The 47,242-nt window shown below is 64.1% G+C and carries 41 protein-coding genes; 21 read left to right on the plus strand and 20 right to left on the minus strand.

Going from position 1 to position 47,242, the window contains the following annotated elements:
• Positions 1–90: 90 nt before the first annotated feature.
• A complete protein-coding gene (locus OO12_RS29330; protein WP_268747933.1) occupies positions 91–216 on the minus strand; it encodes an alpha/beta fold hydrolase in 126 nt (41 codons plus the stop codon).
• Between the two features lie 117 nt (positions 217–333).
• On the opposite strand from OO12_RS29330, the gene OO12_RS21020 reads away from it, so the two are divergent.
• A complete protein-coding gene (locus OO12_RS21020) occupies positions 334–942 on the plus strand; it encodes an energy transducer TonB family protein (protein ID WP_034160718.1) in 609 nt (202 codons plus the stop codon).
• Positions 943–1,020: 78 nt separating this feature from the next.
• On the opposite strand, the gene OO12_RS21025 is transcribed toward OO12_RS21020, so the two are convergent.
• Positions 1,021–1,275: a DUF6356 family protein gene (locus OO12_RS21025; RefSeq protein WP_034160719.1), complete on the minus strand. Its 255-nt coding sequence runs from the start codon at positions 1,273–1,275 to the stop codon at positions 1,021–1,023.
• 54 nt (positions 1,276–1,329) lie between these two features.
• Entirely contained in the window at positions 1,330–2,730 is a 1,401-nt protein-coding gene (locus OO12_RS21030; protein WP_034160720.1) for a UDP-N-acetylmuramate--L-alanine ligase, read from the minus strand.
• A gap of 63 nt (positions 2,731–2,793) precedes the next feature.
• Between OO12_RS21030 and OO12_RS21035 the strand changes: the two genes are divergently transcribed.
• Entirely contained in the window at positions 2,794–3,615 is an 822-nt protein-coding gene (locus OO12_RS21035) for an LD-carboxypeptidase (protein WP_034160721.1), read from the plus strand.
• Between the two features lie 18 nt (positions 3,616–3,633).
• On the plus strand, positions 3,634–4,107 hold the full coding sequence (locus OO12_RS27150; RefSeq protein ID WP_152616573.1) for a hypothetical protein: 474 nt from the start codon (positions 3,634–3,636) through the stop codon (positions 4,105–4,107).
• On the opposite strand, the gene OO12_RS21045 is transcribed toward OO12_RS27150, so the two are convergent.
• Both OO12_RS21045 and OO12_RS21050 read right to left on the minus strand, forming a co-directional pair.
• Entirely contained in the window at positions 4,104–4,571 is a 468-nt protein-coding gene (locus OO12_RS21045) for a MarR family winged helix-turn-helix transcriptional regulator (RefSeq protein WP_052216138.1), read from the minus strand. The two genes, OO12_RS27150 and OO12_RS21045, sit on opposite strands and share 4 nt — an antisense overlap.
• Positions 4,568–6,100: a glycosyltransferase family 39 protein gene (locus OO12_RS21050; RefSeq protein ID WP_034160722.1), complete on the minus strand. Its 1,533-nt coding sequence runs from the start codon at positions 6,098–6,100 to the stop codon at positions 4,568–4,570. The genes OO12_RS21045 and OO12_RS21050 overlap by 4 nt, the downstream gene beginning before the upstream one ends.
• Before the next feature lie 192 nt (positions 6,101–6,292).
• On the opposite strand from OO12_RS21050, the gene OO12_RS21055 reads away from it, so the two are divergent.
• Together OO12_RS21055 and OO12_RS21060 are read left to right on the plus strand one after the other, a co-directional pair.
• On the plus strand, positions 6,293–6,565 hold the full coding sequence (locus OO12_RS21055) for a pentapeptide repeat-containing protein (RefSeq protein ID WP_052216139.1): 273 nt from the start codon (positions 6,293–6,295) through the stop codon (positions 6,563–6,565).
• 229 nt (positions 6,566–6,794) lie between these two features.
• Positions 6,795–8,786 carry a GMC family oxidoreductase N-terminal domain-containing protein gene (locus tag OO12_RS21060; protein ID WP_034160749.1) on the plus strand — a complete coding sequence of 664 codons (1,992 nt, stop codon included), beginning with the start codon at positions 6,795–6,797 and terminating at the stop codon, positions 8,784–8,786.
• A 19-nt stretch (positions 8,787–8,805) separates the two neighbouring features.
• On the opposite strand, the gene OO12_RS21065 is transcribed toward OO12_RS21060, so the two are convergent.
• A complete protein-coding gene (locus tag OO12_RS21065; RefSeq protein ID WP_034160723.1) occupies positions 8,806–9,729 on the minus strand; it encodes a LysR family transcriptional regulator in 924 nt (307 codons plus the stop codon).
• Between the two features lie 98 nt (positions 9,730–9,827).
• Here OO12_RS21065 and OO12_RS21070 point away from each other — a divergent pair, with 98 nt between their 5' ends.
• A complete protein-coding gene (locus OO12_RS21070) occupies positions 9,828–10,526 on the plus strand; it encodes a pirin family protein (protein WP_034160750.1) in 699 nt (232 codons plus the stop codon).
• A gap of 50 nt (positions 10,527–10,576) precedes the next feature.
• Entirely contained in the window at positions 10,577–11,404 is an 828-nt protein-coding gene (locus OO12_RS21075; RefSeq protein ID WP_034160724.1) for an alpha/beta fold hydrolase, read from the plus strand.
• A gap of 156 nt (positions 11,405–11,560) precedes the next feature.
• Here OO12_RS21075 and yczR read toward each other — a convergent pair whose 3' ends face one another.
• Entirely contained in the window at positions 11,561–13,057 is a 1,497-nt protein-coding gene (gene yczR / locus OO12_RS21080) for a MocR-like transcription factor YczR (RefSeq protein ID WP_034160725.1), read from the minus strand.
• Positions 13,058–13,120: 63 nt separating this feature from the next.
• Between yczR and yczE the strand changes: the two genes are divergently transcribed.
• Entirely contained in the window at positions 13,121–13,738 is a 618-nt protein-coding gene (yczE, locus tag OO12_RS21085) for a membrane protein YczE (RefSeq protein WP_034160726.1), read from the plus strand.
• Positions 13,739–13,968: 230 nt separating this feature from the next.
• Complete coding sequence (locus tag OO12_RS27155; RefSeq protein WP_160296870.1) at positions 13,969–14,529, plus strand: peptidoglycan DD-metalloendopeptidase family protein; 561 nt, start codon at positions 13,969–13,971, stop codon at positions 14,527–14,529.
• 317 nt (positions 14,530–14,846) lie between these two features.
• Here OO12_RS27155 and OO12_RS21095 read toward each other — a convergent pair whose 3' ends face one another.
• Together OO12_RS21095 and OO12_RS21100 are read right to left on the minus strand one after the other, a co-directional pair.
• The gene (locus OO12_RS21095) at positions 14,847–16,208 is read right to left on the minus strand and encodes an amidohydrolase family protein (protein WP_034160727.1); all 1,362 of its coding nucleotides are present in this window, start codon (positions 16,206–16,208) and stop codon (positions 14,847–14,849) included.
• Between the two features lie 35 nt (positions 16,209–16,243).
• On the minus strand, positions 16,244–17,215 hold the full coding sequence (locus tag OO12_RS21100; RefSeq protein WP_200887530.1) for a LysR substrate-binding domain-containing protein: 972 nt from the start codon (positions 17,213–17,215) through the stop codon (positions 16,244–16,246).
• A 96-nt stretch (positions 17,216–17,311) separates the two neighbouring features.
• On the opposite strand from OO12_RS21100, the gene OO12_RS21105 reads away from it, so the two are divergent.
• Entirely contained in the window at positions 17,312–17,710 is a 399-nt protein-coding gene (locus OO12_RS21105; RefSeq protein ID WP_034160728.1) for a YybH family protein, read from the plus strand.
• Positions 17,711–17,717: 7 nt separating this feature from the next.
• On the opposite strand, the gene OO12_RS21110 is transcribed toward OO12_RS21105, so the two are convergent.
• Positions 17,718–18,113 (minus strand): VOC family protein, encoded by a 396-nt coding sequence (locus tag OO12_RS21110; RefSeq protein WP_034160729.1) that lies wholly within the window; start codon positions 18,111–18,113, stop codon positions 17,718–17,720.
• 702 nt (positions 18,114–18,815) lie between these two features.
• Here OO12_RS21110 and thrS point away from each other — a divergent pair.
• Positions 18,816–20,822, plus strand: a complete 2,007-nt coding sequence (thrS, locus tag OO12_RS21115) for a threonine--tRNA ligase (RefSeq protein ID WP_034160730.1) — start codon at positions 18,816–18,818, stop codon at positions 20,820–20,822.
• A gap of 44 nt (positions 20,823–20,866) precedes the next feature.
• On the opposite strand, the gene OO12_RS21120 is transcribed toward thrS, so the two are convergent.
• Positions 20,867–22,396 carry a glycosyltransferase family 39 protein gene (locus OO12_RS21120; protein ID WP_052216141.1) on the minus strand — a complete coding sequence of 510 codons (1,530 nt, stop codon included), beginning with the start codon at positions 22,394–22,396 and terminating at the stop codon, positions 20,867–20,869.
• A gap of 178 nt (positions 22,397–22,574) precedes the next feature.
• Here OO12_RS21120 and infC point away from each other — a divergent pair, with 178 nt between their 5' ends.
• On the plus strand, positions 22,575–23,078 hold the full coding sequence (gene infC / locus OO12_RS21125) for a translation initiation factor IF-3 (RefSeq protein ID WP_235364932.1): 504 nt from the start codon (positions 22,575–22,577) through the stop codon (positions 23,076–23,078).
• Between the two features lie 683 nt (positions 23,079–23,761).
• On the opposite strand, the gene OO12_RS21135 is transcribed toward infC, so the two are convergent.
• Entirely contained in the window at positions 23,762–24,736 is a 975-nt protein-coding gene (locus OO12_RS21135) for a phosphoribosylaminoimidazolesuccinocarboxamide synthase (RefSeq protein ID WP_034160733.1), read from the minus strand.
• A 396-nt stretch (positions 24,737–25,132) separates the two neighbouring features.
• On the opposite strand from OO12_RS21135, the gene OO12_RS21140 reads away from it, so the two are divergent.
• Positions 25,133–27,874 carry a TonB-dependent receptor gene (locus OO12_RS21140; RefSeq protein ID WP_034160734.1) on the plus strand — a complete coding sequence of 914 codons (2,742 nt, stop codon included), beginning with the start codon at positions 25,133–25,135 and terminating at the stop codon, positions 27,872–27,874.
• A 78-nt stretch (positions 27,875–27,952) separates the two neighbouring features.
• Here OO12_RS21140 and OO12_RS21145 read toward each other — a convergent pair whose 3' ends face one another.
• On the minus strand, positions 27,953–28,783 hold the full coding sequence (locus OO12_RS21145; RefSeq protein ID WP_052216142.1) for an SDR family NAD(P)-dependent oxidoreductase: 831 nt from the start codon (positions 28,781–28,783) through the stop codon (positions 27,953–27,955).
• Positions 28,784–29,055: 272 nt separating this feature from the next.
• Between OO12_RS21145 and OO12_RS21150 the strand changes: the two genes are divergently transcribed.
• Complete coding sequence (locus OO12_RS21150) at positions 29,056–30,693, plus strand: S10 family peptidase (RefSeq protein ID WP_052216143.1); 1,638 nt, start codon at positions 29,056–29,058, stop codon at positions 30,691–30,693.
• A gap of 8 nt (positions 30,694–30,701) precedes the next feature.
• On the opposite strand, the gene OO12_RS21155 is transcribed toward OO12_RS21150, so the two are convergent.
• A complete protein-coding gene (locus tag OO12_RS21155; protein WP_034160735.1) occupies positions 30,702–31,283 on the minus strand; it encodes a GDYXXLXY domain-containing protein in 582 nt (193 codons plus the stop codon).
• Positions 31,280–32,449 (minus strand): DUF2157 domain-containing protein, encoded by a 1,170-nt coding sequence (locus tag OO12_RS21160; RefSeq protein WP_034160736.1) that lies wholly within the window; start codon positions 32,447–32,449, stop codon positions 31,280–31,282. The genes OO12_RS21155 and OO12_RS21160 overlap by 4 nt, the downstream gene beginning before the upstream one ends.
• Positions 32,450–32,494: 45 nt before the next feature.
• Here OO12_RS21160 and OO12_RS28720 point away from each other — a divergent pair, with 45 nt between their 5' ends.
• The 4 genes from OO12_RS28720 (at position 32,495) to OO12_RS21175 (ending at position 38,532) form a co-directional block, all read left to right on the plus strand.
• Positions 32,495–32,641, plus strand: coding sequence for a hypothetical protein (locus OO12_RS28720; RefSeq protein WP_235364933.1), 147 nt, complete (start codon positions 32,495–32,497; stop codon positions 32,639–32,641).
• Between the two features lie 117 nt (positions 32,642–32,758).
• Complete coding sequence (locus tag OO12_RS21165) at positions 32,759–35,968, plus strand: efflux RND transporter permease subunit (RefSeq protein ID WP_034160737.1); 3,210 nt, start codon at positions 32,759–32,761, stop codon at positions 35,966–35,968.
• Positions 35,961–37,133 (plus strand): efflux RND transporter periplasmic adaptor subunit, encoded by a 1,173-nt coding sequence (locus tag OO12_RS21170; protein WP_034160738.1) that lies wholly within the window; start codon positions 35,961–35,963, stop codon positions 37,131–37,133. The genes OO12_RS21165 and OO12_RS21170 overlap by 8 nt, the downstream gene beginning before the upstream one ends.
• A complete protein-coding gene (locus OO12_RS21175; RefSeq protein WP_052216144.1) occupies positions 37,120–38,532 on the plus strand; it encodes an efflux transporter outer membrane subunit in 1,413 nt (470 codons plus the stop codon). Before OO12_RS21170 ends, OO12_RS21175 begins: the two co-directional genes overlap by 14 nt.
• Positions 38,533–38,771: 239 nt before the next feature.
• On the opposite strand, the gene OO12_RS21180 is transcribed toward OO12_RS21175, so the two are convergent.
• The 3 genes from OO12_RS21180 to OO12_RS21190 all read right to left on the minus strand — a co-directional run bounded on the left by OO12_RS21180 (position 38,772) and on the right by OO12_RS21190 (position 42,377).
• Complete coding sequence (locus tag OO12_RS21180; RefSeq protein WP_034160739.1) at positions 38,772–39,155, minus strand: VOC family protein; 384 nt, start codon at positions 39,153–39,155, stop codon at positions 38,772–38,774.
• A 74-nt stretch (positions 39,156–39,229) separates the two neighbouring features.
• Positions 39,230–39,616, minus strand: a complete 387-nt coding sequence (locus OO12_RS21185) for a VOC family protein (protein WP_034160740.1) — start codon at positions 39,614–39,616, stop codon at positions 39,230–39,232.
• 13 nt (positions 39,617–39,629) lie between these two features.
• On the minus strand, positions 39,630–42,377 hold the full coding sequence (locus OO12_RS21190) for a [protein-PII] uridylyltransferase (protein WP_034160741.1): 2,748 nt from the start codon (positions 42,375–42,377) through the stop codon (positions 39,630–39,632).
• A 110-nt stretch (positions 42,378–42,487) separates the two neighbouring features.
• Here OO12_RS21190 and OO12_RS21195 point away from each other — a divergent pair, with 110 nt between their 5' ends.
• Complete coding sequence (locus tag OO12_RS21195) at positions 42,488–43,174, plus strand: GNAT family N-acetyltransferase (RefSeq protein ID WP_034160742.1); 687 nt, start codon at positions 42,488–42,490, stop codon at positions 43,172–43,174.
• Here the strand turns inward: OO12_RS21195 and OO12_RS21200 are convergent.
• Positions 43,171–43,365 carry a hypothetical protein gene (locus tag OO12_RS21200; protein ID WP_034160743.1) on the minus strand — a complete coding sequence of 65 codons (195 nt, stop codon included), beginning with the start codon at positions 43,363–43,365 and terminating at the stop codon, positions 43,171–43,173. The two genes, OO12_RS21195 and OO12_RS21200, sit on opposite strands and share 4 nt — an antisense overlap.
• The gene (gene mutS, locus OO12_RS21205) at positions 43,362–45,941 is read right to left on the minus strand and encodes a DNA mismatch repair protein MutS (protein WP_034160757.1); all 2,580 of its coding nucleotides are present in this window, start codon (positions 45,939–45,941) and stop codon (positions 43,362–43,364) included. The genes OO12_RS21200 and mutS overlap by 4 nt, the downstream gene beginning before the upstream one ends.
• Before the next feature lie 384 nt (positions 45,942–46,325).
• Here mutS and OO12_RS21210 point away from each other — a divergent pair, with 384 nt between their 5' ends.
• Positions 46,326–46,904: a DUF5681 domain-containing protein gene (locus OO12_RS21210; RefSeq protein ID WP_152616575.1), complete on the plus strand. Its 579-nt coding sequence runs from the start codon at positions 46,326–46,328 to the stop codon at positions 46,902–46,904.
• Positions 46,901–47,197 (plus strand): hypothetical protein, encoded by a 297-nt coding sequence (locus OO12_RS21215; RefSeq protein WP_034160745.1) that lies wholly within the window; start codon positions 46,901–46,903, stop codon positions 47,195–47,197. Before OO12_RS21210 ends, OO12_RS21215 begins: the two co-directional genes overlap by 4 nt.
• Positions 47,198–47,242 lie beyond the last annotated feature (45 nt).

Raw genomic sequence — 47,242 nt, forward strand, 5'->3', positions numbered from 1 at the left:
CACCCGGCCCTTACGGGATGTGGTGGGTGATTTGTATCCCGCTTTTTCCACACCCCTCCCAAAAAGGGAGGAGTGTGGACGAGCAGGAGCTTATCGGGCTTCGGCGAAACGCTTCAGCGCTGCCATGAACACTTCAGGCTGATCGAGCATCGCGAAATGTGCGGCATCGCCGATATCGACATAGCCGACATTCGGCGCGGCTTTGAAGCTTTCCATATTGAACGGGAAACCTGTCAGGAAAATTCGCTTGGTCGGCGCTATATGGCCATCAGGGCGCATGCTATGTGCAGCTTGGATTCGGGCGGGGCCGTTTCCGGATACAAGAGGGGTTTTATGCTTGGTCTCATTCTGTTGATGGCTTCGGCTCCCGCGACATTCCTCGACGTGAAGCTGAAGGGTGGACCCTATACTGCCTCAATGCTGCGCGGCACGCCGCTCGATCGCCAGGATAATCCCCTTTATGGGGTAACGGCGGTCGATATTCTGGTCGATCCGGCCGGCCGCCCTTCTAGCTGCAATGTGATTACTCAGATGAAGGTCACGCCGTTGGGCAATTGGGTTTGCGGCCAGTTGCTTCGGAATGGCCGCTTTTATCCGGCGAACGATCAGAGCGGACGACCAATATATGGTGTTTTCACCTTTTGGTTCCGTCAAAACCTTTATGACACGCTTGCGAGCATTCCCGATCGCAGCACTTTCTGGGTGCCGGTGAATGCCTTGCCCGCTGGTGTTGGCAATCCTCGCGCTGAAGTCCGTTATCTCGTCGGCGTGGAAGGGAAAACAGAAGGCTGCGAAGTCTCTGCGACCAGCAAATCGGCCGTTCTCGACAAGCACGCATGCGACGCGACGCGCGCAATGGATTTCTTCCCCATCGCCGACAAAAGGGGAGTTCCGCTGCGCACCGTTCGCACGCGCACCATTGGTTTCAAGGTTCGGAACTGAGAACGCGTCCGTAACAGGGCATGGCCCCGTCGTGTTGAACTCTCAGTCAGTGACTCGCCGTCACAGCGCCCGACCCGATCAGATGACGTATTCGACCGTCGTCATCTGCGACTGCGCCGCACGCGCCGCACCGCGTTTGGCGACCAGCACATCGTGCAATTCCTTCACCGCGTCGCTGCCCGCGGTCTTGAATGCGAAGGGCAGCCAGGCGTGGATCATGCAGCCAAGTCCGCCGCATACCATGCGGAAACCGAAGCGCGACGCGACCCCGAAATGCTCGCCGAAACTCTCACCGACCGACTCCGGGTGATCAAGAAACAGGCGGCGAAACATGGGCGATCCTCTTCGTTGCGGATGGTCGTCTTCTAACATGACTGGCGCTGGCTGTCAGCCTCTGCCGGCAATTCGTGCCAGCATTTCGGCGGCGAGCAGGCTCAGCGTGTCGTCGCGCGCGCCCATGACGACGATACGATCGCCGGCTCGCGCCTGATCGACGAGTGCCGCCGCGGCTTCCGCGCGGTCTGCGATATGCAGCGCGTTCCTGCCACGCGCCACGACGTCCGCGATGATGTCCGCGCTGGTCACTTCGCGAACCACCGTGCCGCCCTGATAGACCGGGTCGGGCAGCATGAGCAGGTCATCGGCGTGCAATTTGTCCGCGAACATCGCAACGAGTTCCGACCGCATCACCTTCAAAGGGCCATAGCCATGCGGCTGGAACAGGATCAGCAGTCGCCCGGGAAAGGTGTGCAGCGTGTCGAGCGTGGCGGCGATCTTGTCCGGGTTGTGCCCGAAATCGTCGATCACCGCGATGCCGCTCGCTTCGCCGACCAGCTCGAAGCGGCGCTTCAGGCCCGCGAACCCCTCGATCGTCGTAATCGCCTCGGTCAGCGGCACGCCCGCCGCGACGCTCGCGCCGATCGCGGCCAGCGCGTTGGAGACATTGTGCCGCCCCGGAACCGACAGCCGGACCTTATGTCGCGTATCGGCGGTGATCAGGTCGAACATGATCGCAAAGGGTTCGGGCGCAAGATTTTCCGCCATCAGGTCGGCTGGCGCATCGACCGCGAAAGTCGTGATGCGTGCCGGATCGAGCGTTGCGGCCAGCTCCGCCGTCTCGGCATCGCCGATATTGACCAGCGTGGTTGCCGCCTTGCCGGCAAAGTCGCCGAACAGGGTGCGCAATTCCTCGAGCGATTTATGGTCCAGGCTGACATTGTTGAGCACCGCGATCCGCGGGTGATAAAGCGCGATCGATCCGTCACTTTCGTCGACTTCGCTGACGAATGTCGGGCCGCTTCCGACCAAAGCACTGGCGAACGGCGCATCAGGCCGCACGAAATTCTTCATCACCGCGCCGTTCATCACTGTCGGGTCGCGGCCGCAGGCATGCAGGATCCAGCCGATCATCCCGGTGACGGTCGATTTGCCGCTGGTTCCGGCAACCCCGATCGGCAACTCGCTCGCATTGAACAGGCTGGCGAGCAGTTCCGCGCGGCTCATCCGTGGCGCGCCGACGCGGTCGGCCGCGACGATGTCAGCGACCGTTGCTTCCACGGCGGCGGAGGCGACGACGATCTGATCGGCCGACATGATCCCGCTGCCGTCCTGCGGGAACAAGGCGACGCCCTTGGCGCGCAGGTCGGCGAATTTGGCGGGAAGCCGCGCCTGGTCGAGCGTGCGGTCCGATCCGGCGACGGTCGCACCGCGCCCGGCAAGGATCATCGCCAGCGGCATCATGCCGCTGCCGCCGATCCCGACGAAGAAGTAGGATTTGCCGTTATGCATCGCGTCGCGCTATCGGCAATTTGTGTGCAAGGGGCAAGTTGTGGAAGAGAGCCGGAATAGCTCATGCGGATAGGCGTTGTCGCCCCGGCGGGGCGGATCGATGAAGTGGTGGCGGCGCGCGCGATGGCCTTCGCGGCGATCGCCTATCCGTCGGTCGACCTGATCTTCCACCCGCAATGCTATCGCACCGATGGCGGCCATTTCGCCGGTCCGGATTCGGCGCGCGCCGCCGCTTTCCTCGAATATGCCAATGATCCGACGATCGATGCCTTGTGGTTCGCGCGGGGCGGCTATGGCTCGAACCGCATCCTTGCCGACGTGATCCCCAATCTCGGCCCCGCCGCCAAGACCAAAAGCTATGCCGGCTTTTCCGACATGGGTTTCATCCTTGGCGCACTCTATGCGCGGCGCATCGGCAAGCCGGTCCATGCGCCGATGGTCTCAAGCATCAACAACAGCAATGGCGGTGACGCGGTGATCGCGCGGACGCTCAGCTGGCTGGTCGACAAGGATCGCCGCTGGCTTGAGCCGAGCCTCGGCAAGCAGCCGACCGTCGCGTTCAACCTGTCGATCCTCAATAATCTGCTCGGCACGCAATGGATGCCCGACCTGACCGATCATGTGCTGATGATCGAGGAAGTGTCGGAGGCGCTGTACCGCGTCGATCGCATGCTGTTCCAGATGGCCAATGCGACGCAGCTGAAGGGCATCGCCGGCGTCCGCCTCGGCGCGATCAGCGATGTGACACCCAACACGCCGGAATTCGCCGAGAGCCCGCAGCAGATGATCGAGCGCTGGTGCAAGGATATGAAGGTGCCGTTCCTGGGGCCGGCCGATATCGGGCATGTGCGGACCAACAAGGTGGTGCCGTTCGGATTGGTATAAGGGGCGACGATGCGGACGATGACGGTCGCAATCGGGGCTGTGGGCCTGCTGGTCCTTGCTGGTTCGAGTGCTGCTGCCGGACCGGCTTTGCCCAAGGGGGCCTATATTCTGTCGGGGTCGGCTGTCCCGAAAATACTGCGGCAATGCTCACGTCGTGCGCCGAAGGCCGGAGAGGACAGTTGGCAGCCCCGGGCCGCCAACATCCGCGAGCTGGAGGCTGCACTTCCCGGAGAGTTGCGCAAGCGAAGCCCCGGCGAGTCTTCGCGTTGGCAGAACCTGCTTCGCGACTGGCGGCGGCAATATGTCGGCATCGTTCGCGGAGAACGCCGCTATATCTATGGCAGTTTCGCGCAGGACGATTCTTCGGGCAGCGCCTTCGACTGGCAGCGGGAGCCCATGCAGGTCTGCGATGGCGGTGCCAGCTTTTTCGGGGTCGAATATGATATTGCGAGCCGTCGCTTCACCCATCTCGCGTTCAATGGGCCTTATTAGGGTCCGGTGACCGGTTCGGTCGACAGCTCGGAGAGCCGGTCGAGCAACTCCGCGGCCAGGCCGAGTATCGCCCGCTCGGCCGGGGTGAGGCGTTCGGCCATCGCCTCCGCCAGCCAGATATTCTGCCGGTGTGCATCGCGCCGCATCAGATCGGCGCCCGATACGGTGATCTCGATCTCGATCTGGCGCCGGTCCTTGTCGCTTTGACGCCGGGTGATAAATCCCAAACCGTCGAGGTCGGCGATGATCCGGGTGAGCGATTGCGGCTGCAGCTGTTCGAGCGCGGCGAGGTCGGTCGCGGTCAAGGGCCCGCCGGCGCGCAATAGCCTGCCCAAAAGGCTCAGCTTGGCGGCGCTGACACCATGGTCGGCGCGCAGGCTCCGCATGCGCCGCATGATATCGGACAGGCTGCGCCGGATCGGATTAGCCGCACCGTACAGATCGGGAAGGGCATCTTTACTCATGCGCCGTACCGTTTGAATCCATTCCATGCATTGGCAAGGCCTCCCTGAAGCCCCCGGCAGATGGTGATCGGCCGATCCCGTTCATAGGGCATCGCCAGCGGCACGCCGAAGGTCCCGGCCACCTGGATGCTTCGGCACAGGCGCCGCCAGCGTTCCGGATCGCCGTTGACGACGATGATGACGCTGCCGTCATAGCCGCGTGGGCCCCAGAGGAAATACTGATTGTCGCCGCTGATTGCCGGTGGCAAGCCAAGGGAGCGTCCATGAATGTCGATCGCGGCGGCCTCGCCATAATTGTTCGCGAAGATCGCGGTGTGTTCGCGTTCGGTCGGCGGGAGCGATCGATAGACGCCCGCCACTTGCTGTGCGAGCGCGCGCCAGCCGAGTTCGTCGGAGAAGACCTGAGTCAAAGGCGCACCGATCGCTGCCTTCTCATCGGGCGCTGGACGCAAATGACTGTGCTCGAGCAGGCGAAACAGGTGAGGCGGATCGAGCAGCGGGAAGATGATCGGTGCGACGAGCGCGAAATTGGCAATGGCCGCCGCCATCCAGATGCCGGCCACCCAGCGCCACAACTGCGCGCAGACCGCCGCGCCCACCACGAACATGCTCGGATAGGCCGCGAACAGATAATAATCCTTGCCGCCGGTGGCGAGGTTGATCGCGGTGGCGCCGACGAATGCGATCGACAGGAAGCGGACCGGCTTCAACCGCTCAGACACGAAGGGTGCGACGATCCCGGCCACCCATAAAGGTGCCAGCACCAGGTTGAGCGCCAGTATCTGCCCGATCTCGAACCGCACCGGGCCGCCGGTGATCACACCCTGAGTATGGTGGGCGATGATGGCGAGGAAGGGCCAGCCATTGACCGCCTGCCAGATCAGGCTCGGCGCAGCGACCGCCACCGCGATCAGCGCCGCTGCCCAAGTCTCGCGCCAGCTCAGCAGCCGGCGGGCGGGTGTTGCCAGCACCCCAAGGGCGAGCGGCGCCAGCCACATCACGATGCCGTATTTCGCCTGCATCGAAAGACCGGCAATCAGCCCGGCCCAAAGCAGCGCGCGCCGATCTTCGCGAAGGACGGCGCGGGTGATCAGATAGGCGCACCCCGTCCAGGCGATCGGCTCGAAGGTCGCGGTGGTCAGCAGGGTGGTCACGCCGGCGAGCCCCGGCGCCGAAGCGGCGGCGATCGCGGCAATCACCGCTGCGGTCCGATTGCCCCCGATCAGCCGGGCGAAAGCGGCACAAAGCGGAATCAGCGCCACGGCGGCGATTACTGCCGGCAAGCGGAGCAGCCAGACGCTGGGGCCGAACAGCTGCGTCGCCGCGGCGATCAGCGGGACGAGCGGTGGCTGATCGGCATAGCCGAACGCGGGGTGCCGGCCGCAGGCAAGGAAATAGAGCTCGTTGCGCATCATGTCGTAGCGCCCCGCCGTCGCGAGATGCAGCACCGCCGTGACGGCGATCGCCAGCCAGATCAGCGCGCGGTCGGAAGATGGCAGGCGCCATGACGCCGGTAATTGGAATGACATGGGCGGCTCCTCGCGAGGAAGTGATTCGATACGCTATTGCGTACTAAATATCATAAAACTTGCCAAGTGACACTGAATTATATGTACTTATCCACTGGCGATGGGTATGGAGATTCCGTTGGTTTAATACGCTATGGCGCACTAAATTGACCAATGCCCAGGCGTCGCAAAAACTGCAGGGAGGTCATCGTCATGTCCGGACAACAGCGGCTGGTGAATGAGAATATGCCCGGGGCGATCTTTCGGGGCTGTTCCCTCGCGCGAGCGACATTCGACGATGTCGATCTGTCGGAAAGTGCCTTCTCGGACATCAGTTTCCGCAACGCGCGCTTCACAAACGTCAATCTGGCGGGCGTGGTGATCGACGACGCCAATATCGAGGGATTGACGATTTTCGGTCACGATGTCGCGGCGCTGATCCGGGCGGAGCGGGCGCGTGAGAACTCCGATCAGGGTACCAGATAACCGCGGACCCGATCGGGATCAGTTCCTTGGCTTAAGGCTGATCAATGGTATTTCTGCGTCTTGACCGCGAAATTCCTGCATGACGTCAAAGCAGCAGGCGGCTCTGATTCTGTCCGGGGAAATCATCGGTTCACTATGGTTCCGATAATCCCGGCATCGGCGAGTCTTCGCTCGCCGATGCCGCCGCCGCACGCTAGGTATGCGTTCGGGACCATTCGGGGGCAACCAGATGCGAACACCATTTAATCCGCTTCAGGCGGCAATTCTGAAGGCGTTGACCGAGGCGCTGTTTTACGGCGTCGATATGCGCATCACGTCCGATCAGGTCGTCGCCAATCTGCAGCACCAGTTCGGCATGTTCGAAGGTAACAAGCCGAAGGAGATCGGCCTCAGCCTCTATCTGGTCTGCCTGGTGCTGGGCGGCCCGTTCTTCCTGCTGTTCAGTCCCGAATGGCGCGCGCAGCGCGTGACGAAGCGCCTTGCGCGGTCGCAGAACAACCTGATGCAGGATCTCGCACGTATCCGGGGCGTCATCTATGCCGGCTATTACGGCCATTGGGAAGGTGCGGCCGAAGAGGATAATGATCATAACCCGGTGTTGAACGCGATCGGCTTCGAATTGCCGCACCAGCGCACCCGTGGGACCGGCGAGGTGCCGATCAGCCTCTTTCCCGGGCGCGATCTCGCGCATGACGATGTGCTCGCGCCGGAAGAGGCTCCCGACACGGCCGGGGTCATCGTCATCGGTTCGGGCGCTGGCGGCGCCGTTGCCGCGGCCAATCTCGCACAGCATCATGACGTGCTGGTGATCGAGGCCGGCGCGCATTATCCATCCTCCGCGATCACGCATGAGGAACGCCGCATGACCGCACGGCTGTTCGTCGATGGCGGGCTGCAGACCAGTCGCGACCACGACATCGTCATTTTCCAGGGGCATTGCGTCGGCGGTTCGACCGTCATCAACAACGGTATCGCATTGCGCGTGAAGCAGGTCGGGATGACGCATCCGCAGGCCAACGACGTGTTCGCCAGCTGGGCCGCGCTCGGCGCGCCGGTCGATGCGGCGCGCTTCGATGCGGCCTATCATGCAGTCGAAAAGCGGCTCGGCGTCGAACCGATCGATCAGAAAAGCGGTCGCAACAATGGCACGCATCTGCTCAACGGCTGGGCGGCGCATGCCGCCGCGAGCAGCGATCCGATGGACGCGGCATCGCCGGCGCTGTGGTTCAGCAAGAATTACGGGCCGCGCGAAATCAATGCCGATTGCGCCTATTGCGGCTATTGCAACACCGGCTGCCCCTATGGCCGCAAACAGGGCATGGCGCAGTCCTTCCTGCTTGATGCCCGGGCGGCGGGCGCGCGCATCCTGATGCAGACGACGGTCGAGAAGATCGTCTGGGGTGAGCCGGATCTCGACGGGCGGCGCGTCGCGACGGGCGTCGAGGTGCTGCAATCGGACGGCAGCCGTCGCACCATCAGGGCGACGAAGGGCGTCGTCGTCGCGGCCGGCACGATGGCGTCGAGCCGGATTCTCGACAAGAGCGGTATCGAGGGCACTGGGGAGGGCATCTCGCTCAACATCGCCTGCCCGGTGGTCGCGCTGATGCCCGGCACGATGCGCGCCTGGGACGAGGACCAGATGGCGACGTATGTCGATCGCGGCGACTTTCTGCTCGAATCGCATTTCCAGCCGCCGATGAGCATGTCGACATTGATGCCGGGATGGTTCACCGATCATGCCGGACGCATGCTCAACTATAGCCGCCTGGCGTCCGCCGGCATCCTGTTTCCCGCCGACCGGCAGGGCCGGCTGATCGGCGGTAAGCTTCATTTCAAGCTGCGCGATGATGTCGAGCTGCCGCTGCTGCGGCGCGCGCTCGCCACGCTCACCCGGGTGCATTTCGCTGCCGGGGCCAAGGAAGTCTATCCGGCGCTCACGCGCGGGCCGATCTTGCGCAAAGGTGACGATATCGACCTGTTCTACGAACGGGGCATCCGCGAAGCCGACGATGTCACGCTTTCAAGTTCGCACCCGCAGGGCGGCAATGGCCGCAACGCCGATCCCGAAAAAGGCGTGATCGATTTGGATTGCCGCGTCCACGGCACCACCAATGTGCTGGTCACTGACGCCAGCACCTTCACCAGCTGCATCCGCGTCAATGCCCAACTCACCACCATGGCGATGGCGCATTATGCGACCGCCGGGAATCCGTTCGCCTAGACGCCCCGTCCGTCCGTGGTCAGCCCTCGCACGCGCTCCACGGTGCATGTGCGAGTTTTGCGGCGAGATAGTCGATCAGCACTTGCACGCGCAGCGGCCGTAACGGGCTTGGCGGCATGACCAGATGGAGTCCGAGCGCTTTGGCCGACCAGCCGGGCAGCCCGATCTCCAGCTCGTGGTCGCGCAACGCGCGCCATACCAGGAATTCCGGCTGGAGCGCCAGGCCCTGCCCCGCGATCAGCACCGGGTTCAGCATGTCCGCATTGTCGGTCCAGATACGCACCGGCGGTTCGACCGCCTCGTCGCCGAATTGCGGATGGCTGAACCGCCACACGCCGCGCTCCGTGCTGCCCGTATAGGCGAGAGCGGCATGAGTCATGAGCTCGGCGGGATGCGTCGGCCGGCCATGCGCGTCGAAATAGCTGGGCGATCCGACCAGCAGGATGCGCACCGCACAGAGCCGCCGCGACAGCAAGGACGAATCCTCCAGGCTGGCAATCCGCAATGCCAGGTCGAAGCCTTCGGCGATCAGGTCGACACGGCGGTCGCTGAGCGCGAGATCGAGCGTGATTTCCGGATAGGCTGCGAGAAATTCGGGCAAGGCCGCACCGAGATAGGCAGTGCCGAACGATAGCGGTGCGCTGACCCGGATCCGGCCGCGCGGCACTTTGGACTGGTCCGCCGCCTCGTCCTCCACCGCTTCGCCTTCGCTCAGGATGCGCGTGGCCCGCGCCAGCGAGGCACGCCCGCTTTCGGTCAACGACAGCCGGCGCGAGGTGCGTGCGAACAGCGCCAGGCCGAGGCGCGCCTCGAGCCGCCCGATCGCCTTGGAGACAGTCGGGTTGGACAGGCCAAGCTCGCGCGCTGCGCCGGAAAAGGAGCCGAGTTCGGCGACCTTCGCAAAGATCGCCCAGGCTTCGAGGTCAGGAAGTCGTCTTGTCATTTTCGGCAATGATGTGATGCCAACGTTTCTATTTCGTCAAGTCCCTTCGCGCCGCATCTAGGGACATCGGAGCAGCGACGCTCCACAGGAGACAGATGATGATCGATCGCAGGCCCTTCGCGAAACTTGGTGGCGCCAACCATGGCTGGCTCGACGCCAAGCATCATTTCTCGTTCGCCGGTTATCACGATCCGAAGCGGATGGGCTGGGGCCCGATCCGCGTGTGGAATGACGATACCATCGCCGCCGGCACCGGTTTTCCGCCGCATCCGCATTCGGACATGGAGATCATCACCTATGTCCGTGAAGGTGCGATCACGCACCAGGACAGCCTGGGCAATATCGGCCGTACCGAAGCGGGTGATGTTCAGGTGATGAGCGCCGGATCCGGTGTGCGCCATTCGGAATATAACCGCGAGGCGGGCATCACCCGCATCTTCCAGATCTGGATCGAACCCGAGACGCGCGGCGAGGCTCCTTCCTGGGGCGCGAAACCCTTTCCCCGCGATGGTCGCTCGGGTCAGTTCGTGACACTGGCCAGCGGCTTTGCCGAGGATGTCGACGCGCTGCCGATCCGGACCGACGCGCGTATCGTTGGCGCGACGCTGAAGGCCGGCGAAACCGCCGAATATCCGCTGGGCGCGGGGCGTCACGCCTATCTCGTGCCCGCCACCGGGTCAGTCGAGGTCAACGGCATCCGCATCGATGCCCGCGATGGCGCGGCGATCAGCGATGAGAGCGTATTGCGCGTCACCGCGATCGAGGATGCTGAAATCGTCTTGGTCGACGCGGCCTGATCCTTTCCTTGTCGGCTTACCCACCAACCATCGCTCACAGGAGATTTTCCATGACCACCATCACAACTCGCGACGGCACCGAGATTTTCTACAAGGATTGGGGTCCCAGGGACGCGCAGCCGATCATGTTCCATCACGGCTGGCCGCTCAGCTCGGACGATTGGGACGGGCAGATGATGTTCTTCCTCGATCAGGGCTATCGCGTCATCGCACATGACCGCCGCGGTCATGGCCGCTCGACTCAGGCCGCGACCGGTCATGACATGGACACCTATGTCGCTGACGTCGTCGCGCTGACCGACGCGCTCGACCTGAAGAATGCGATCCATATCGGCCACTCGACCGGCGGCGGCGAAGTGGCGCGCTATGTTGCCCAGGCAAAGCCCGGTCGCGTCGCCAGGGCGGTGCTGGTCAGCGCGGTCGCACCGCTGATGGTCAAGACCGATGGCAATCCGAACGGGGTGCCAATGGAAGTCTTTGACGGTGTCCGCGAACAGACCGCGACCAATCGCGCGCAATTCTATCTCGACTTCACTTTGCCCTTCTATGGCTACAACCGTGAGGGTGCCGATGTGAAGGAAGGCGTACGGCGGAATTGGTGGCGGCAGGGCATGATGGGCGGGGTGTTGGCGCATTATCACGGCATCGCCGCTTTTTCGGAAACCGACTTCACCGAGGATTTGAAGAAGATCGCCGTGCCCACTTTGGTCATGCACGGCGAAGATGATCAAGTCGTGCCGTTCGCCAATGCCGGAGCCTTGTCGGCGCAGATCGTGCCCGGCGCGGTGCTGAAATCCTATCCCGGCTATCCGCACGGCATGCCGACCACGCATGCCGATCAGATCAACGCCGACCTCCTCGCCTTCATCAAGGGCTGAGCCGGCCTCCTCGATGAAAACGCGTGGGCGCTGGCCGTCCCACGCGTTTCGCGTTCCTGCGGGTATCGAGCGAGGAAGATGCACCCCTTCCATTCGTTTCTCGACTTCGCCCGAAACGAGCGGAAGGGGTCGATTTTCGTTCAGATCTTTATCGCCCTAAATCAGGCGCTCGGCCTCCAGCTCCCATAATGCCGGGTCGGATACGCGTCTGTGACGTGTGCGCAGACGGCTTTCGGCCAGAGCCAGGCGATCGACGGCACGGTCGAGCTCGGCTTCCGGCAAGGTGAAGGTCAGGCGCACGAAACGTTCGAACGCGCCGTTCACGCCGAAGCGCGGGCCAGGCGCGATGCGCAGCGACAGGCTTTGCGTCATGGCGGCCAGCGCGGATGCCTCGGGCCGCGGCATTTCGGCCCAAAGCGTGAAGCCGCCCGCCGGTACCGGCACGCGCCAATGCGGCAACGCATCGGCGAGCCGTGCGACCAGATGATCCCGGCGGCGGCGCAGCTCGGCCCAATCTTCGTTGCTCTCGAGGCTGCCGCCCTTGATGCTGCCGTCAAGCAAGGCCGCGACCGCCAGCTGATCCATCACCGGCGTCGCCGCATCGAGCGTTGCCCGGATGCGGCCAAGCGCGACGATTGTCTGAGGGTCGGCGCGCAGCCAGCCGATGCGCAGGCCGCCCCAGAAGCGTTTGCTTGCCGATCCGATGCTGATCACTGTGTCGCCATGCGGGTCATGCACCGCCACCGGCGACGGCGGTGGGGAACCGAGTGTGATCGCCGCTGTCGTCTCGTCGATCACCAGCGGCGTGTGGGTTGCCCGTGCCGCGCGTACCAGCGCGGCGCGCGTATCCGGGTCCATGACGCGGCCGGTGGGGTTGTGGAAATCGGCCACGATATAGGCGAAGCGCGGCCCGGTCTGGCGAAAGGCGGCATGGATCGCATCGATATCCCAACCGGCCGCGGGCAACCCGACCGGCACCGCGACGCAGCTATGCTTGAGGATCGCGGCGATCGCGTTGTGATAGGTCGGATGATCGACGATGATGCGGTCCCCCGGCCCGGCGAGCAGCCGCAGCAACAAGGCGAGGCCATGCTGTGCGCCGCTGGTGACGAGGATCTGATCGGGCGTGGTCGGGCAGCCGCGTGCGGCATAATCGGCCGCGATCGCCTGACGCAGGCGCGGAATGCCGAGCGCTTCGTAGCCAAGGCCGGAAAGGAAGGCCGGCAACTGGCCCAATGCCTGTTCATAGGCGTGCCAGATGGTCTGCGGGGCAGGGAGCGCGGCACTGGTCCAGTCGATAAAGTCCGGGCCTTGCTCCTCTGGCAATTCTTCGGCGGTGCGCGTCATGCCCTGCCCCAGGCCGGGAAGCCGCGTGACGCTGCCTGACCCCTGTCGGCTCAGCAGATAGCCTTCGTCGCGCAGCAGGTCGAAGGCGGCGGCGACGGTGGTGCGGCTGAGGCCCAGCGCCCGCGCCAGGTCGCGCTCTCCCGCAAAGCGGACGCCAAGGCCGATGCGGCCATCGAGAATCAGCAGCCGCAAGGCCCGGGCAAGCTGGCGATAGGCCGGGCCACCACCGTCGTTGCCGCGCCCCTCGCTGCGCCATGCACCGAGCTGGCGGGCAACCGAGGTCGGGCTGAGTGAGCTGACATCCATAAGGGCCAATATCTTTGGATTGGCCCTAAAAAACAATGCCTATTGTCATTATCGGCTTGGTTTATGATGAAACAACGCCTGTTCCAGCTCCTCTGGGGCCTTTCGCTTTACGGCTTCGCGATGGCGCTGATGCTGCGCGCCAATCTCGGGCTCGATCCGTGGGACGTGCTGCATCAGGGACTGGCGCCGCGGATCGGGCTCAGCTTCGGCATGACCGTCAATGCGATCGGGCTGCTCGTACTGCTGTTGTGGATTCCGCTGCGGCAGCGGCCGGGGATCGGTACGGTGCTCAACATTCTGATCATCGGCACGGTGGTGGATCTGTCGCTGCTGGTCCTGCCGACGCCGGATGGCTATGCCGCGCGCTTCGCCTTTCTGATCGCGGGGATCGGGCTGAACGGCATTGCGGGCGGCGCCTATATCGGCGCGGGCCTTGGCGCGGGACCACGCGACGGCCTCATGACCGCCATCGCGGGCCGGACGAACTGGCCGATCAAGATCGTCCGGACCGCGATCGAGCTGACCGTATTGGCCGCTGGCTGGCTGATGGGTGGCACGGTCGGTATCGGCACCGTGCTTTACGCGGTGACGATCGGCTGGGTGGTACATTACGCGATCCCGTTTTTTACCCTGCGCGGTGCCGACGCTTCACCAAAGCCGGCCTTTCAGGCGGAGCCGTAAAGCATCGCGCCGTGAGGTGAGGCGCATTGCGTGTCTGCCTTGTGGACGCCATTACCACTCAAAATGGCCCGATGAAGACCAGACGGAGAGCAGTTATGCGGCGATATTGCGTTTGGACGATCTGTGCCCTGACTGGCGCGGCGATCTCGGGAAACTTGGTCGCGCAGACTGGGACCACGCAGACTGGGACCACGCAGACTGGGACCACGCAGACTGGGACCACGCCAACGATGACCGCGCCCTTGTCGCAGGGACTCTATCGTTTGCCATATGATACGGGGACGCAGGTCTCCGTGTTTGATGACGCGGCGACGCATCGCCCGCTGAGACGGGTGGACCTGACGGGCGAACCGCGCTCGGGCCGCACGCATCATATCGTTGCCGCCGCTGCCGGCACGGTCATGGCGATCCAGGACAGTTATTCGGAGCAGCAGAGCGGTCGGGCCGCCAAGGATTGCCGCAACAATTATCTGTGGATCGCGCATGCGAATGGCGAATGGACGCTTTATGGGCACATGCGCACGGGAACCAGCAGTGGCAAGGCGCGCCTCAAGGTCGGCGACCGTGTAAAGGCCGGGCAGTATCTGGGTGACGAGGGCAGTGTGGGCTGCGCGATGCTGTCGCATTTACATTTCGAGATCGCGGTACCCCCCAAAGACGTCCCGATAGATGCCGGCGGCTTCGTCAACGACAATGTGGACAGCGTACGCAATCGTGTGCCGCGGTTTTGCGTTCCCAACTCGGCATCGGTTCGCAAAGGCGCGACATACACAGCCAGGCCCTGCGCCTGATCAGCGGCAGGCATCCGTTGTCGCGGAACGGTCAGGCTGGCCGATCATGGTGGTTTGGACAGCGATCGGGCTGAGCGCCTTGCCCACGGTGCGGATTGAATGTGCCGTCCCGCCTGACGATCCGGGCATGGTCCCGTTGGGGGATGCGATGCTCGCCTAGGACAAATTCGAGCCACCATTCGCCGTTCGTTTCGAGCGAAGTCGAGAAACCATGGATAGCGCTTATGGCCTGTTTCTCGACTTCGCTCGAAACAAACGGAAGTAGCAGGTGCTGCTCGACGCCTTGGAGTGTCTGAGAACGTGCCGTTCGCTCCCGCCTAGGGACGGGCGCCATCGACATTCCGACTGTTGGCAAATGCCGATTTGGCGTCGCTCAACAGTGTCGCGAGCGCTCCGGCATCATACCATCGCCCGCCTGCCATGACGCCAAGCGGATGCCGCAGCGTGTCGAGTTGGTCGAGCGGATTGACCCTGCTCAACACCAGATCGGCGCGCCCTCCTGTCGCGATCACCCCGAAGCGTGGTTCGCCGAGCGTGCGGGCGACGAACGCGCCTGCATTCCGTGTCGCGCTCGACAATGCCTGGAATCGTGTCAGGCCCGCTCTCTCGAGCTCCGCCAGGTCATCGTGCAGCGAAAATCCCGCACCGACACACGGAACGGTCGGCGCATCGGTACCGGCCAGCAGTTCGACGTCGGCATCGGCCATCGCCTTCACCATCTGCTGCAGGAACGTGTATCTCGCGCGCAAGTCGGCGGTCTTGCGGACATAGCCGCTGCGCGCCCATGCCAGTCGGTCGGCGGGCGATACGAAGCCGGCGTTGGGTGCGGAAAGGCACGCCGCGACCCGCTCGGGATGGCCAATCACGCGCATGATGCTGCCATAGGTGACAAGGTCGGCACCCACCGCCACGCCGTGGCTACGCACCAGCGCGACGGCATCAGGGATGCGGCTCACCGGTGGAGCGGCGTCGGTCTGTTCGGCGCCTGGCCGAGAGAAGAAGGTATAGAAGAACTCCTCGGCATGCGCGACGAGCAACTGCCCCTGGTCGATCTGCGATGCGATCCCGACCCTGGTCACGCCATGCCCGACCACCGGCATGGCTTGCCGCCGCGCTTCCACGGCGACGGCGGTGAAGACGTCGGGCGCCAGATTGTTATATACCTTGATGAAGCGATAGCCGTTGGTCTTCGCCAGCCCGACCACCGCGCGGGCTTCGGCCGGCGTGGTCGCGGTGAAATGGCCGAACGCGGGCGATCCATCGATGACAAAGGCATTGAACACTTGCGGGCCCGGAATCGCGCCGTTGGCCGCTGCCGGCGATGTCTGGCCGACAAAGCTGGCGCGTGCGTCGCCCATATTGGCGATCGTGGTGACGCCGTTGGCAAGATAGACTGCCAGGTCGTCGCGCGTGTCCGAATGGACGTGCATGTCGGTGAGTCCCGGGGAGAGCCACAGCCGGCGCTCCCCGTCGATGATCGTCGCGTCCCTGGGCACGGCGAGCTTGTCGCCGACCGTCACGATGCGGTCGCCGTCGACGATCACGGTCTGATCGCGCAGCACGCGCTCGCGGTCCATTGGCACGACATTGACATGGACGAACGCGATCTCCCGTGCGGTGGCGGGGAGAGCGATGATTGAGAGGATGAGAGCAGCAAGAAGTCGAATCGGACGGGTCATGGTTGAGGCTATAACGAGGCCGGGCTCGCGGCCAGTCATCTCAATCGTCTGCCACCGCCATCCGGCGCTGGTGCCGGAATATCGGCGGAGTCCCTAAGGCCCATAAGCGGCGGTAATTCTTCCGCGAGAAAATCGATCAGGGCGCGAACCGCCGGAAGTTGTCCGCGCCGGTGCAGTGTGAGCATGGTAATCGCAGCACCGCCCGCGCTCCATTCCGGCAAAATCCGCACCAGGCTTCCCTGTTCGAGGTGAGACTGGCAGAGACTGTGCGGCAAACGTGCGATGCCCAGGCCGGCGATTGCCGCCGCGACCAGCGCTGCGGGTTCGTCGGCGGCGAAGCGAAGCGCTGGTCGCACCTCGACGGCATTTCCCGCCGGCCCCTGCAACCGCCACACTTCCGTCAGGATAGCGGGCCCGGTCAAAAGCCCGTCATGGACGGCGAGATCCGCCGGCTGAACCGGTGTTCCCCGGCGCTTGAGATAACCCGGCGATGCCACTAGCAATATTGGGGCGAATCCCAATCGGCGCTGGATCAGTTCGGAATCCGGCAGGGGTGCATAGTGAGCGCGAACTGCGATATCGAAACCCTCCTGCACCAGATCGACTGGTCTGTTGGTCACATGCAGGGCGATTGCGACCTTGGGGTATGCGAGGCCAAATCGCGGAAGAGCCTGTACCAGTGCGACCTGCGCGGTTGTCATGGATGCCGTAAGACGGACCGTTCCGCTGGGTTCGGATAGATATCCCTGCGCCAGATCCTGGGCCGCCTCGGCCTGCGCAAGCATGGCGGCGGCGTGCCGATAGACCTGCTCCCCGATCTCGGTCACGACGAAGTTCCGCGAGTTGCGTTGGATGAGGCGGACGCCAAGTTGTTGCTCAAGCGCGGCGACCCTTTTGCTGAGGGTCGATTTGGGTGCGCCGATCGCGCGCGCTGCTTCGGAAAAGCCCTTCCGCTCCACCACCTGTGCGAACCAGTAGAGATCGTTGAGATTGGGCATGCGATCCATCGTTCACCTATAGAGACGATGTGTCCATTTTAGGCGGATTGTCGCGGTGTCGTCCACATTCCACTTGGGTGCGTATCGGCGTTACTGGAGGCAAAGATGCGATCTGAAGACCACAAAGCGATCAAACGGGTTCTGGAGACCTATGTCGAAGCCTGGGGGCGCCATGATCTCGACGCCTGGGCCGCGCTGTTTTCGGAGATGTGTGATTTCGTCACCTGGAGCGGGGTCTGGTGGCACTCGAGAGCGGAGAATCGGGCCGGTCACGGTGCAATCCCGGACTCGATCATCGCCCAGATGGCGAACTACCGCCTGACGGTGTCCGCCATTCGCCCGCTGTCATCGGATACCGCGCTTGTGCATGCCTTTTGGGACTGGCCGGCATTTGAATTGCCCGGCGGCGGGCCGGAAGATCGCACCGGCATCATCACCATGGTCCTGGCACGGAGTGACGATCATTGGCTGATCCGAGCGTCGCACAATACGCGCATCTCCTGATCGGTTTTCAGCGGTGCGATTGCGATGGCCGCCGCCATCCCAGCGACTGACTTGGCCAGCCGATGCGCACCAATACTCCGTCGGGATCGCTCAAGGCGAATTCGTACATGCCCCATGGTTTGTCGCTCGGGGCCTCGATCTCGACGATCTCGCCGGTAAAGCGTGCTGCGATCGCATCGACATCGGGGGTGTAGAGATAAAGGCCGAACGGATTGCGCCCCGGCACAACCCAGCCCTCGACCGCCTTGGTCAGGTGCAAAGTGCCACCCTTGCCGTCGGCGAGGATGCGGTAATCGTCATGCTCATGCGGCTCCGGCGCGGTGAAACCAAGCCGCGCGTAAAAAGCTTCGGAAAGGTCGAGATCGTTGCACGGTACGATTGCGGTGAGACTCGGCGTCGGCATGGTGGGCTCCACTTCCTTTTCCTTACATCTGCTTCACGGCCCCAAACATACAGGGCGCTCCATGGGTTCAATCCGATGCACTCGTGCTGAGCGGAGATTGCATGGGTGAAGCCATATCAGCGTGACGACGTCAGATCGAACCAATAGCGTTCGTTCTGGGCAGGATTTTGATATAAATATTTGATATATTGTGAAAATTATTCGAACCTCTCGCCGAAACGCGGCGTAGAATATGTTACATTCCGGTGTAACATATCTCCCGCCGTCCCCTCAGCCTTGTCGCCGATGGTGATTCAACCATGACACGGGAAAGCGCATGTCATTTCTTGCCGGACTTATATCCGGTGCGCTCTTTCATCGGGTTGAAAACCAGAAGTACCATGGCACTATATGCGCAAATGGATCGCGGATGATCCGAGTCATGCAGGCGCCTGTTGTTGCGCTTCATGCTCTGGCGTCCTCAAGTACGAGCCGCTATATCGTCCTTATGCACCGCGCGATCATCTCTCGCATGACTACCACCTCCCCGGTTTTCCGGGGGGATCTCGGCTTGCGCGTCACCCGCTGACGTTGCCGCGCCGAGGATCTCACCCGGGAACGGGTGAGCCGGCGTCTCTCTTCCGTTCCTGAAAACCACCCACGACGCTTTTCCAAAGCCTCGCGGGTGTGCATAAGCCCGCCAAATCGACAGGAACTTTTCGAATGAACGACATGCTCTCGATCACGCTGCCCGATGGCTCGGTCCGTGCAGTGCCGCTCGGCACCACGCCGGCGGATATCGCCGCGGCGATCGGGCCCGGCTTGGCTAAGGCGGCGATCGCGGCGCGCGTCGATGGCGAGCTGCGCGACATCATGCGCCCGTTCGAGGGCGATGCGAAGCTCGCTCTGGTCACGTCGAAGGATGAGACGGATGCGCTCGAACTCGCGCGCCATGACTATGCGCATGTGCTGGCCGAAGCGGTGCAGTCGCTCTTTCCGGGCACGCAGATCACCTTCGGCCCGTCGACCGATGACGGCTTCTATTATGATTTCGCGCCGAAGGATCGGCAGTTCACTGACGAGGATCTGCCCGCGATCGAGGCCGAGATGCGCAAGGTCATCGCGCGGGACGAGCCGCTGATTCGCGAAGTGTGGAGCCGTGCCGATCTGATCGCACGCTGGCAGCAGCAGGGCGAGAGCTTCAAGGCGGAATGGGCCGCGGAATTGCCCGAGGGCGAGGAACTGACGGTGTACCGCGCCGGCAAGGGTGAAGGCGCCTGGCTCGATATGTGCCGTGGCCCGCATCTCGCTTCGACGGGGAAGCTCGACCCGCAAGCATTCAAGCTGACGCGCGTATCGGGTGCCTATTGGCGTGGCGACCAGAATAACGCGATGCTGTCGCGCATCTATGGCACGGGCTGGCTCAACAAGAAGCAGCTCGATGCACATCTCGTGCGCATCGAGGAAGCGGCCAAGCGCGACCATCGCAAGATCGGCCAGGAAATGGACCTGTTCCATCTTCAGAGCGAAGCGCAGGGCTCGGTCTTCTGGCATCCCAAGGGCTATATGCTGTGGCGTCAGCTCGAGGCCTATATGCGCCGCCGACTCGATGCGGCGGGCTATCAGGAAGTGAAGACGCCGCAGCTGATGGACGCGCGCCAATGGGAGGCGTCGGGTCATTGGGGCAAGTATCGCGAGAATATGTTCGTCGTGCCCGACGAAGTGCCCAATACCGAGGATGAGGGTCCGGTGCTGACGGGCGAGGGCGACCTGATGGCGCTCAAGCCGATGAATTGCCCGGCGCACGTGCTGATCTTCCGCCAAGGGATCAAATCCTATCGCGATCTGCCCTTGCGTCTCGCCGAATTCGGCTGCTGCCACCGCAACGAGCCGCACGGCGCGCTGCATGGCATCATGCGCGTGCGCCAGTTCACGCAGGACGATGCGCATATCTTCTGCCGCGAGGATCAGATTGTCGAGGAAGTGCGGCTGTTCTGCGACTTGCTCGATGTCGTGTACAAGGATCTCGGCTTCGACAGCTATGCGATCAAGCTCGCGCTGCGTCCCGAAAAGCGCTTCGGCACTGAGGAGATGTGGGACAAGGCCGAGGCCAATCTGCGCGATGCGGTCGCTCAGGCGGGCCGTGCCGGGCCGGAATATGGCTGGGAGGAATTGCCGGGTGAGGGCGCCTTTTATTCACCCAAGCTCGAATTCCATCTGACCGACGCGATCGGTCGGACCTGGCAGTGCGGCACGATCCAGCTCGATTATGTCCTGCCCGAGCGACTCGATGCCTCTTATGTCGGCGCGGATGGCGAGCGCCATCGTCCGGTGATGCTGCACCGTGCGATCCTAGGCACGTTCGAACGCTTTCTCGGCATCCTGATCGAGCATCATGCCGGGCGCTTCCCGATGTGGCTCGCGCCGGTCCAGGCGGTGGTCGCGACGATCGTGTCAGACGCTGACGATTATGCGCAGGAAGTGGTTGCGGCGCTGACCGCGGCGGGCCTGCGCGTCGAGACCGATCTGCGCAACGAGAAGATCAACTACAAGGTGCGCGAGCACAGCCTGGCAAAGGTTCCCAACCTGCTCGTCATCGGCAAGCGCGAGGCGGAGGAACGCACCGTCGCGCTGCGTCCGCTTGGCGTCGATGCACGGCAGGAGGTGCTTGGTCTCGATGTGCTGGTCGAACGGCTGAAAGCGCAAGCCTCGCCGCCTGATCTGATCTGATCTCCCAACGCTTCCCCCGAATTGGGGGGAGGCGTTGGCGACCTCTAGTCCCGCCGCAGCAGACACATGACGGTGATCAGCGGTGGGCCGAGGAACAGGCCGTCGCGCCGCAGCGCCGCTATGATCATCGGGTCGCGGCGCCGGAATGTCGCGGCGCGTTCGGCGCGCCAGTCGCGCAGGCCCACGTCATCGGCGGCGTGGCGGCAATCATTCTCCCCGATCAGTAATATCCGGTCGGCCGCGACGCCCGGCGCATAACGCGGGAGCGCCTCAACTTCGGGCACCAGGGTCAGAAAGCGTCCGGTGCGCGGGGCGACCGCGACAATGCCCTGCGCGGCAGCGATCCACGCCGGGGCAATCATCGCCTCGGCGCGCAAATCGGCGCGGTCATACGCCACGCTCAGGGCTTTGCCGATGAGTAGCAGCGCCGCGACCGATACGAGCAATGTCCGGGCCGGCAAGCCGCGTGCGGCGAACACGCCGAAATACACGCAGAAGAGCGCGATGATCGCCAGATACATGCGCGGCCGGGGCGCAATGGCGAAACCATAGGTCAGCCCACCGAACAGCAATGCTGCACCGACCGCCAGCGCCAGCAGCAATTTGCCGTCCTGTTCCCCAATCAGCGCGCGCCAGTTCAGCACGGCGAACAATGTCCCGCACGCCAGGGTCAGCGCGATCGACGGATCGACCACCAGGTTGAGCAGTCCGTCGATTGTCCAATGCACCGAAATGCCGTTGGCGTGGAGCCACCCGCCGATGAAATTCGGGTTGAACAGCGGGCTGCGGCTGGTGTCGACGCCGGGCAGCAAGTCCGATGACGGCATATGGCTATGCGCCAGCGACAGCCGCCATGGCAGCAATGGATCCCCGGCAGATAGCCAGTACAGGATCGCTTCGCCCAGATTGGGAATCAGCACGCCGGCGATCAGCGGCAGCGTCCATCCGCGCCACTGCTTCATCGCGACAAGGCCGATCACGACGATCGGCACCATGACCAGCGATGTCGGCCGCGCCTGGATCGCGAGGCCAAGCATCCCCCCCGCCAGCACCACCAGCCGCCGCTTGCCGCTCGCGCTGGCCGATTGCAGGCACAGCAAGGCCGCCAGTACGAAGGTGAGTTCGGGGATGTCGATATTCACCTCGGGGAGGCGCATCGCGAACGCGGGGGTGCAGACAAGCGCAAGCCCCGCCAGCAGTGCCTCGACGCGGCCGAACTGGCGCTGCACCAAGGTCACGAACAGCGCGATCGCGCTCAAGCTATAGGCGAGTGGTGCAATCGACAGCGACGCCTGGCTTTCACCGAACAGCGCCAGGCTGATCCCGGTCGGGAAGACGATCGGATAGCGGCGCCACCAATGATCGACCGGCAGGCAGAAGCCGTGATCGGCCACGCATCGCGCCGCCAGCAGATAATGATAATCGTCGCCATCGCCGCCAAGATAGGCGACCGGCACGATCGCCAGCAGCAGGAGCGCGAAAAGAACGACTGTCGCGACCGGCGACGCGGTAACGAGCACACGCCAATCGACCGGTCGGCGGCCTGAAAAGGGGAGTGAAATCGAGCGCGTCATGCCCGCCACCGCTTAGTGGCGGGCGGCTAAGATTGGTTTAATCCGCATGTACCATGCGAAAAGTGCATGTTGTGTGCGGCGTGCCTTTCAATCCGCGCGCGAAAGCTCTACATGGGCCGCTCTATTTTTGTCAGGAGCAACACCTATACGTCCCCCCATGACCCGGCAGGCGCCACCGATGAACGGCCCCCGCTTCAACGAATTCATCCAGTCGCCCAAGGTCCGCGTGATCGATCAGGACGGCGAGAATCTCGGCGTAATGTATACCCGGGAAGCGATGGAACAGGCGCAGAGCGTCGGCCTCGACCTGGTCGAAGTGTCGCCCAACGCTGATCCGCCCGTCGCCAAATTCCTCGATGTCGGCAAGTTCAAGTACGAGGCGCAGAAAAAGGCCAACCTCGCACGCAAGTCGCAAAAGACGCAGGAGATCAAGGAGATCAAGATGCGTCCGAATATCGACGACCATGACTACGACACCAAGATGAAGAAGGTCGCCGAGTTCATCGGCGAAGGCGACAAGGTGAAGATCACCCTGCGCTTCCGTGGCCGCGAACTGAGCCATGGCCAGCTTGGCATGGCGCTGCTCCAGCGCGTCCAGGCCGATGTCGTCGAGACCGCCAAGGTCGAGGCCTATCCGCGCATGGAAGGCCGGCAGATGCTGATGGTGCTCGCACCGAAGTGATTTGATGCGCGTTGCCGCCGGGTCGATCATGTCCCCGGCGGCAGCACGACACCGTCGTCTCGCATCCGGCGACCGCGCAGCTCGTATCCCTCGCCTTGCGAATATCCCCGACGATCTGATTGCGGACGTAGGAGTGCCGTGCCAAATTGCTCGCTATCCTCTTGCAGTGGGTGACCGCGATCTATGAGCGCGCGAGCCACCATCGTCCCGTTGCTGTTGATCCTTTCTTTGGCAGGGTGCGGATTGATGCCGGCACCCGTCCAGGAGGGTTGCTACAGGTTCGACGACGGCACTCCGCTTTTCAAGATTGTCGGAAAGCAGGGCTTCATGCTGCAGAGGGGCCAAGTGAAGTCATTCAGGATAGGAGGATGGCACGAGCTATCGCGAAAATCTGTGGAGATAACGCCGGGCTTCGTTCTCCCAGGGTCGCCTGAGGGTGATCCTCAACGCGGGTATACTCGGCTAATACCAACAATCTCATATTCGCGGTTTGCATTCGATCCAAGGCGCAATGCTTTCATGGTTCCCGTCGCCGCCTTTGGTGAGGACGAAGTAAAGCTCGGTGCCCGCTGCTGACACGAAATGTTATTGGGCGTGCCGTTCTGAAACCCCTTTCTGTAGTCGATCATCGACCGCGCCATTGTCTGTGGAAGATTGATTAGGACAATCTGGTCGGTGGCCTGTCACGTGAACAAAGGCAGCAACCGGCCCCGGATACGATCGAGCACCGTCGTACCTTCCAGATCGGGCTCGAACGACAGCCCCGTGATGGTTTCGAACGCCTCGGCATAGACGGCGGACGTGCCCAGTACGAGATCCTCGGGGATTTCTGGAATGGCTTCACGATAGGGATCGCAGCGTTCGGCGACCCAAGCGCGGACGAAATCCTTGTCGAAGCTGTCGGGCCGCTCGCCATTTGCGAAACGCTGCTCATAGCTCGCCTGCTTCCAGTAGCGGCTGCTGTCGGGGGTATGGATCTCGTCGGCGAGGACGATCCTGCCGTCCGGATCGAGGCCGAACTCATATTTGGTATCCGCCAGGATCAGGCCACGGTCCTGCGCCAGCGTCTGGCCGTGCGCGAACAGCGCGAGGGCAGTGGCGCTGAGTTCCTCCCACTGCGTCGTGGTGAGGAGCCCGCGCTCGAAAATATCCGCCGGGCTCAGCGGCTCATCATGGCCGCCATCGAATTCCTTGCTGGTCGGCGTGATGATCGGATGCGGCAATCGCTCATTGTCGCGCAATCCATCCGGCAATGACATGCCATACATGGCGCGCTGACCATTTTTGTAGAGCGTCAGGATCGAGGTGCCCGTCGTCCCCGCCAGATAGCCGCGCACGACGATCTCGACGGGCAGAATGTCGAGGCGGCGGCAGAGCAGGACGTTGGGGTCCGGATAATCCAGGACATGGTTGCGGCAAATGTGCGCCGTCTGCTCGAACCAGAAGCGTGCCGTCTGAGTCAGCAACTGGCCCTTGAAAGGGACGGTGCACAGGATTTGATCGAAGGCGCTGAGACGATCGCTGGCGATAATGACGCGGCGGCCATCGGCAAGATCGTAATTGTCGCGCACCTTGCCACGATAATGGTGCGGCAATTCTGCGATCGTGGCGTCGTTCAGCGTTCGGGTCGCGTAGCTGGCGAAATCGTGAAACGGCATGCGGGCAACCTCTGATCGATGACTCAGGCGCTCCTAACCCGAGTTCGCTGCTCTGTCAGAGTTGAATTTGCAAAACTCGCGCTGCTGCGGCAGATGCTGCTTGCGCGCCGGTCATACGCATTCGGCGCATAAGGGCGTCAATCTCCTCGCTCACCAAGCAGGCTCCATTTGCGCCTGCAAAGATTGCAGGCGCAAATCCGTGGCTTGCAAAACGATCTTACCATTGCCGTAGCGTCAAATGCTGATCGCGCCTGCACAAACTGCATGTGTGACCTGCGATTGTTCCCGATGCGGCCCTAAGTCGCGGAAATCCGGCCCTTTCGGACTGGACGCCGGCCGGATTGCGCTTCAGAGCGCCCCTCCAACTATAAAAAATTCAGTCAGGAGAGTACCCCGATGCGCAAATCCGCGTTGCTGTTGTCCGTCGCTGCCATTGCCTTTGCCGCCCCTGCCTTCGCGCAGGATGCCGCGACCCCCCAACAGGAAGCGCCAAGCGCATCGCAGGAAGCCGCTCCAGCGGACGCCGCCGCCGATAACAGCGAGCAGGGCGACATCCTCATCACCGCAACGCGCCGTAGCGAGCGCTTGTCCGACGTGCCGATCGCCGTGTCGGCGGTCAGCCAGGAAGCATTGCAGAATTCGGGTGCCAACGACATTCGCCAGCTCAGCCAGCTTGCCCCGTCGCTGCTCGTTTCCTCGACCGGTAGCGAGGCCAATGCCTCGGCGCGCATCCGCGGTATCGGCACGGTCGGCGACAATCCCGGCCTGGAAAGCTCGGTCGCGGTATTCATCGACGGCGTTTATCGCAGCCGTACCGGCTCCGGCCTCAACGATCTCGGCGAGGTCGACCGGATCGAAATCCTGCGCGGGCCGCAAGGCACGCTGTCGGGTCGCAACGCATCGGCCGGCACGATCAACATCATCACCAAGTCGCCCGACATGAACAAGCTCGGCGGCTATGCCGAGGCGACTTACGGCAACTACAACAATGTCCGCGTCGCCGGTGCTGTCACCGGTCCGATCACCGAGACACTCGGTTTCCGCATCGACGGCGTCTATAATCGCCGCGACGGTTTCTATTACGACGTCACCAACAAGACCGACTATAACAACCGCAACCGCTATTTCGTGCGCGGTCAGCTGCTGTTCGAGCCGAGCTCGGACCTGACCGTCCGCTTGCTCGCCGACTATACCCGCCGCAACGAGAAATGCTGCGGCGCGGTCTATGTCGACCTGCGTCAGAAGGTCGATCCTACCCCGGGCGTGCCGGGCGACTATGCGATTTCGCCGAACAATCCGATCGTCGATATTATGAAGAGCATGGGCGCCGTCTTCCCCAGCGCCGGTGATCCCTATAACCGCCGCATCGCCAATACGCCCGGCCGGGCCTATAGCAACGTGACCAAGGATTATGGCGGCTCGGCGCAGATCGACTATAATCTCGGTGGCGCGTCGCTGACCTCGATCACCGCGTACCGCGAATACAAGTCGGACGGCGCGTCCGACATCGATTACGGCAATCTCGACATCGGCTATCGTCCCGACGACGGCAACAATTACCGCCGGTTCCGCACCTTTACGCAGGAAGTTCGGCTGAACGGCGAGGCGCTGGGCGGTAAGCTCAACTGGCTGGTCGGCGGCTATTATTCGCGCGAAGATCTGCAGGTCGTCGACAATCTGCGCTTCGGCTCGCAGTTCGGCGCCTTCGCTGCCTGTCGCGCCGTGGCGAGCATCAACCCATCGGCCGCACTGCGCGATCCGACCGCCGCCGGCTGCCTCAGCCCGATCGGCATCGGCGCGGTCAACGGTGCCCTGGGTGCCGCTGCCCCGATCGTGATCGGTGCTCTTAACCGACTGAGCACGCTGAACAATCTGGGTAGCACGCGTGACGTCTATAATCAGAACAGCCAGAACTACGCATTCTTCACGCACAACATCTTCAAGATCACCGATCGGCTGAGCATCACCGGCGGTCTGCGCTACACGCATGAGCGGAAGAATTTCGACGCGACCTTCCACAACAACAACACGGTCTGCGCCGCACAACAGGCCGCGCTGGCACCGTATCTGACCAATGCGCAACTCGCCAGCACCGCTGCTGCCCTGTTGACGCTGAGCTGCACGGGCAACTCCAGCTCGACGCTCGACGGCAAGACGATCAATGATCGTTTGAGTGAAGGTGAATTCACCGGCACCGCGGTGATCTCGTACAAGCCGATCGACGACCTGCTGGTCTATGGCTCCTACTCGCGCGGTTACAAGGCAGGTGGCTACAATCTTGATCGGTCGGATCTGGGTCTCGCCTATCTGCCGAGCACGACGGCGTCGCCCAATGCTGCGCAGCTGCGCTTCGATCCGGAAACGGTCAATGCGTATGAGATCGGCTTCAAGTACAAGTCGCGCCAGTTCACCCTGAACGTCGCCGGCTTCCGTCAGGAATTCAGCAACTTCCAGCTGAACACCTTCAACGGCACCAACTATGTCGTGCAGAATATCGGCTCGTGCAGCAAGAGTCTGAACGGCGCCGACCGCGATGCCAGCGCCACCACCGGCGCCTGCAACAGCAAAGTGAAATATGGCGTCCTGTCACAGGGCGTCGAAGTCGAGGCGGGCCTCTATCCGGCCCGCAACGTTGCGGTGAACCTGGGCTACACCTTCACCGACACCAAATATCAGAAGAACCTGGTCGGCAGCGAAGCCGGCGAGGCGCTGGATCCCGCCCTGTTCCTGCTGTCGGGCCAGCAACTCTCCAACGCGCCACGCCATGTCGTGACCGCGTCGGCAAGCTGGACCCCGGACATCGGCGACAGCGGGTTGAGCGCTCTGTTCTATGTCGATGGCCGCTTGACCAGCGACTACAACACCGGGTCCGACCTGTTCGTCGAGAAGGAACAGGACGGTTTCTTCCTGGTCAATGCCCGTATCGGCCTGCGCGGCAAGAACAAGAGCTGGAGCATCGAGGCCTGGGCGCAGAACCTGTTCGACACGCAATACACCCAGGTCGCGTTCAACGCACCGTTCCAGGGCGCCGGATCGATTGGTCAGGTGAAGGCCTTTGGCGGCGTCGGCAACCAGGTTTTCTCGGCTTTCCTCGCCGAGCCACGCACTTATGGCCTGACGCTGCGCACGCGCTTCTGATCGTCTGATTTCGTCACGTACAACGGCCCGTCCCCTTATCGGGGGCGGGCCGTTGTCGTTGCGAGTCCTCGTGATCGATCAGCTGTCGGCTGGCGCCATGTCCTGACCTTGCCGGTACATGCGCTCCGGCTTCATGCCGGCCGACTGGCCGCCATCGATCGGTAGAACCGCGCCGGTGACGAAGCTGCTGTGATCCGATCCAAGCCAGAGCACCGCGTCGGCGACTTCCCCGACCGTGCCCAGCCGGCGCATCGGCGTGGCAAGCGCCGCCTGGCGCTGCGCCTGTTCGCCGGCCGCTTCGAGATGATGAGTCAGAATCGGACCGGGCGCGAGCACGTTCACGCGCACGCCGCGATCGGCATAATCGAGCGCCGCAACCTTGCTGAGTGCGATGATGCCCGCCTTGCCGGTGACATAGCCCGCCAGATTGGCGACCCCCTGGACGCCGGCAAGCGACGCCATATTGATGATCGAACCGCCGCCGTTCGCGAGCATTGCCGGCACCTGATACTTCATGCCGAGGAAAGTGCCGCGGATATTGACGCGGATCGCACGATCGAAATCGGCGGCGCTCATCTCGGCGAGCGGGCGGGGCATCGAGGCGTCGGTCGCATTGTTGAAGGCGATGTCGAGGCGTCCGAATCTTTCGATCGTTCGGCCGACCAGATGATCGACCGATGCCTCTTCTCCGGCGTCGACGGAGTGGAAATCGACCTGATGTCCCTCGGTTTCGATTGCGAGCGCCACGCGCCGCAGCGCATCGTCGTCGCGTGCCGCAAGCATCACTTTCGCCCCAGCTCGCGCCAGCGCTATGGCTGTTTCCGCACCAATCCCCCGGCTTGCGCCAATCAGCAGCGCAACCTTGCCGCCAAGCGGGCCGGGCCAGCGGTTTTCAGATGATTTGACCATGTCATATTCCCTTGAAGCGATGAACTAGCGCTGGCGGATCGGGCTTTGGCATGTCGCGCCGACCTTCCAAGAATCAATATACTATATGTATAGTGAACTTGAGGCCCGACGCCAAGGGGGATTCCGATCCTGCCATGGTGGGACGCTTGGTCCCGACAGGCCATGATCATGCTCAACGGGAATGGCCGGGATCGTTTTTATCGCCTCGGGGATTGCATCGCCGAGCCTAAACGGGAAGAAATGCGAACATTCTGAGATCAGGGGAATTCTTTGTGACCGTTAGGCTCCTTGCGCTTGCCTTTGCCGCTGGCATCGTTTTCGCTCCTGCAGCGCGCGCCGCACAAGATGCTCCCGCCCGCGACAAGGCGGCGCCCGCATCCAACGCCGACAAGATGAAGAACGAGGCGGAGGCCGCCTGGGCTAACGCGCCGGTCGCCGAAGCCGAAACGACGCATCGCGACGCCGTTACCATTGATGGCCGCCGCTATGGCTATACCGCCTCGGCCGGGACTCTGACGATCCGCGATATCGAAGGAAAGCCGACTGCCTCGATGTTTTATACCGCTTATACCCTTGACGGCGTGAAGCCGGGGACCAGGCGGCCGATCACTTTTCTCTATAATGGTGGACCGGGCAGCCCGTCCTTCTGGCTGCGCATGGGATCGTTCGCGCCGATCCGCCTCCGTACCACCAGCCCCGAATTCATCCGGCCCGCGCCCTATGATGTCGCGCCCAACCCGGATTCACTGCTCGACAAGACCGATCTCGTTTTTCTCGACGCGATCGGCACCGGCTATTCGCGTCCGCTCGGCGACATGAAGCCCGCCCAGTTCTACGGCGTCGATGAGGATGTCGATGCCTTTGCCAAGGGCATCATGCGCTACGTCACCAAATATGGCCGCTGGATGAGTCCGAAATTCCTGCTCGGCGAGAGCTATGGGACATTGCGGTCGGGTGCGCTCGCCTATCAGTTGCAGGATCGCGGCATGGCGTTGAACGGCGTCGTGCTGCTGTCGTCGATCATGAATTACGGCTATCGCCAGCCGGGGCTCGATCAGGTTTATCTGAATTACCTGCCCAGCTATGCCGCCACCGCCTGGTATCACAACCGGCTGCAGAACCGGCCGGCGGACGTTGCCACGATCGTCGCCCAGGCGCGCGATTTCGCCACGGGGCCCTATATGTCCGCGCTCGCCAAGGGCCAGTCGATCTCGGATGCGGAGCGCGATCAGGTCGCCAATCAGATGAGCCAGTTGATCGGCCTGTCCCCCAAATTCATCAAACGCGCCAATCTTCGGATCGATCTGCCGCGGTTCCAGAAGGAATTGCTGCGCGACGAGGCGCGTACCGTCGGCCGGTTCGATTCACGCTACACCGGCATCGACACCGATGCCGCGGGCGAACGGCCGGAGACGGACGCGTCGTCCGATGCGATCTCGGGTGCGTATATCGCCTCTTTCAATGACTATCTCGTGACCACGCTCGGCTACAAGACCGACTTGCCTTATCGCTTGTCTGCACGCGATGCGGCGGGTTTCACCTGGAACTGGAAACATGATGCGCCGGGCCGCGGCCAGGGGCAGAGCCAGAATAATCCCAATACCGCCATCGACCTGGCGGCCGCGATGCGGGCCAATCCGTATCTGAAAGTGCTGTCGATGAATGGCTATTACGACATGGCGACGCCGTTCTTCGGGACCGAGAACGATTTGGGCCATATGATGCTCGAACGGGCCCAGCAGGCCAATCTGCAATTCACTTATTACCCGGCCGGTCACATGACCTATCTCAATCCGGATGCGTTGCACCGGATGAAAGGCGATCTGGCGCGCTGGTACGATGACGCGGTTAGTGACGCGCGTTCCGCAACGCCGCCTGTCCCGCCAGCATCGGGCCAGACCGCGAACTAGCCTTGCTTCTATCGTCCGGAACCGCCGTCCGGTCCTGAGGCGGCCTTTGGTCTGAACGCCAGGTCGATCGGGCGCATGACACCATCCGGCCTGATCCTGACGCGGAGCAGCCCTTGCTGTTTCGGATCGGCCAGTTGCTGCGACAGGGCGATCGCCCGGGCCTGCGACGTGTACAATATGCCGCTGTCCAGGCCGCGCACCTCGCGCCGCGTACCCAGCGCCGCGCGGACGATGATGGCGCAGTCGTGCCCCGCTGGCTGGTCCGGGCTTCGTGATACGGTATCGACGGCGCGCACGCCGGTGATGTTCGGTGCGACGCCTTCGACGCACAATTCGCTGGGAAAATAGTCCTCGAATATCGCGCGGGCGCCGTCCTGCCGGTTCGCGGACGCGGCCACCGGCCAGTCATAGCGATAACGGATATAATGCCCACGCAGCAGGTCCCGCGGATCATAGCCCCGGATCGGGATCAGCCACTCCTGTCCCTGTTGCGCCAGCCAATACGTGCTGGCCCAGCTATAGCCCAGCGCGGCCAGTGGCAGCAGCAGCGCGGCTGCCAGACAGAGGCGGTGCGAAACGGCCCTGATCATGCCTCTGACTCCCGCGGCGGCGCGTAACGCCGGGAAATTCTCACGGTTGCCCAGGCGACGAGTATCGCAACGAGCCCCGAGCCGATGAGGCTGACGCCGCTTCCCAGCAGATCATCACTAAGTTCGAACGACAGAATGATGATCCGCACGGCGACCAGACCGATGGCGCACTGAAACGTCCAGCGCCAGCCAGCATAGAGCGCGCCGCCGGCCACGGCGCCCCATAGTGCCAGGAAGAAGAAGGCCGGGATCCACGGACCATGGGCCGCCCCGCCCAGATCGTGCACCATCGCCAGAACGAAATGCAGCACTGCGGCGATACCCAGAATGGCAGCGGTGGCTTCCCCGGATCGAGTGCGGCGGGCGAGATAGACCACGCCCGCCGCGCCGGCCAGAAACAGGCTCTGGATGACGCTGCTGCCAGTCATATAATCCGATCGGCTGCCCCATCCGCGCGTGATGATGATCACGCTCAGCGCGGTCAGGATGGTGACCACGGCCAGTTGCTCGATCAGTCGCCAGAACATCGGCCGTGCGCTGCGGCCGCGCATCACCGCCGCGAGCGCCGCAACCACCATTGGCGGGCTGGCGATCAGGCCCCAATACAGAATTGGATGGGCGGGTTGCAGGCCGGCGGTACCGTCGAAGAATCCCAAATGGCCATATTCATCGGCATGCGACCAGGCGGTACCCAGCACGCCCGCCATCCACAGTGCGGCAACCGGCCAGCCTCGCCCGAACAGCAGCAGCAAGGGCGAGAAGATCACCAGCCAGACGAGCAATGGCTGCCACAGCGGGGAACTGGTCTGATAGACTTGGCCGACATGCGCAAAGAATGTCAGCCCGAGCACGGCGGCGACGAACAACATGGCATCGCCGAAATAGTCGCTTTCTCCCGTCGCTTTGGGCAGACGCCACCAGAGCAGCGCGCCCATTGCGACCATCAGCGCGAAATGGAGTCCAAGCCGGACTTCCCCGGGGATCGCATCCCAGTTGGACGCCACGACGGAGACGATCCCCAGGCCGATCGCCAGCGCACCCAGACCGACCATCGCCCATACCCCAAGGGGGCGCTTGTGCTCGCTCTCCCAGGCCTGGATCCGCGCGACGGTATCGACGTCGATCAGGCCCGCCTGTTGCCACGCCTTGAGTTTCCGCTCCGACATAGCCCCCCTGGAAAAATATTCCGGACGCAACCTAACCCGGGCGTGATGTATGACAATCAAATTGTTTTTCGCGCTATCCCGCGTGGCGATCAACTGGCGCGGATCGGCCGCGTGATGCCGCGAGAATTGCCGTTTCAGGCCGAAATTGGGGCCGTTTGGGACCTTTCTAGACCGATCGGTATCTTTTTCTGATAGGGAAGCCTTGTTGACCCTTGCAATTGCGTGTTGCGCTGCGACATAGGCTGCGCGAGCAATCTGACGGCTCCGGGAGTCGCCGCCAGTCTGCCCCAGTCTGGTTGAGGTATTCCCGTGATCGGTATCGTCAGAGTCGCGCTGTCGCGCCCACTTACCTTCATCGTGATGGCGATCCTGATCGCGATCGTCGGCATACTCTCGGCTATTCGCACGCCGGTCGATATCTTCCCCAATATCCGCGTGCCGGTGATCGCGATCGCCTGGAATTATAGCGGCCTGTCGCCCGGCGACATGAGCGGGCGGATCATCACGCCGTTCGAACGCGTGCTGACCACCACGGTCAACGACATCGACCATATCGAAAGCCAGTCGATGCCCGGCATCGGCGTGGTGAAAATCTATTTCCAGCCCGGCGCCGACATCCGCACCGCGACTGCGCAGGTAACCAGCATATCGCAGTCGGTGCTGCGTCAGCTGCCGCCGGGGATCACCCCGCCGCTGATCCTCAACTACAACGCCTCGACCGTGCCGATCCTGCAGCTTGCCTTGTCGGGCAAGGGGCTGTCGGAAGGCAAGCTGTTCGATCTTGCGCAAAATCAGATCCGTCCCCCGCTGGTCACCGTGCCGGGCGCGGCGATTCCCTATCCGTCCGGCGGGCGCCAGCGTCAGGTACAGATCGATCTCGATCCCCAGGCGCTTCAGTCCAAGGGCTTGTCGGCGCAGGATGTCGGCAACGCGATTGCCGCGCAGAATCAGATCAACCCGGCCGGCTTCGCCAAGATCGGCAGCTTCCAGTATAATATTCGCCTCAACAACGCGCCCGGGACGATCGACGAACTCAACGCCTTGCCGGTCAAGGTGGTGAACGGCGCGACCATCTATATGCGCGACGTGGCCCATGTCCGCGACGGCAGCGCCCCGCAGACCAATATCGTCCATGTCGACGGATCGCGGTCGGTGCTGATGACGATCCTCAAGAACGGCGCGACCTCGACGCTGGCGATCGTGCAGGGGATCAAGGACGCCTTGCCGGCCATCCAGGAAACGCTGCCGCCCGAACTCAAGATCGTGCCGATCGGCGACCAGTCGCTGTTCGTGAAGGCCGCGGTGTCCGGGGTGGTCAAGGAAGGCGCGATCGCCGCGGCCCTGACCAGCCTGATGATCCTGCTGTTCCTCGGGTCGTGGCGCTCGACCGTGATCATCGCGATCTCGATCCCGCTCGCGATCCTCGCCGCGATCATTGCGCTGTCGGCGACCGGTCAGACTCTCAACGTGATGACGCTCGGCGGTCTCAGCCTGGCGGTCGGCATCCTGGTCGATGATGCGACGGTGACGATCGAAAATATCAACTGGCACCTCGAACAGGGCAAGGGCGTCACTCAGTCGATTCTCGACGGCGCCGCGCAGATCGTCACGCCGGCGTTCGTTTCGCTGCTGTGCATCTGTATCGTGTTCGTACCGATGTTCTTCCTGCCCGGTGTTGCCGGATTCCTATTCGTGCCGCTCGCGCTGGCGGTGGTCTTTGCGATGATCGCGTCGTTCATCCTGTCGCGTACCCTGGTGCCGACCATGGCGATGTATCTGCTTCGCCCACATGCCGGCGATGTGCATGCGGCGGGCACACCCCAGTCGCGCAATCCGCTGGTCCGGTTCCAGCGCGGGTTCGAGGCGCGCTTCGAGCGCCTCCGGCTTGGCTATGGCCGGCTGCTCGAGCGCGCGCTGGCGACCGGTCGGCCGTTCCTGCTCGGCTTCCTCGCCGTTGTCGGCCTGTCCTTCCTGCTGGTGCCGTTCCTGGGCGAGAATTTCTTCCCCAGCGTCGATGCCGGGCAGATCACATTGCATGTCCGCGCGCCGGTCGGCAGCCGGATCGAGGATACCTCAGCGACGTTCGACCGGATCGCGGGCCGCATCCGTCAGGTTATCCCGGCCAAGGAGCTGGTCTCGGTGGTCGACAATATCGGCTTGCCGGTCAGCTCGATCAACACGACCTACAATAACTCCGGCACGATCGGCCCGCAGGACGGCGACATATTGATCCAGCTGTCGGAAGGCCACAAGCCGACCGCGGACTATATCCGCCAGCTGCGCGAGACGCTGCCGGGCGCGTTCCCGGGCACGACCTTCTCGTTCCTGCCCGCCGACATCACCAGCCAGATCCTCAATTTCGGCGCGCCTGCGCCGATCGATATCCAGATCACGGGCAAGGATCAGGCAGGGAATTATGCCTATGCGCGGACCATCCTGCGCAAGGTCGCGGCGATCCCGGGTGTGGCGGATTCGCGCATCCAGCAATCGGCGCGCTATCCCGAACTGAGCGTCAATATCGACCGCAGCCGGATCGGTGGGCTCGGCCTGACCGAGCGCGACGTGACCAACAGCGTCGCCTCGTCGCTGGCCGGGACGTCGCAGACCGCGCCGGTCTTCTATCTCAACCCGGAAAACGGCGTGTCCTATTCGGTTGTCGCGCAGACCCCCGAATACCGCATTGGCTCGATCAGCGACCTATCCAATATCCCGGTCACTGGCGCTAATGCGGGCAGCGCGGCGCAAGTGCTGGGCGGGATCGGCTCGATCGCGCGCTCGACCTCGCCGGCGGTCGTCTCGCACTATAACATCCAGGGCGCGATCGACATCTACGCCACCCCCAATGGCCGCGACCTCGGCGCGATCGCCGGCGATATCAAGCACGTCCTGGCCGAGCTCAAGGCCAGCGCGCCCAAGGGCACGACCGTGACGCTGCGCGGGCAATATGCGACGATGAACAGCGCCTTTTCCGGCCTGTTCTTCGGGCTGATCGGTGCGATCGTGCTGATCTATCTGCTTATCGTGGTGAACTTTCAAAGCTGGCTCGACCCGTTCGTGATCATCACCGCGCTGCCCGGCGCGCTCGCCGGGATCATCTGGATATTGTTCCTCACCGGCACGACGCTGTCGGTGCCGGCGCTGACCGGCGCGATCATGTGCATGGGCGTGGCGACGGCGAATTCGATCCTGGTGGTCAGTTTCGCGCGCGAGCGGCTGGCGGAGCTGGGTGACTCGACCAAGGCGGCACTGGAGGCCGGCATGACCCGGTTCCGCCCAGTGCTGATGACCGCATTGGCGATGGTCATCGGCATGTTGCCGATGGCGCTGGGCCTGGGCGAGGGCGGTGAGCAGAACGCGCCGCTCGGCCGCGCCGTGATCGGCGGGCTGATCGTCGCGACCATCGCCACGCTGATGTTCGTGCCGGTGATCTTCAGCATCGTCCACCGCAAGCATGCCGGGAAAAGCGCGCCGCTCGCTCAAGGCTCGGAGAGCCCGAATTTGGAGGAAGTCCATGCCTGAACCCGCTTCCGGTTCGTTGAAGAAAGTCGGGATCGCCGCGGCGGTCGTCGCGGTCGGTCTTGCCGGGCTGGGCATCTTCATGCGCAGCCATTCCGATGCGCAACTCGCCAACTGGACCACCGCCCAGGCGACGCCGATCGTCACGGTGATCCAGGCCAAGGGAGCGGGCGCAAGCGACGCGCTGACGTTGCCGGGCAATGTCCAGGCGTTCAACAGCGCGCCGATCTACGCCCGGACCAATGGCTATGTCCGGCGCTGGTTCGTCGATATCGGCGATTCGGTGCGCGCTGGGCAGACGCTTGCCATTCTCGATGCACCCGAAGTCGATCAGCAGGTCGAGGCGGCACGCGCCGACCTGCAGACCGCTCGCGCCAACCGTGCGCTCGCTGCTTCCACGGCGACGCGCTGGCGCGACTTGCTGGCCAAGGATGCGGTGTCGAAGCAGGAGACCGACGAGAAGTTCGGCGACCTCGCCGCCAAATCGGCGATCGCCAATGCGGCGTCGGCCAATGTCCGGCGGCTCGGAGCGTTGCAGGGCTTTACCCGCCTGACCGCGCCTTTCTCCGGTACGGTCACCAGCCGCTCGACTCAGATCGGCGCGCTGGTCACCTCCGGCACGGCCGCTTCGACGCCGCTGTTCACCGTGGCCGATGTCAGCCGCATGCGCATCTATGTCCGGATACCCCAGGCCTTTTCGGGCCAGATTCATCAGGGCATGCATGCGAGCCTGACCGTGCCGGAATTTCCGGGGCGCGATTTCGATGTGACGCTGACGCGCAGCGCCGGTGCGGTCGATCCGCAATCGGGCACCGTGCTGGTCGAACTGCAGACCGCCAATGACGACCGCGCGCTGAAGCCGGGCGCCTATGCGCAAGTCAAGTTCCCGGTCGGCGGCGGTGCCACGGCTGGGTTGCGGCTGCCGTCGAGTGCGCTGATGATCGGTGCGAAGGGGACGCAAGTCGCAGTGGTCGGCGCCGATGGCAAGGCGCAGCTCAAGACCATCACCATCGGCCGCGACGATGGCGACAGCGTGTCGATCAGCGCCGGCCTGACTGCCGCCGACCGCGTGATCGACAGCCCGCCGGACTCGCTCCAGAGCGGCGATCCGGTGCGCATCACCACCACCCCCCAGCCCGGTGCAGGAGCGACCCGTGCACCGCGCTAGGACTGGGCTGACGGCGGTCATCGCAGCAGCGCTGACGGGCTGTTCGCTCGCCCCGCCCTACAGCGTGCCGCCGGCGCCGACCGCGCCGTCCTATAAGGAGCTCGGCAAGTGGCAGCCGGCCGAGGTCGGCGTCGCGCCCGGTCCGTGGTGGAGCGCGTTCGGTGATACCGTGCTGGACGGGCTCGAGGCGCGGATCGAAAGCGGCAATCCCAACCTCGCCGTGGCGGTCGCGCGTTACGACCAGGCGCGGGGACAGCTTCGCGAAGCTCAGGCTGCGCAATTGCCCAGCCTCGACGCCAGCGCGAGCGCCGATCGCGCGCGAGTCTCGGGCGGGCGTCCCTTGAGCAGCAACGGCGCCGCGACCTATACCGATCTGCGTCTCGGCGGCTCGCTTGCCTATGAGATCGATCTGTTCGGCCGCGTCCGCAACACGGTGCGCGCCAATGCCGCCGAGGCAGAGGCGAGCGCGCAGGATGTCGCCGCCGTGCGGCTTGGGCTGCAGGCGACGCTGGCTGATTATTACTTCCAGATGCGCGGGCTCGATGCGCGCGCGGTCCTGCTGCGCCAGACGGTCGAGGCATTCGAGCGCGCGTTTGAGCTGACCGACACGCGGCACAGCGGCGGGATCGCATCGGGCATCGACGTCAGCCGCTCGGCAGCCTTGCTGTCGAGCGCGCGGGCGGAGCTGTCGGCAGTGGCGGGTGACCGCGCCGCGTTCGAACACGCCATCGCCGCGCTGGTCGGGGAGTCGCCGTCAAACTTCTCGATCCCCATTGCCGATGTGCAGCGCCAGCCGCCGACCATTGCGGTCGGCATCCCCTCGACCCTGTTGCAGCGCCGCCCCGATGTGGTCGCCGCCGAGCGCCGCGTCGCCGCCGCCAATGCGCGGATCGGCGTTGCCCGCGCTGCGCAATTCCCGTCGCTGACGCTGGGCGGCGCCGGCGGGTTCGAGGCGGGCAATAGCGACATTCTCAGCGCCTCGAATGGCTTCTGGGCGCTTGGGCCGCTCTCGGCTGCGCTGTCGATCTTCGACGGCGGCGCGCGGCGTGCGCGGGTACGGATCAGCCGCGCGCAATATGACGAGGCTGCCGCCAGCTATCGCTCGACCGTGCTCGCCGCCTTTCGCGAGGTCGAGGACGACCTTGCCCGCGCGCACAGCCTCGCCGCGCAGGAGCAGGACCAGCAAGCCGCGACCCGCGCCGCCGAACGCACCCGCGACCTGGCGCTGATCCGCTATCGCGACGGTGCGTCGGACTATCTCGAAGTCGTCACCGCGCAGACTGCGGCGCTCGACGCGCAGCGGTCGTTGCTCGAGGTGCAGAGCCGTCGGCTGCAGATCGCGGTCGACACGGTTCGCGCGATTGGTGGTACAGACGGCGCCGGCACGGCGGCGGGTTAGACCCGATCGATATTCCCGTTGTTCCGGACCGTGGAGGTCGAACAGCGCAGAGCTTATCCTTGCCACGATATGGGCAGCGAGGGCGAAGAGCGCCTGATCATCCAGTCATGTCAAAGAGCGGGGCGGAACACCGGTAAATGTCCTCTCCGCCGCCCCGTTGACATGACTTGCGCCCAGCTTGAATCGGCATCGCCCGCCATGTCGTTCAGGCGGAATGTCGATCCGGTCTTAGTCCGGTGTCAGGCCGGCAAGCGATGCATGGCGCAGAGCTTGTTGCCTGCGGGGTCACGTATATAGGCAAGGTAAAGCTTACCGAAACTGCCCTGGCGAATGCCGGGCGGATCTTCGCACGATGCCCCTCCCGCAGCGACGCCGGCGGCATGCCAGGCATCGGCTTCCTCGGGCGACTTGGCGGCGAAGCCGATCGTGCCGCCGTTGGCGAAGCAAGCGGGCTCGCCATTAATGGGTTTGGAGATCGAGAAGATGCCGGTTGCGGTCACATAGAAGACGCGGCCCTTCTCATCGAGCCGGCCCGGCGGGATGCCCAGAGTCGCCAGTGTCGTGTCGTAGAAGCTCTTCGATTCATCGACATTGTTCGCGCCGACCATGATATGACTGAACATCCGATATTCACTCCCTGGTTATTCTTGCCGGGTTCATTGCAGAAGGCTGGCGCCGCTGTCGACCGCTGATCCGGTCAGGCCGCGACCGGCGGCTCCCACAATTCAATCGCATTGCCTTCGGGATCATGGATGCGCGCAAACTGGCCGGTGGACGGGGCGTTCCATTCGGGTTTGGTGATGATGTCCACGCCTGCCGCGCGCAGTTGTGCGAGCAGTGAATCGAGATCGCGGACGCGCAGATTGAGCATGAATTGCTTGTCGGCGGCGAAATAGTCGGTCGCTTGCTGGAACGGTGCGAACACCACCGGGCCGCCTTCGGTCTGCCACGACCATTGATCGGGCGTTGCACCCTCGGTCGCGACGCAGCCCGCGCCAATGCCGAGATGATCGCGGTACCAGGCGGACAATGCGTCCGGATCCTGTGCGCGAAAGAACAGGCCACCAATTCCCAATACCGGCATCTCTTGTCTCCCGTTACGTCGCCTCGATCGTCTCCTGACCTGCCGCGGCGTCAAGCAGGCGGCGCTCGATCGTCTTCAGCCGTGGCCCGCCGGCGATCTTGTCGCCGAGCAGGTCGGTCAGATAGAAAGTGTCCACCGCGCGCTCGCCATAGGTCGCGACGTGCGACGAGTGAATCGTCACCTTCGACTGGAACAATGTGTAAGCGAGCTGGTGCAGCAGCGCCGGCCGGTCGCGCGCATTGACCTCGACCACGGTGAAGCGGTTCGAAGCCTTGTTGTCGATCAGCACGTTGGGCACGATCTCGAATGCCTCGGCGCGGGTGCGGGGCAGGGGCTTGGCCATCAGCCGGTCGAGCATCTTGCCGCGATTGGCCAGCGCATCCTCGATCGCGGTCTGCAGCCGCTCGAGCTGCCCGGCATCGTCGAACGGGCGGCCAAAGGGATCCTGGACGAGGAAATTGTCCAGCGCCATGCCGTCGCGCGTGGTGTGGATGCGCGCGTCGATGATGTTGCCGCCCGCGACATGGATCGCCCCGGCGATGCGGTAGAACAGCCCGGGATGGTCGGCGGCATAGACGGTGACCAGGGTCGCGCCGCGTTCGGGATAGACCTGCGCGGCGATCGACAGCTGTGCGCCGCCCGCCGCCTCGATCAGCCGGGCATTGCGCGCCAGCACATCCTCGGGCTCGGCGACCCAATAGGGTTCGGGCAAACGCTTCACCAGCCGGGCGAAGGTCGCATCGTCCCAGCCAAGCGCCGCCTGCAGCGTTTCCTGCTTGGCGGCGATGCGGTCGGCGCGGCCCTTTTGCTTATGGCCGAGGCGCAGCACTTCTTCGGCGGATTCGTACAGGTCGGACAGCAATTGCCGCTTCCAGCCATTCCACACGCCCGGCCCGACCGCGCGGATATCGACCACGGTCAGCGCGAGCAGCATTCGGAGGCGTTCGGGGCTTTGCACCGCTTCGGCGAAGTCGAGAATGGTCTTGAAATCCGACAGGTCGCGCTTGAACGCCGTCGCCGACATCAGCAGATGCGCGCGGACCAGCCAGGCGACGGTCTCGGTCTCGGCCGGGGTCAGTCCGAAGCGCGGACAGAGCCGGTGCGCGACTTCGGCGCCGAGCACCGAATGATCGCCGCCGCGGCCCTTGGCGATGTCGTGCAGCAGCACCGCGACATAGAGCGCGCGGCGCGACACGATCTGCTTCATGATCGCGGTGGAGAGCGGGTGATCCTCATTGAGTTCGCCATGCTCGATCTTGGACAAGAGCCCGATCGCGCGGATGGTGTGCTCGTCGACGGTATAGTGATGATACATGTCGAACTGCATCTGCGCGACGACGCGGCCGAAATCGGGCACGAAACGCCCGAACACGCCCGCCTCGTTCATCCAGCGCAGCACCGTTTCGGGATCGCGCGGGGAGGTCAGCACGTCGAGGAAGTACGCGTTGGCGTCGGGATCCTTGCGGATGTCGTCGGCCAGCTTCGCATCGCGCGCGGCGGCGCGCATCGCCAGCGGGTGAATCTCCAGCCCATGCTTGTCGGCCAGCGCGAACATCTCGATCAGCCGCACCGGCTTCTTCGCCAGGAAATCGTCCGACGGCAAGGTGATGCGCCCGCGTTCGAGCCGGAAGCCGTTGAGCTTGCTCGGATGGCGGCGGAGCGTCGGCAGACCGAAGCGCCGGCCGCGCGCGGCGAATTTCTCGTCGAGATGCGCGAGGAAGACGCCCGTGAGGTTGCCGACCGTCTTCGCCTGCAGGAAGTAATATTGCATGAAGCGCTCGACGCTCGACTTGCCCGGGCGGTCGGCGAAGCGCAGCCGCTCGGCAATCTCGCGCTGCAGGTCGAAGGTCAGTCGGTCCTCGGCGCGGCCGGCGATGCTGTGCAGCTGGCAGCGGACCGCCCAGAGGAAATTCTCCGCGCGGTGGAACTGGCGATATTCGTCGGCGGTCAGCAGCCCGGTATCGACCAGCTCGGCCGAGCTTTGCACATTATAAGCGTATTTGCCGATCCAGAAGAGCGTGTGGAGATCGCGCAGGCCGCCCTTGCCCTCCTTCACATTGGGTTCGACGACATAGCGCGTGTCGCCCATTTTCTTGTGCCGCACGTCACGCTCGGCAAGCTTGTCGGCGATGAAGGCGCGCGCGGTATCGGTCTGCACCTCGACCTTGAAGCGGCGCGCGGCTTCTTCGTAGAGCGCGGTATCGCCCCACACATAGCGCGCCTCGAGCAAGGCGGTGCGGATGGTGATGTCGCTCTTGGCCTGGCGCACCATTTCATCGAGCGAACGGCTGCTGTGACCGACCTTCAGGCCGAGGTCCCACAGCGCATAGAGCATGGTCTCGATCACCTGCTCGCTCCACCCGGTCTGTTTCCAGGGGGTGAGGAAGCCGATGTCGATGTCCGAATGCGGCGCCATCTCACCGCGCCCATAACCGCCGACCGCGATCAGGGTGAGCCGTTCGGACGCCGTCGCATTGTTGACCGGATAGAGCCGTGTGACGGTGAAGTCGTAGAGCAGGCGCAGCAGCTGGTCGGTCAGGAACGCCTGTGCCGCAGCGGCCTCCAGCCCGCGCGAGGGATGGTCGACCAGCCGGCGGGCGATCTCGGCCCGTCCGGCGTCGAGCGCGGCCTTGAGCTGCACCGAAGCGGCGCGGCGCAGCGCGACCTTGTCGTCGCCCTCCAATGCGGCAAGCGTATCGGCAAGCACGCGGCGATCGATGATCGCGCGGCGCTGAGGCAGGGAGTCGAAGCGGCCGGTCATGCCGATCAGATACCGGGTTCGGGGTGCCGCGTCACGGGGATGGCGGCGACGGTTGTTTTGGACGCAGAAAGCGGGATGACCGCAGCGCGATCCCGTGCTTGAAGCAAGTCATGACAACAGCATTCCATCCGCTCGACCGCCCGGTGTGGCACAGCCTGACCAGCCGCCAGGCGCATCTCGCTTTGGGCGATGCGCGAGCGTGGCGCTTCATGCCCGAGGTCAATCTGTTCGGCGCGGCGGCCGAGGACAGGCCGGAAAACCTCGCCGCGCTCGCGGCGCTGCTGCCGGCGGACGGGACGCTCGGCCTGGTCGAAGCGAACGAGGTCGCGCTGCCGCCCGGCGCGGTGGTGCGGTCGCGCGCGATCATTAACCAGATGGTGCTGACCAGCCTGTCCAAAGCCGGTGCGCCGGTCGAGTTCGTGCCGCTGAGCGATGCCGACGCGCCCGAGATGCTCGCGCTGGCGACGCTGACCGCGCCCGGGCCATTCTTTGCGCAGACCAACCGGCTGGGCGATTTCATTGGCGTGAAACAGGACGGCAAGCTGATCGCGATGGCCGGCGAGCGCATGAAGCCGACCGGCTTTACCGAGGTCAGCGCGGTGTGCACCCATCCCGACCATCGCGGACAGGGTTATGCCCGCGCGCTGATGCAGGTGGTGATCGAGCGCATCCTCGCACGGGGCGATGCGGCGTTCCTGCATGTCTATCCGGGCAACACCGGTGCGATCGGCCTGTACGAGGCGCTGGGTTTCAGGTTGCGACATGCGATGACCTATACGGTGCTGGAACGGGGCTAGCGACTGGTGGCGATGGGCAGCGTCACCGACACCTCATGCGATGGAACCGGGGCGAGCAGGAAGACCGCCGCGCTGATCAGTCCCAACGCCCCCCACGCATATTTGCGCTGACGCAGATCGACCACGGATCGGGCGATACAATAGATGCCGGCCACGAGCGCCGCGATGGTCCAGATCAGCAGCATGATCATTTGGTGTCCCTCGCCAGCGCCTTCAGCTTGTACAACACATCCAGCGCTTCGCGCGGAGTGAGGGCGTCGACGTCGATCGTCTCGACCTCCGCGCGGATCGCATCGCCTTCCTCCTCCACGGCTTCGGCGGCCGCGGCGAACAGCGGCAGATCGTCGAGCCCGGCGGCAAGGCCGCCGGTCTTGGCGCGGCCCGCCTCCAGCTTGGCCAGCACGGCTTTCGCGCGTGCGATCGTTACCGGCGGCAGGCCCGCCAGACGCGCGACCGCCAGGCCGTAGCTGCGGTCCGCCGGACCTTCGCTGACTTCGTGCAGCAGCACCAGTTCGCCTTTCCATTCGCGTGCGCGGACATGGTGAAGCGTCAGCGCGTCGCAGCGTTCGGCGAGGCGGGTCAGTTCGTGATAATGCGTCGCGAACAGGCAGCGGCAGCGATTATCCTCATGGATCGCCTCGACCACCGCCCAGGCGATGGCGAGGCCGTCATAGGTGCTGGTGCCGCGCCCGACCTCATCGAGGATGACGAAGCTGTGCGGGGTGGCCTGAGCGAGGATCGCGGCGGTCTCGACCATTTCGACCATGAAGGTCGAGCGGCCGCGCGCGAGATTGTCCGATGCGCCGACGCGGCTGAACAGGCGGTCGACCAGGCCAAGCCTGGCTGAGGTCGCGGGGACATAGCTGCCGGCCTGGGCCAGCACCGCGATCAGCGCATTCTGGCGCAGGAAAGTCGATTTACCGCCCATGTTCGGACCCGTCACCAGCCAGAGGCGCGAGTCCTCCGACAAGCGGCAGTCATTGGCGACGAAGCGCTCGCCGCGCTTGGCCAGCGCATCCTCGACCACCGGATGGCGCCCGCCCTCGATCTCGAAACAGGCATGGTCGGCGAGCGTCGGGCGAGTCCAGCCGCCCTCGCTGGCGCGCTCGGCGAGGCCCGATGCGACGTCGAAGCGGGCGAGCGCATCGGCGGTCGCGGCGATCGCTTCACGCTTGTCGAGCGCGGCCCGGGTCAGATCCTCAAGATGCGCCGCCTCCGCCGCCAGTGCGTGCGCGCCGGCTTGGGTGACCTTGAGCGCGACCTCATGCAGTTCGGGCGCGTTGAAGCGCACCGCGCCGGCCATGGTCTGGCGATGCGTGAAGCCGCTGTCGGGTTTCATCAGCGCATCGGCGACGCGCGCGGGCACTTCGATATGATAGCCGAGCACGCCATTATGGCGGATCTTCAACTGGGCGATGCCGGTGCGCGCGCGGTAATCGGCCTCCAGCGCGGCGATGGCGCGGCGGCCACCGGCACCGGCGTCACGCAGATCGTCGAGCGCCGCGTCGTAACCGGGCGCGATATAACCGCCATCCGACGCGTCGATCGGCGGCGAGGGCACCAGCGCGCGATTGAGCAGATCGATCAGCGCGCCATGACCGCGCAGTTGCGGGGCGAGCGCGGCGAGCAGGGCGGGGGGCTCGGCAACGCGGTCGAGCCGTTCGCCCAGCCGCCACGCGCCATCGAGACCGTCGCGGAGCTGGCCGAGATCGCGCGGGGAGCCGCGTCCCGCCGCGAGCCGGCCGATCGCGCGGCCGATATCGGGGAGGCTGCGCAGCGTGGCGCGCAGTTGTTCGCGAAGGCCGCCTTCGTCGCACAGCAAGTGCACCAGGTTGAGCCGCGCCTCGATCCCGCTCCGCTCCATCAGCGGCGCACCGATATCGGCGGCGAGCAGCCGCGCGCCGGCCCCGGTGACGGTGCGGTCGACCGCGTCGAGCAAGCTCCCCTTGCGCGCGCCGCTCGTGGTCTGAGTCAGCTCGAGGCTTTCGCGCGTCGCGGCGTCGATCGCCATTTGCTGCGCGGCCTGTCGCAGGCGCGGCGGGCGCAGAAAGGGTAGCGATCCCTTGGCAGTATGGTCGAGATAAGCGATCAGCCCGCCCGCCGCGGCGAGGCCGGCGCGGCTGAATTGGCCGAAGCCGTCAAGCGTGGCCACGCCGAACAATTCCTTCAGCCGCACCTCGCCGCGCGCGCTGTCGAACTCGGTTTTGGGGCGCAGCATGGTCGCGGCTTCGTCGAACGCGGTCGCTTCGGAAGCGATGGTCTCGGCCGGGGCGAGGCGGGCGAGTTCGGCACCGAGGCCCGCCAGATCGGCCTCGATCAGTTCGAAACGGCCAGTCGAGACATCGGCGGCGGCGATGGCGACGCCACCCGCCGCTTCGCCGATCGCGACGCACCAATTGGCGGTGCGCGCGTCGAGCAACGCTTCCTCGGTCAGCGTGCCTGCCGTGACGACGCGGACGATGGCGCGGCCGACCAGGGTCTTGCCGCCGCGCTTCTTGGCTTCCGCCGGGCTTTCGGTCTGTTCGGCGATGGCGACGCGGTGGCCGGCCTTGATCAACCGCGCGAGATAGCCTTCGGCCGAATGCGCCGGCACGCCGCACATCGGGATGGCGACGCCGTCATGTTCGCCGCGCGCGGTGAGCGCGATGTCGAGACAGGCGGCGGCGATCTTCGCATCGTCGAAGAACATCTCGAAGAAATCGCCCATGCGGTAGAATAGCAGGCAATCCTGCGCATCGGCCTTGAGCGCGAGATATTGCGCCATCATCGGGGTGGGCGCGCTGGTTGGGGTCTGGGCGGAGGTCGAGCGAGCAGAGGCCATGGACAGGCGGTTAGCGGGAAATTCCCGAATCGTCATGCCGGAGTTGGGGGTACGCGACGGCGCGCGGACCGGTGGCGCCGCACACCTGTTTTGACCTGTTATCGCCTGTATTTCGGGATTTATTTTTTCGGACCTGTTCGGGGTGTGAGTCCCGGAGAAACTATCATTGTAAATCAACGGTTTGGGTGGAGTTTCACCTGTTATCGAATAACAGGTGAAAACAGGTGGCATAACAGGTGGGCTGAACCCCGGAACACGAGCGGGTCGATTCAACAGGTCGCGATTTGCTGATTGAGAAGCGCTGGAATGAGCCATGACCGGGGCAGTGACATGAACGAGTGGATTGTAGAATCGAGAGCGGAAGACGGCGTGACCGACGCGGCAAGGGAGGGCGTACCGATCGTCGCGGCGCGGGCGACCAAGGGGCGCTTCATCAAGGGCAAATCGGGCAACCCGGCGGGCCGGCCGCGCCTGCGCGGCGCGACGGGGCGCAAGGGCGACCGGTTGCCCGGATCGGATCTGCCGACGCGCGCGATGATCCTGGAGGAGGCCTATCGGCGAGTCAGTGCGTGCGACGGCAGTATCGTCGGCCGGGAGGAGGCCGAGATGCCGGCCAACCGTGCGGTGTTTCGCGCCATGACCATGGCGGCGGTCCAGGGCAACAGGCTGGCGCAGCGGCAATGGACCAGCCTCGTGCAACGGGCGGAGGAAGCGCAGAAACAGGAGCAGGTCGCGCTGTTCCGGGCGCTGGAGCAGGATGGGGTCGAGACGCGCTATTCGCTGCGGCTGGGCGATTATGTGCCGGTCGGTGACTTTGACGATGAGATACTGGCCGATCTGGACAAGGGGATCTCGATCGTGCGGGCGCTGCGCAATGGCGACGATGGTTCGACGGGCGGTGCGGCATGATCGACGCGTTTTCCCCTGCGGACCGGCACGCATCCGACACTGAAAATCCGGCGGCGGCGACGCTGGCGCGCATCCATGCCAGGGCGGCGATCGGGGTGCTGGCGCAGACGATGACCAGCAGGGTGGCCAGCGACCATGCGCGCGTCGCAGCGGGGCGCGCGCTGCTCGATCAAGGTTTTGGCCGGCCGGAGCCGGATGTCGGCAATCAGGAAAAGGGTGAGAGCTTCGCCGAAATACTGGCGGCCGCACGGCAGCGGGTGATCGACTATAAAGCGCTTTATGGCGATACCTGACCCGGGACGGTTGGGGTGGCGCTGGATGGTGGGGCGGGGCAATGC

The sequence above is a fragment of the Sphingomonas sp. ERG5 genome (assembly GCF_000803065.1).
In the GTDB taxonomy this organism is placed as follows: Bacteria; Pseudomonadota; Alphaproteobacteria; order Sphingomonadales; family Sphingomonadaceae; genus Sphingomonas.

Coding starts and splice junctions, on each gene's coding strand:
- OO12_RS29330 (WP_268747933.1), bottom strand. CDS start 216: ATGGAAAGCTTCAAAGCCGCGCCGAATGTCGGCTATGTCGATATCGGC.
- OO12_RS21020 (WP_034160718.1), top strand. CDS start 334: ATGCTTGGTCTCATTCTGTTGATGGCTTCGGCTCCCGCGACATTCCTC.
- OO12_RS21025 (WP_034160719.1), bottom strand. CDS start 1,275: ATGTTTCGCCGCCTGTTTCTTGATCACCCGGAGTCGGTCGGTGAGAGT.
- OO12_RS21030 (WP_034160720.1), bottom strand. CDS start 2,730: ATGCATAACGGCAAATCCTACTTCTTCGTCGGGATCGGCGGCAGCGGC.
- OO12_RS21035 (WP_034160721.1), top strand. CDS start 2,794: ATGCGGATAGGCGTTGTCGCCCCGGCGGGGCGGATCGATGAAGTGGTG.
- OO12_RS27150 (WP_152616573.1), top strand. CDS start 3,634: ATGACGGTCGCAATCGGGGCTGTGGGCCTGCTGGTCCTTGCTGGTTCG.
- OO12_RS21045 (WP_052216138.1), bottom strand. CDS start 4,571: ATGAGTAAAGATGCCCTTCCCGATCTGTACGGTGCGGCTAATCCGATC.
- OO12_RS21050 (WP_034160722.1), bottom strand. CDS start 6,100: ATGTCATTCCAATTACCGGCGTCATGGCGCCTGCCATCTTCCGACCGC.
- OO12_RS21055 (WP_052216139.1), top strand. CDS start 6,293: ATGTCCGGACAACAGCGGCTGGTGAATGAGAATATGCCCGGGGCGATC.
- OO12_RS21060 (WP_034160749.1), top strand. CDS start 6,795: ATGCGAACACCATTTAATCCGCTTCAGGCGGCAATTCTGAAGGCGTTG.
- OO12_RS21065 (WP_034160723.1), bottom strand. CDS start 9,729: ATGACAAGACGACTTCCTGACCTCGAAGCCTGGGCGATCTTTGCGAAG.
- OO12_RS21070 (WP_034160750.1), top strand. CDS start 9,828: ATGATCGATCGCAGGCCCTTCGCGAAACTTGGTGGCGCCAACCATGGC.
- OO12_RS21075 (WP_034160724.1), top strand. CDS start 10,577: ATGACCACCATCACAACTCGCGACGGCACCGAGATTTTCTACAAGGAT.
- yczR (WP_034160725.1), bottom strand. CDS start 13,057: ATGGATGTCAGCTCACTCAGCCCGACCTCGGTTGCCCGCCAGCTCGGT.
- yczE (WP_034160726.1), top strand. CDS start 13,121: ATGATGAAACAACGCCTGTTCCAGCTCCTCTGGGGCCTTTCGCTTTAC.
- OO12_RS27155 (WP_160296870.1), top strand. CDS start 13,969: ATGACCGCGCCCTTGTCGCAGGGACTCTATCGTTTGCCATATGATACG.
- OO12_RS21095 (WP_034160727.1), bottom strand. CDS start 16,208: ATGACCCGTCCGATTCGACTTCTTGCTGCTCTCATCCTCTCAATCATC.
- OO12_RS21100 (WP_200887530.1), bottom strand. CDS start 17,215: ATGGATCGCATGCCCAATCTCAACGATCTCTACTGGTTCGCACAGGTG.
- OO12_RS21105 (WP_034160728.1), top strand. CDS start 17,312: ATGCGATCTGAAGACCACAAAGCGATCAAACGGGTTCTGGAGACCTAT.
- OO12_RS21110 (WP_034160729.1), bottom strand. CDS start 18,113: ATGCCGACGCCGAGTCTCACCGCAATCGTACCGTGCAACGATCTCGAC.
- thrS (WP_034160730.1), top strand. CDS start 18,816: ATGAACGACATGCTCTCGATCACGCTGCCCGATGGCTCGGTCCGTGCA.
- OO12_RS21120 (WP_052216141.1), bottom strand. CDS start 22,396: ATGACGCGCTCGATTTCACTCCCCTTTTCAGGCCGCCGACCGGTCGAT.
- infC (WP_235364932.1), top strand. CDS start 22,575: ATGAACGGCCCCCGCTTCAACGAATTCATCCAGTCGCCCAAGGTCCGC.
- OO12_RS21135 (WP_034160733.1), bottom strand. CDS start 24,736: ATGCCGTTTCACGATTTCGCCAGCTACGCGACCCGAACGCTGAACGAC.
- OO12_RS21140 (WP_034160734.1), top strand. CDS start 25,133: ATGCGCAAATCCGCGTTGCTGTTGTCCGTCGCTGCCATTGCCTTTGCC.
- OO12_RS21145 (WP_052216142.1), bottom strand. CDS start 28,783: ATGGTCAAATCATCTGAAAACCGCTGGCCCGGCCCGCTTGGCGGCAAG.
- OO12_RS21155 (WP_034160735.1), bottom strand. CDS start 31,283: ATGATCAGGGCCGTTTCGCACCGCCTCTGTCTGGCAGCCGCGCTGCTG.
- OO12_RS21160 (WP_034160736.1), bottom strand. CDS start 32,449: ATGTCGGAGCGGAAACTCAAGGCGTGGCAACAGGCGGGCCTGATCGAC.
- OO12_RS28720 (WP_235364933.1), top strand. CDS start 32,495: ATGTATGACAATCAAATTGTTTTTCGCGCTATCCCGCGTGGCGATCAA.
- OO12_RS21170 (WP_034160738.1), top strand. CDS start 35,961: ATGCCTGAACCCGCTTCCGGTTCGTTGAAGAAAGTCGGGATCGCCGCG.
- OO12_RS21180 (WP_034160739.1), bottom strand. CDS start 39,155: ATGTTCAGTCATATCATGGTCGGCGCGAACAATGTCGATGAATCGAAG.
- OO12_RS21185 (WP_034160740.1), bottom strand. CDS start 39,616: ATGCCGGTATTGGGAATTGGTGGCCTGTTCTTTCGCGCACAGGATCCG.
- OO12_RS21190 (WP_034160741.1), bottom strand. CDS start 42,377: ATGACCGGCCGCTTCGACTCCCTGCCTCAGCGCCGCGCGATCATCGAT.
- OO12_RS21195 (WP_034160742.1), top strand. CDS start 42,488: ATGACAACAGCATTCCATCCGCTCGACCGCCCGGTGTGGCACAGCCTG.
- OO12_RS21200 (WP_034160743.1), bottom strand. CDS start 43,365: ATGATCATGCTGCTGATCTGGACCATCGCGGCGCTCGTGGCCGGCATC.
- mutS (WP_034160757.1), bottom strand. CDS start 45,941: ATGATGGCGCAATATCTCGCGCTCAAGGCCGATGCGCAGGATTGCCTG.
- OO12_RS21210 (WP_152616575.1), top strand. CDS start 46,326: ATGAACGAGTGGATTGTAGAATCGAGAGCGGAAGACGGCGTGACCGAC.
- OO12_RS21215 (WP_034160745.1), top strand. CDS start 46,901: ATGATCGACGCGTTTTCCCCTGCGGACCGGCACGCATCCGACACTGAA.